56 protein-coding genes and 1 tRNA gene (2 of these 57 cut by a window edge) are annotated in these 55,073 nt (G+C 64.1%); 33 read left to right on the top strand and 24 right to left on the bottom strand.

Annotated elements, in window-relative coordinates:
- A protein-coding gene (locus tag ABIB00_RS08305) for an aspartate/glutamate racemase family protein (RefSeq protein WP_354104000.1) crosses the window boundary here: on the top strand, positions 1-556 show its 3' portion. 176 nt of this gene lie to the left of the window's left edge; 556 of the gene's 732 nt are visible here — the last part of the coding sequence; the start codon falls outside the window, past its left edge; its stop codon occupies positions 554-556.
- A gap of 176 nt (positions 557-732) precedes the next feature.
- A complete protein-coding gene (locus ABIB00_RS08300) occupies positions 733-1,227 on the top strand; it encodes a hypothetical protein (protein ID WP_354103999.1) in 495 nt (164 codons plus the stop codon).
- Positions 1,228-1,404: 177 nt separating this feature from the next.
- Here the strand turns inward: ABIB00_RS08300 and ABIB00_RS08295 are convergent, their stop codons facing one another.
- Positions 1,405-1,785, bottom strand: coding sequence for a hypothetical protein (locus tag ABIB00_RS08295; RefSeq protein ID WP_354103998.1), 381 nt, complete (start codon positions 1,783-1,785; stop codon positions 1,405-1,407).
- Between the two features lie 103 nt (positions 1,786-1,888).
- Positions 1,889-2,206 carry a hypothetical protein gene (locus ABIB00_RS08290; RefSeq protein ID WP_354103997.1) on the bottom strand — a complete coding sequence of 106 codons (318 nt, stop codon included), beginning with the start codon at positions 2,204-2,206 and terminating at the stop codon, positions 1,889-1,891.
- Positions 2,207-2,302: 96 nt separating this feature from the next.
- On the opposite strand from ABIB00_RS08290, the gene ABIB00_RS08285 reads away from it, so the two are divergent.
- A complete protein-coding gene (locus ABIB00_RS08285; protein WP_354104203.1) occupies positions 2,303-2,518 on the top strand; it encodes a hypothetical protein in 216 nt (71 codons plus the stop codon).
- 59 nt (positions 2,519-2,577) lie between these two features.
- Here the strand turns inward: ABIB00_RS08285 and ABIB00_RS08280 are convergent, their stop codons facing one another.
- Complete coding sequence (locus tag ABIB00_RS08280; protein ID WP_247446455.1) at positions 2,578-3,108, bottom strand: gamma carbonic anhydrase family protein; 531 nt, start codon at positions 3,106-3,108, stop codon at positions 2,578-2,580.
- 90 nt (positions 3,109-3,198) lie between these two features.
- Positions 3,199-3,528 carry a DUF6949 family protein gene (locus ABIB00_RS08275; protein ID WP_247338823.1) on the bottom strand — a complete coding sequence of 110 codons (330 nt, stop codon included), beginning with the start codon at positions 3,526-3,528 and terminating at the stop codon, positions 3,199-3,201.
- Positions 3,529-3,748: 220 nt separating this feature from the next.
- On the opposite strand from ABIB00_RS08275, the gene ABIB00_RS08270 reads away from it, so the two are divergent.
- Positions 3,749-4,456 carry a hypothetical protein gene (locus ABIB00_RS08270; RefSeq protein ID WP_354103996.1) on the top strand — a complete coding sequence of 236 codons (708 nt, stop codon included), beginning with the start codon at positions 3,749-3,751 and terminating at the stop codon, positions 4,454-4,456.
- A gap of 15 nt (positions 4,457-4,471) precedes the next feature.
- Here the strand turns inward: ABIB00_RS08270 and ABIB00_RS08265 are convergent, their stop codons facing one another.
- Together ABIB00_RS08265 and cysE are read right to left on the bottom strand one after the other, a co-directional pair.
- Positions 4,472-4,690 carry a DUF3126 family protein gene (locus tag ABIB00_RS08265; protein ID WP_027567779.1) on the bottom strand — a complete coding sequence of 73 codons (219 nt, stop codon included), beginning with the start codon at positions 4,688-4,690 and terminating at the stop codon, positions 4,472-4,474.
- A 188-nt stretch (positions 4,691-4,878) separates the two neighbouring features.
- Positions 4,879-5,703 (bottom strand): serine O-acetyltransferase, encoded by an 825-nt coding sequence (gene cysE, locus ABIB00_RS08260; RefSeq protein WP_247338828.1) that lies wholly within the window; start codon positions 5,701-5,703, stop codon positions 4,879-4,881.
- A gap of 275 nt (positions 5,704-5,978) precedes the next feature.
- On the opposite strand from cysE, the gene ABIB00_RS08255 reads away from it, so the two are divergent.
- Positions 5,979-7,355 carry a hypothetical protein gene (locus tag ABIB00_RS08255; RefSeq protein ID WP_354103995.1) on the top strand — a complete coding sequence of 459 codons (1,377 nt, stop codon included), beginning with the start codon at positions 5,979-5,981 and terminating at the stop codon, positions 7,353-7,355.
- Here the strand turns inward: ABIB00_RS08255 and ABIB00_RS08250 are convergent.
- Together ABIB00_RS08250 and ABIB00_RS08245 are read right to left on the bottom strand one after the other, a co-directional pair.
- Entirely contained in the window at positions 7,341-8,096 is a 756-nt protein-coding gene (locus ABIB00_RS08250; RefSeq protein WP_247338830.1) for an alpha/beta fold hydrolase, read from the bottom strand. The genes ABIB00_RS08255 and ABIB00_RS08250 overlap by 15 nt on opposite strands.
- A 36-nt stretch (positions 8,097-8,132) precedes the next feature.
- A complete protein-coding gene (locus ABIB00_RS08245; RefSeq protein WP_354103994.1) occupies positions 8,133-9,269 on the bottom strand; it encodes a hypothetical protein in 1,137 nt (378 codons plus the stop codon).
- A gap of 307 nt (positions 9,270-9,576) precedes the next feature.
- Between ABIB00_RS08245 and ABIB00_RS08240 the strand changes: the two genes are divergently transcribed.
- Together ABIB00_RS08240 and ABIB00_RS08235 are read left to right on the top strand one after the other, a co-directional pair.
- Positions 9,577-9,822 (top strand): zinc-finger domain-containing protein, encoded by a 246-nt coding sequence (locus ABIB00_RS08240; RefSeq protein ID WP_007602543.1) that lies wholly within the window; start codon positions 9,577-9,579, stop codon positions 9,820-9,822.
- Between the two features lie 19 nt (positions 9,823-9,841).
- Positions 9,842-11,044, top strand: coding sequence for an FAD-dependent monooxygenase (locus ABIB00_RS08235; RefSeq protein WP_354103993.1), 1,203 nt, complete (start codon positions 9,842-9,844; stop codon positions 11,042-11,044).
- 25 nt (positions 11,045-11,069) lie between these two features.
- Here ABIB00_RS08235 and ABIB00_RS08230 read toward each other — a convergent pair whose 3' ends face one another.
- The gene (locus ABIB00_RS08230; protein ID WP_354103992.1) at positions 11,070-11,489 is read right to left on the bottom strand and encodes a twin-arginine translocation pathway signal; all 420 of its coding nucleotides are present in this window, start codon (positions 11,487-11,489) and stop codon (positions 11,070-11,072) included.
- Positions 11,490-11,661: 172 nt separating this feature from the next.
- Between ABIB00_RS08230 and ABIB00_RS08225 the strand changes: the two genes are divergently transcribed.
- Positions 11,662-11,750 (top strand) — tRNA-Leu (locus ABIB00_RS08225).
- Between the two features lie 214 nt (positions 11,751-11,964).
- A complete protein-coding gene (locus ABIB00_RS08220) occupies positions 11,965-13,215 on the top strand; it encodes a multidrug effflux MFS transporter (protein ID WP_354103991.1) in 1,251 nt (416 codons plus the stop codon).
- A gap of 203 nt (positions 13,216-13,418) precedes the next feature.
- Here ABIB00_RS08220 and ABIB00_RS08215 read toward each other — a convergent pair whose 3' ends face one another.
- A complete protein-coding gene (locus tag ABIB00_RS08215; protein WP_354104196.1) occupies positions 13,419-15,005 on the bottom strand; it encodes a glycosyltransferase family 39 protein in 1,587 nt (528 codons plus the stop codon).
- Between the two features lie 53 nt (positions 15,006-15,058).
- Here ABIB00_RS08215 and ABIB00_RS08210 point away from each other — a divergent pair, with 53 nt between their 5' ends.
- Positions 15,059-15,202: a hypothetical protein gene (locus ABIB00_RS08210; protein ID WP_354103990.1), complete on the top strand. Its 144-nt coding sequence runs from the start codon at positions 15,059-15,061 to the stop codon at positions 15,200-15,202.
- A gap of 37 nt (positions 15,203-15,239) precedes the next feature.
- On the opposite strand, the gene ABIB00_RS08205 is transcribed toward ABIB00_RS08210, so the two are convergent.
- Positions 15,240-16,850, bottom strand: coding sequence for an ABC transporter substrate-binding protein (locus tag ABIB00_RS08205; RefSeq protein WP_247446445.1), 1,611 nt, complete (start codon positions 16,848-16,850; stop codon positions 15,240-15,242).
- 267 nt (positions 16,851-17,117) lie between these two features.
- On the opposite strand from ABIB00_RS08205, the gene ABIB00_RS08200 reads away from it, so the two are divergent.
- The 8 genes from ABIB00_RS08200 to ABIB00_RS08165 all read left to right on the top strand — a co-directional run bounded on the left by ABIB00_RS08200 (position 17,118) and on the right by ABIB00_RS08165 (position 27,151).
- Entirely contained in the window at positions 17,118-18,248 is a 1,131-nt protein-coding gene (locus ABIB00_RS08200; RefSeq protein WP_354103989.1) for a M20/M25/M40 family metallo-hydrolase, read from the top strand.
- A 167-nt stretch (positions 18,249-18,415) separates the two neighbouring features.
- A complete protein-coding gene (locus tag ABIB00_RS08195; RefSeq protein WP_007602533.1) occupies positions 18,416-19,357 on the top strand; it encodes an ABC transporter permease in 942 nt (313 codons plus the stop codon).
- A 19-nt stretch (positions 19,358-19,376) separates the two neighbouring features.
- Entirely contained in the window at positions 19,377-20,264 is an 888-nt protein-coding gene (locus ABIB00_RS08190; protein WP_354103988.1) for an ABC transporter permease, read from the top strand.
- The gene (locus ABIB00_RS08185) at positions 20,264-21,913 is read left to right on the top strand and encodes an ABC transporter ATP-binding protein (protein ID WP_354103987.1); all 1,650 of its coding nucleotides are present in this window, start codon (positions 20,264-20,266) and stop codon (positions 21,911-21,913) included. The genes ABIB00_RS08190 and ABIB00_RS08185 overlap by 1 nt, the downstream gene beginning before the upstream one ends.
- Before the next feature lie 142 nt (positions 21,914-22,055).
- On the top strand, positions 22,056-23,561 hold the full coding sequence (locus ABIB00_RS08180; RefSeq protein WP_354103986.1) for a M81 family metallopeptidase: 1,506 nt from the start codon (positions 22,056-22,058) through the stop codon (positions 23,559-23,561).
- 13 nt (positions 23,562-23,574) lie between these two features.
- On the top strand, positions 23,575-24,747 hold the full coding sequence (locus ABIB00_RS08175; protein WP_354103985.1) for a M20 aminoacylase family protein: 1,173 nt from the start codon (positions 23,575-23,577) through the stop codon (positions 24,745-24,747).
- Positions 24,740-26,161: an amidase gene (locus ABIB00_RS08170; protein WP_354103984.1), complete on the top strand. Its 1,422-nt coding sequence runs from the start codon at positions 24,740-24,742 to the stop codon at positions 26,159-26,161. The genes ABIB00_RS08175 and ABIB00_RS08170 overlap by 8 nt, the downstream gene beginning before the upstream one ends.
- Before the next feature lie 99 nt (positions 26,162-26,260).
- The gene (locus tag ABIB00_RS08165) at positions 26,261-27,151 is read left to right on the top strand and encodes a crotonase/enoyl-CoA hydratase family protein (protein ID WP_247446438.1); all 891 of its coding nucleotides are present in this window, start codon (positions 26,261-26,263) and stop codon (positions 27,149-27,151) included.
- 59 nt (positions 27,152-27,210) lie between these two features.
- On the opposite strand, the gene ABIB00_RS08160 is transcribed toward ABIB00_RS08165, so the two are convergent.
- The gene (locus ABIB00_RS08160; protein WP_354103983.1) at positions 27,211-28,197 is read right to left on the bottom strand and encodes an NADPH:quinone oxidoreductase family protein; all 987 of its coding nucleotides are present in this window, start codon (positions 28,195-28,197) and stop codon (positions 27,211-27,213) included.
- The gene (locus tag ABIB00_RS08155) at positions 28,197-28,805 is read right to left on the bottom strand and encodes a 2-hydroxychromene-2-carboxylate isomerase (protein ID WP_247446436.1); all 609 of its coding nucleotides are present in this window, start codon (positions 28,803-28,805) and stop codon (positions 28,197-28,199) included. The genes ABIB00_RS08160 and ABIB00_RS08155 overlap by 1 nt, the downstream gene beginning before the upstream one ends.
- Before the next feature lie 109 nt (positions 28,806-28,914).
- Between ABIB00_RS08155 and ABIB00_RS08150 the strand changes: the two genes are divergently transcribed.
- Together ABIB00_RS08150 and ABIB00_RS08145 are read left to right on the top strand one after the other, a co-directional pair.
- A complete protein-coding gene (locus ABIB00_RS08150) occupies positions 28,915-29,937 on the top strand; it encodes a methionine synthase (RefSeq protein ID WP_354103982.1) in 1,023 nt (340 codons plus the stop codon).
- Positions 29,934-30,170 carry a hypothetical protein gene (locus ABIB00_RS08145; RefSeq protein WP_354103981.1) on the top strand — a complete coding sequence of 79 codons (237 nt, stop codon included), beginning with the start codon at positions 29,934-29,936 and terminating at the stop codon, positions 30,168-30,170. The genes ABIB00_RS08150 and ABIB00_RS08145 overlap by 4 nt, the downstream gene beginning before the upstream one ends.
- Here the strand turns inward: ABIB00_RS08145 and ABIB00_RS08140 are convergent.
- From ABIB00_RS08140 to ABIB00_RS08130, 3 genes are read right to left on the bottom strand one after another with little or no spacing between them, the layout of a single operon-like run.
- Positions 30,167-30,784 carry a hypothetical protein gene (locus ABIB00_RS08140; RefSeq protein WP_354103980.1) on the bottom strand — a complete coding sequence of 206 codons (618 nt, stop codon included), beginning with the start codon at positions 30,782-30,784 and terminating at the stop codon, positions 30,167-30,169. The two genes, ABIB00_RS08145 and ABIB00_RS08140, sit on opposite strands and share 4 nt — an antisense overlap.
- 28 nt (positions 30,785-30,812) lie before the next feature.
- Positions 30,813-31,340: a xanthine phosphoribosyltransferase gene (gene gpt, locus ABIB00_RS08135; RefSeq protein ID WP_247338869.1), complete on the bottom strand. Its 528-nt coding sequence runs from the start codon at positions 31,338-31,340 to the stop codon at positions 30,813-30,815.
- Positions 31,341-31,368: 28 nt separating this feature from the next.
- Positions 31,369-32,106, bottom strand: coding sequence for a competence/damage-inducible protein A (locus tag ABIB00_RS08130; protein WP_247338870.1), 738 nt, complete (start codon positions 32,104-32,106; stop codon positions 31,369-31,371).
- Positions 32,107-32,381: 275 nt separating this feature from the next.
- On the opposite strand from ABIB00_RS08130, the gene ABIB00_RS08125 reads away from it, so the two are divergent.
- From ABIB00_RS08125 to ABIB00_RS08105, 5 genes are all read left to right on the top strand, one after another.
- Positions 32,382-33,800: a circularly permuted type 2 ATP-grasp protein gene (locus ABIB00_RS08125; protein WP_354103979.1), complete on the top strand. Its 1,419-nt coding sequence runs from the start codon at positions 32,382-32,384 to the stop codon at positions 33,798-33,800.
- A 4-nt stretch (positions 33,801-33,804) separates the two neighbouring features.
- Positions 33,805-34,749, top strand: a complete 945-nt coding sequence (locus ABIB00_RS08120; protein WP_354103978.1) for an alpha-E domain-containing protein — start codon at positions 33,805-33,807, stop codon at positions 34,747-34,749.
- Positions 34,750-34,817: 68 nt separating this feature from the next.
- A complete protein-coding gene (locus tag ABIB00_RS08115; protein WP_247338873.1) occupies positions 34,818-35,666 on the top strand; it encodes a transglutaminase family protein in 849 nt (282 codons plus the stop codon).
- A 122-nt stretch (positions 35,667-35,788) separates the two neighbouring features.
- Positions 35,789-36,547 carry a proteasome-type protease gene (locus tag ABIB00_RS08110; RefSeq protein WP_247338874.1) on the top strand — a complete coding sequence of 253 codons (759 nt, stop codon included), beginning with the start codon at positions 35,789-35,791 and terminating at the stop codon, positions 36,545-36,547.
- 26 nt (positions 36,548-36,573) lie between these two features.
- Entirely contained in the window at positions 36,574-37,332 is a 759-nt protein-coding gene (locus tag ABIB00_RS08105) for an SDR family oxidoreductase (RefSeq protein WP_354103977.1), read from the top strand.
- 211 nt (positions 37,333-37,543) lie between these two features.
- On the opposite strand, the gene ABIB00_RS08100 is transcribed toward ABIB00_RS08105, so the two are convergent.
- A complete protein-coding gene (locus ABIB00_RS08100; RefSeq protein WP_354103976.1) occupies positions 37,544-38,782 on the bottom strand; it encodes an MFS transporter in 1,239 nt (412 codons plus the stop codon).
- A gap of 158 nt (positions 38,783-38,940) precedes the next feature.
- Between ABIB00_RS08100 and ABIB00_RS08095 the strand changes: the two genes are divergently transcribed.
- Both ABIB00_RS08095 and ABIB00_RS08090 read left to right on the top strand, forming a co-directional pair.
- Positions 38,941-40,191: a NupC/NupG family nucleoside CNT transporter gene (locus tag ABIB00_RS08095; protein WP_354103975.1), complete on the top strand. Its 1,251-nt coding sequence runs from the start codon at positions 38,941-38,943 to the stop codon at positions 40,189-40,191.
- A 103-nt stretch (positions 40,192-40,294) separates the two neighbouring features.
- Positions 40,295-42,430, top strand: coding sequence for an O-linked N-acetylglucosamine transferase, SPINDLY family protein (locus ABIB00_RS08090; RefSeq protein ID WP_354103974.1), 2,136 nt, complete (start codon positions 40,295-40,297; stop codon positions 42,428-42,430).
- A 12-nt stretch (positions 42,431-42,442) separates the two neighbouring features.
- Here ABIB00_RS08090 and ABIB00_RS08085 read toward each other — a convergent pair whose 3' ends face one another.
- Positions 42,443-42,970 carry a cupin domain-containing protein gene (locus ABIB00_RS08085; RefSeq protein ID WP_354046394.1) on the bottom strand — a complete coding sequence of 176 codons (528 nt, stop codon included), beginning with the start codon at positions 42,968-42,970 and terminating at the stop codon, positions 42,443-42,445.
- A 154-nt stretch (positions 42,971-43,124) separates the two neighbouring features.
- Entirely contained in the window at positions 43,125-43,412 is a 288-nt protein-coding gene (locus ABIB00_RS08080) for an usg protein (protein WP_247338894.1), read from the bottom strand.
- 380 nt (positions 43,413-43,792) lie between these two features.
- Here ABIB00_RS08080 and ABIB00_RS08075 point away from each other — a divergent pair, with 380 nt between their 5' ends.
- Positions 43,793-44,107 (top strand): co-chaperone GroES, encoded by a 315-nt coding sequence (locus ABIB00_RS08075; protein WP_247338897.1) that lies wholly within the window; start codon positions 43,793-43,795, stop codon positions 44,105-44,107.
- A 45-nt stretch (positions 44,108-44,152) separates the two neighbouring features.
- Positions 44,153-45,793: a chaperonin GroEL gene (gene groL, locus ABIB00_RS08070; protein ID WP_247338899.1), complete on the top strand. Its 1,641-nt coding sequence runs from the start codon at positions 44,153-44,155 to the stop codon at positions 45,791-45,793.
- 102 nt (positions 45,794-45,895) lie between these two features.
- Here groL and lepB read toward each other — a convergent pair whose 3' ends face one another.
- A complete protein-coding gene (lepB, locus tag ABIB00_RS08065; protein ID WP_354103973.1) occupies positions 45,896-46,642 on the bottom strand; it encodes a signal peptidase I in 747 nt (248 codons plus the stop codon).
- A gap of 116 nt (positions 46,643-46,758) precedes the next feature.
- Positions 46,759-47,568 (bottom strand): LysR family transcriptional regulator, encoded by an 810-nt coding sequence (locus tag ABIB00_RS08060; RefSeq protein ID WP_354103972.1) that lies wholly within the window; start codon positions 47,566-47,568, stop codon positions 46,759-46,761.
- Between the two features lie 131 nt (positions 47,569-47,699).
- Here ABIB00_RS08060 and ABIB00_RS08055 point away from each other — a divergent pair, with 131 nt between their 5' ends.
- Together ABIB00_RS08055 and ABIB00_RS08050 are read left to right on the top strand one after the other, a co-directional pair.
- Positions 47,700-48,293, top strand: coding sequence for a cysteine hydrolase family protein (locus ABIB00_RS08055; protein WP_354103971.1), 594 nt, complete (start codon positions 47,700-47,702; stop codon positions 48,291-48,293).
- Between the two features lie 13 nt (positions 48,294-48,306).
- On the top strand, positions 48,307-48,945 hold the full coding sequence (locus tag ABIB00_RS08050) for a glutathione binding-like protein (protein WP_354103970.1): 639 nt from the start codon (positions 48,307-48,309) through the stop codon (positions 48,943-48,945).
- A 116-nt stretch (positions 48,946-49,061) separates the two neighbouring features.
- On the opposite strand, the gene ABIB00_RS08045 is transcribed toward ABIB00_RS08050, so the two are convergent.
- A complete protein-coding gene (locus ABIB00_RS08045) occupies positions 49,062-50,126 on the bottom strand; it encodes a DUF2778 domain-containing protein (RefSeq protein ID WP_354103969.1) in 1,065 nt (354 codons plus the stop codon).
- Between the two features lie 666 nt (positions 50,127-50,792).
- On the opposite strand from ABIB00_RS08045, the gene ABIB00_RS08040 reads away from it, so the two are divergent.
- Both ABIB00_RS08040 and ABIB00_RS08035 read left to right on the top strand, forming a co-directional pair.
- The gene (locus ABIB00_RS08040; RefSeq protein WP_354103968.1) at positions 50,793-51,317 is read left to right on the top strand and encodes a FecR domain-containing protein; all 525 of its coding nucleotides are present in this window, start codon (positions 50,793-50,795) and stop codon (positions 51,315-51,317) included.
- A gap of 91 nt (positions 51,318-51,408) precedes the next feature.
- On the top strand, positions 51,409-53,295 hold the full coding sequence (locus ABIB00_RS08035) for a CHASE2 domain-containing protein (protein ID WP_354103967.1): 1,887 nt from the start codon (positions 51,409-51,411) through the stop codon (positions 53,293-53,295).
- A gap of 27 nt (positions 53,296-53,322) precedes the next feature.
- Here the strand turns inward: ABIB00_RS08035 and ABIB00_RS08030 are convergent, their stop codons facing one another.
- Together ABIB00_RS08030 and ABIB00_RS08025 are read right to left on the bottom strand one after the other, a co-directional pair.
- Positions 53,323-54,825, bottom strand: a complete 1,503-nt coding sequence (locus tag ABIB00_RS08030) for a glycosyltransferase family 39 protein (RefSeq protein ID WP_354103966.1) — start codon at positions 54,823-54,825, stop codon at positions 53,323-53,325.
- Positions 54,826-54,831: 6 nt separating this feature from the next.
- Positions 54,832-55,073, bottom strand: partial view of a glycosyltransferase family 2 protein gene (locus ABIB00_RS08025; protein ID WP_354103965.1) — the end only. Its footprint extends 904 nt past the window's final position; the window shows 242 of its 1,146 coding nt (coding positions 905-1,146); the start codon falls outside the window, past its right edge; its stop codon occupies positions 54,832-54,834.

Genomic DNA, 55,073 nt, shown 5'->3' with positions numbered 1-55,073 from the left:
CTGCATCCGCGACGCCGATCGCGACGGCGCGGACGCCCACATCATCGCCTGCTTCGACGACACCGGCCTCGACGCCGCGCGCGCGATCGCGACGGCACCGGTGATCGGCATTGGCGAAGCGGGCTTCCACATGGCGAGCCTGATCGCCGCGCGCTTCGCCGTGGTCACGACGCTCGGTGTCTCCATCGTGCCGATCGAGCATAATCTTAAGAGGTACGGTCTCATCGAGCGCTGTGCCCGCGTCCGCGCTGCCGAGGTGCCGGTGCTCGCGCTTGAGGAGCGCAATACTGATGCGCTCGCAAAAATCTCCGCGGAGATCACAGCCGCGATCCGCGACGACCGCGCGGAGGCCATCGTGCTCGGTTGCGCCGGCATGGCCGATCTCGCTGCAGAACTCGCCGCCACGCACGGCCTGCCCGTGATCGACGGCGTCGCCGCCGCAGTGACCTTGGCGGAATCACTGGTGCGCCTGGGGCTGAAGACCTCCCGGCTCGGGCCCTACGCGGCGCCGCGATCGAAGCCTTATTCCGGGCCGTTTTCGCCGTTTCAGCCCTGATCCCTACCCTGATGAGACCTTCGGAGGTCTCAAGGCCTGTGTTTGCTGGCTTTTTTTGCTCTTAGCCTCTTTTTGGTCCCATTCCTTGCCGAAACGTAACGCTTTCGGGACACCCCGGTGACCTCAGGGTTGCCGGTTTTCGCCAGTCACCAAGTTTCAATTTGGGTTTGTCAGCGATGATCGATCTCGCAGAGGACGCACCGCCCAACCCCCTTCTTCGTCTCGGTGCCCAGCCCATCGCGCTGACCGCCGCCGCCCTCTTCCTGCTGATCGCCGGCATGACCTCGATCGCGATCTGGCGCGCCTATACCGGCTCAGCTCCTGAGACCGACCGGGTGGTGGCGTCGCGGCAGCTTCAGGCCCGCACCGCACAGGCCTCCGAGCAGCTGGTCGAGAAGACCAAGGGACTGGAGGCGACCCAGCAGGAATCGATCGACCAACTCCAGGTCGTGCAGGACCAGCTCCAGACGGTGAAGCGGTTGCTCGCATTCCAGCAGGCCGACACCAAGCGCCTGTCCGAGCAGGTCGCAACGCTGAACGAGTCGATCGACGGCCTGCGGCAGTCCTTTGCCAGCGTCCGGACGACCGAGGTGGAGACCCCCTCGGTTACCCGCAGGAAACCGGTGCGGCAGCGCGTCCACGCCAGCGCGCGCAAGCGCTCGCGCGGCTGAGCTGCTCGCGACGCAGCTTTAAATTCTTTGACTTGTGAACTGGATCACATTCGCCAGTATGAATCTGAGCGATGCTAGCCGTTACCGGATGGCGTGAGCCGATTTCAATGTCCGGGGCTGGCAAGGTCGTTGACGGTATACTGCGTCGACGACCTTGTTTTTTGATGGGTACAGCGCCTATTCGCAGACATCCACACGGCGGATACGCCAGCCTGACGGCGTCATGACGCGCTTCCGCACGACGTAGCAGCCGCCATAGCCACCATCGTCGTAGCCGGTACCATAGTAATACGAATTGCCGTAATAGGGTTGGCCGTAGCCGTAATAGCCGCCGTAGTAGCCGGCTCCGGCGATACCCGCCCCGATCGCGATTCCCGGCCAGAAGCCGCCGCCACGCCAGCCGCCGCCATGACCCCAGCCACCGCCATGGCCCCAACCGCCGCCGTGGCCCCAGCCGCCGCCACCGTGACCGAAACCGCCGCGCGCCTGGGCCGCCTCTGGGGCCGACAGCCCGACTATCGCGACGGCCAGCGCCGCCATCATCATCTTGCGTAACATCACTCGATCCTCCGCGTGGACACGCTCCACGCCTCAAAGCAGGACCAAGCTAGCGTCCCTTGGGCATTCCGGACAGCTATACTGCCTCACTTCCGCGCGAGCATCAGCAGCCGCGGCAGATGCTCTTGAGCTTCTTGTCGAGCAGCCGGTTCTCGGTGTTGACGGTGGCATCAGCCTCACCTGCGCCGGTGCCGGTGCCGGTGGTGACGCTGGGCGAACCACCAGATGATTGCGCCGTACCCAGGCTGTTGGTGCCGGGTGGCGAAGCGGGAGAGTTTGAGACACCACCACTACCCGTGCCGGTCGATCCAGCGGAGCCGGTTGCGCCGCCGGTCGCTTGCGCGAACGATACGGCCGGCATCGCCGCAAGGACAAAGATCACGAGGACGGTCCTGAGGAGGACTGTGGACAATCTGGCCATCGGAAATTCTCCTTCGCCGGTCAACGGCCGCAGCCAAGGCCGGTTCCGGAACAAAGGCCGTTGCATCAACTTGAAAGCGGCAAGGCAGGCACGATCATGCCCAAACCAAACGCGTTTGACGCGGCAAAACAGACAGGCGAAATCACGATGACGGATCGCGATCCTCTTGCAGAGGGCGAACGTTCCGCGCGCGAGAACATCCCGGCAGCAGCCAATCCATACCGGGACGGCAGCAACGAGCATGCGTTGTGGGCCGCCGGGCACGAGAAGGTCGCCGGCGCGATCGAAGCGAGCGAGTCCGAGGGAAGCTGACGCGCGGGTGTTTCTACGGTACGAAACCAAATGCCGGCCGCGCACGGCCTGCGTGCATCTCAGCCGATCCGTTTCAGGCCCTTGGCGAACCGAGGACCGTTTGCGGCATAGAATCTGGCTGCGCTCCCCATCTTCTGGACCTGGCTGTCGTCGAGCGTGCGGATCACGCGCGCCGGCGAGCCGATGATCAGGGACCGTTCGGGGAATTCCTTGCCCTCGGTGATGACGGACCCGGCGCCAACGATGCTGTTGCGGCCGATCCTGGCGCCGTTCATCACGATCGAGCCCATGCCGATGAGCGCGCCCTCCTCGATGGTGCAGCCGTGCAGGATGACATTGTGGCCGACCGTGCAGTTGCTGCCGATGACGAGGGGAAAGCCGAGGTCGGTGTGGCAGGTCGAGCCGTCCTGTACGTTGGCACCCTCGCCGATCTCGATCCACTCATTGTCGCCGCGCAGCACGGCACCGAACCAGACGCTCGCACCCGGCTTCAGCCGCACGCGGCCGATCACGGTGGCGGTCTCCGCGATGTAGTAATTGCCGTCGGCGGGAAGGTCGGGCGCCTGCCCGTCGAGCTCGTAGATCGCCATGAGGGTCTCCTGTCACGCTAAGACTGGCATAGCGAAACGGAGGCCTCGACGCAAAGGGCCGCCGCGCCGGCAGCTCTTAAAGCGCGCGCATCAGACCAGAACGCCGGCCGCGCGCAGCGTCATCAGGAAGAAGGTGCCGCTCATCATGCTCCAGAAGCCGGCGATGACGGTCGCCATCATCACGAACTCGACTCGGCGGCTTTCCACCTGCATGCCGCGCAGGGTGTTGCGCATGATGATGAAGGGCGCCGCGAACACCAGGAACGGAACCGCCGCGAAGGTCTTCGGCGCCACGCCGTCCTGCAGCAGGCCGAAGCCGGCAGGCCGCTGTGCGACCGCCTGGTATCCGCTCACGAGTGCGCCCGCGAGCGCAAAACCGATGAAGATGGAGAAGAAAGTGTTGAGAGCTTCAGGTGTCATCGGAACGGTCCGCCTTACGCAACGCCGGAGCCTTCCTGTGACAAATAGGGCTGATTAACGCTACATTATCCTTAAGGGAAGGTTAACGCCGCCGGCCATCCCGCGCAGGCCCCTCTCCCTTTCCCGCAGCCGGCGAACGCTCCGCGAAATCGCCGCCGCGTGGCATATTCGCGGCTGATTCGTCGGCCATCGGCCGACTTCGGACTCATTCGCGCGGCTCATGACGGTGTTTTCGGCAACCTCTCCTCAGTCCCCCCGAACGCGAACCCGGGCGCATGTCGTCCCGATCGTGCTCGGCGGCGCGGCCGCGGTGTGCGCGGTCGCGCTCGTCGCCTATTTGTTGTGGCCGACCTGGGGCAGTAGCGGCGCGAACGCCCCGGACAAGCTGCCGGTGAGCGTCGGCGGTACGCTGTTCAACCTGCCGATGACAGCGATCCGCATGAAGATCCAGCGCCACTCCGGGCCGCAGGAGCGGATCGATCTCGACTTCCTGTACCCTTCGCTGGAACCGCCGGGCGCGCCGAAGCACGTCACCGCCGATAGCGTGGATGCGGCAATGCAGCCGATCGACCGCATCTTCCTGTCGATCGCCGCGCATCGCGATGCGCTCTCGCCCGAGCAGCGTACCGCCACGATATATCCGCGCTATCTCGACCAGGCTGCGGCGATGCCCGCGGACGGGCTGACGATGCGGATGTTCCGCGCCGATACGCCTTACGGCAGCGAGGATTTCTATTCTGCTGCAAGTCCCGTGCTGACCGCGCGCTGTACGCGCGATGCAGCGACGCCCGGCATGTGCCTGTCCGAACGCCGCGTCGGCGGCGCCGACCTCACCTTCCGCTTTCCGCGGAGTTGGCTCTCGCAATGGCGCGATGCGGCGGAAGCGATGGACCGGCTCGCCGCGCAGTTGCGCGGGCCGCGGCTCTAACACTCGTGGTGACGATTATTCCTGATCGACGAGATCGTCCTCGAGGATCGCCATCTGGAACTGGAACGAGCGATCGTCGTCCTCGTCGTCGACGAAGAGCACGCCGATGAATTCCTCGCCGATATAAACCTCGGCGGAATCATCCTTCTTCGGCCGCGGCACGACGCGGATCTTGGAATTGCCGAATACGCGCTTCAAGTACGCGTCGAGCTTCCTAACTTCCTTGACGTCCACGGTAAGTCTCCAATCGAAATCTGGGTTGGCGGGGTTTTAGGACGAGACGCGACCAACCGCCAGCATGAATTGCCAAAGAATTTGGGGACCAAAGGGCCGGAAAATCCGACCCTTCTGACAAGCTCAAAGTCCCGTCTCAGAGTCCCATCTCAGAGTCCCATCTCAAAGCCCCGTCTCAGAGTCCCGTCTCAGAGTCCCATGGCGTTGATCATCTGATCCATGGTGCGCGACGGCTCGGCGCAGCCGGCTTCGCCGACGACCTTGGCGGGCACGCCCGCGACCGTGACGTTGTGCGGCACGGGCTTGACCACGACCGAGCCGGCCGCGATGCGCGCGCAATGGCCGATCTCGATGTTGCCGAGGATTTTTGCGCCGGCGCCGATCAGGACGCCGTGACGGATTTTCGGATGGCGGTCCTCGTTCTCCTTGCCGGTGCCGCCGAGCGTGACGCCGTGCAGGATCGAGACGTCGTCCTCGATCACGGCAGTCTCACCGCAGACGAAGCCGGTGGCGTGGTCGAGGAAGATGCCGCGGCCGATGCGCGCGGCAGGATTGATGTCGGTCTGGAACACCGCAGACGCGCGGCTCTGGAGATAATACGCAAAATCCTTGCGGCCCTTCAGCCAGAGCCAGTGCGCGAGGCGATGGGTCTGGATGGCGTGAAAGCCCTTGAAGTAGAGCAAGGGATCGATGAAGCGCGAGGTCGCGGGGTCGCGGTCGTAGACGGCGACGAGATCGGCGCGGAAGGCGTTGCCGAGATCGGGATCGTCGCGCAGCGCCTCGTCATAGGTCTGGCGCACGAGATCGCCCGACAGCGCGGAGTGATCGAGCCGGTCGGCGACACGATGGATCACGGCATCTTCCAGGCGGCTGTGATGCAGCACCGTCGAATAGATGAAGGTCGCAAGCTCCGGCTCGCGGTGGACGATGTCCTCAGCTTCGCCGCGGATCCGATCCCAGATCGGATCAAGCGTTGCGAGCTTCCCTCCCGGATTGACCTGATGCACTGCCATGGGATCTGTTCTTTCGAATTGGCTAGTTTTGCTGGCTCTATAACACAGTCTAGGCGACAAAGTCCCGACGGGCTTGCCTGAGAGTGAACAGTGCGTTGTCCCGCGAAAGTATGCCAACGCGTTGAATCACAACTACTTATTCTGACGCCCCAAGCGGCAAGGTCGGCTCAAAATGGTCAGGGTTTCGCCAAATTCAAGCCGGGCGGCGTCAAACTATTGGTGAATTCCGCCTCAACGGTGATTGCGGGCATGGTCCGCGCGAGGACGGAGCGGATTTGACCACCACCACCGATCATTTGCGCGCGGGGGCCGCGGGCTCATTCTGGCTGCGGTTGGCCGCGATGGCCCTGCCGCTCATGATGATCGCACCGGCGTTCTGGAACGGCTATCCGCTGTTGCAGTGGGATACCGGCGGCTATCTGGCGCGCTGGTACGAGGGCTATCTCGTCCCGAGCCGCTCCACCGTGTTCGGCCTCTATCTGCATTATGGCGAGAGTTTTGGTTTCTGGATCAACCTCGCGGTCCAGTCGGTGGCAACGCTGTGGCTGCTGCAGCTCACCTTGCGCGTGCTCGGCCTGATGCAGACGTTCCGCTTCGTCGCGATCAGCCTGCTCTTGATCCTGTCGACCGCGCTGCCCTGGCTTGCCAGCATGCTGCTCACCGACATCTTTGCAGGGCTGTCCGTGCTATCGCTGTTCCTGCTGGTCGTCGCTGGACCGCGGACCTCCGTGCTCGAGAAAATCTCGCTGTTCGTCTTCACCGCCTTTGCTGCCGCGACCCACAGCGCCACGCTCGGCGTGCTGCTCGGGCTCTGCGTCGCCGGCTGGATGGTGCGGCCGTTGCTGGGGCGCCGGCTTCCGATCGCCGGATTGGCTCAAGCGAGTATGACGATCGTCGCCGGCGGCCTGATGCTGGTGTCGGCGAACCATGCCTTGTCGGGCAAATGGGCCTGGACCCCCGGCGGCTACGGCGTCGCGTTCGGCCGCATGATGCAGGACGGCATCGTCGCGCGCTACCTCAACGACCATTGCCCGCGCGAGCGCTACAAGCTCTGTCCCTATCGCAACGAATTGCCGGCGACCGCCGACGAATTCCTGTGGGGCAAGAGCATGTTCAACACGCTCGGCCGCTTCGAAGGCATGAACGACGAGATGGGCACCATCGTCGTGCATTCGCTCACCGACTATCCGGCGTGGCAGGCCGGCGCAGCCTTGAAAGCCATGGGCCAGCAATTGCTGCATGTGGCGACCGGCGAAGGCACCAATGGCTGGATCCCGCACACCTATGGCGTCATCGAGCGCTACATCCCCGCGCAGGTCGCGCAGATGCGCGCGGCGCGCCAGCAGCACTGGGCTGTCAATTTCGACGAAGTCAACTGGCTGCACGTTCCCGTCGCGCTGGCCTCGATGCTGGCGCTGGTCGTGTTGCTCGCGCTTTCGCTCAGGAACCGCCGGCTCGACGATCTGACATTGCTGGCGGCAACCGTCGGGCTGGCACTGCTCGGCAACGCCTTCATCTGCGGCGTGATTTCCGGACCACACGACCGCTATGGCGCGCGGATGGTGTGGGTTGCTACCTTCGTGGTGTTGATGGCACTGGCGCGGCGCTTGAGCAACGACGAACCGGCGGACGAGACCTCAGCTGCGGCGTGACAGGAAATCGAGTACGCCGGTCTTGTAGACCTTGTCGCCGACCGCACGCATGTGATCGCGGTTCGGAATGTCGAGCACTTCCGAACCCGGGATGATGGCACCGAGTGCGCTGGCCGAGCCCGCGACGTCGTCGGTGCTGCCAACCGCGATCAGCACGGGCAAATCGATCCGCGCGGCCTCGTCCTTCGTCATGAGGTCGCGCGTGCCGCGCAGGCAGGCGGCGAGTGCCTTGCGGTCGGAACGGGTTTGGTCTGCAAAAGCACGAAAAGTGCGCCCGACGGGATCGGTGACGTCGTCGAGCGAGGGCGCTTCCAACGCCTTCGCCACGTTCTCGCCGGGCCCGGTGCCCTCGATCAGGCCGCCGATGCCGATGCCGCCGAGGATTGCCGAACGCAGGCGCTGCGGCTCGTTGAGGGAGAGCCAAGCCGTCATCCGTCCACCCATCGAATAGCCCATGAGATCGGCCTGCGGGATGGCGAGATGATCCATCAGCGCGAGCACGTCGCCGCCCATGGTGGGGATCGAGTACTGCGAGGGCTCGTAGAGCTTTGCGCTTTCGCCATGGCCGCGATTGTCGAGCGCAATGACGCGGCGACCGTTTTTGCGCAGCTCCGAGACCCAAGTCGGATAGACCCAGTTCACGTTCTTGCTGGAGGCAAAGCCGTGCACCAGGATGATCGGATCGCCCTCGCCTTCGTCGAGATAGGCGATTTCAACGGCGCCGTTGTGAAAGCTCGGCATCATCAGTTCCGCAATCTTGAGGGGAAGAAGTCGATCTTAGGCCGTGACGGCAGCGCTTGCCAGAGCGGCTTCGGCTGCGATTTGGGCCCGGCGAAGTCGCCGCGTCCGTCTGCGATCGCACCAGGCCTGGGTCAGGCGCTCCGTCGTCGCCTTGATCGACGACAACAGGCCGAACAGCGTCAGGGCCGCACCAAACAGCCAGAGTGCGAGATTGAACGCGCCGCCGATCAGCAGCAGCGCGCCGCGGCCGAACAGCTTCATGATCGCGCGCGTCTTGCCGCCCTGCGCTTCCGCGAGCCGGGCCGCGCGTGCGACATCCTTGGGGCCTTCGGCGATACGCAAGCTATCCATTGCGCCGCGCGTGCCGGTCTTCTCGACGACACGCGTGACATCCTTGCCGAGCCGAACCAGTGCGCCGGCCTTCTCGGCGCGGAACGCGGTTTTGATCGCGCTCACGGTCTGGCCCGGCCGCAACACCGAGCCGGAGGCGACCGCGTTCTGGAGCATCGGGGTATCGACGACCTCGCGCGCGGACCGGCCGGCCCATGCCGCGAGTCCTTCGCCGAGTCGCCCCACCTTGCGCGCGTCCTTCACCAGCGTCAGCCCGGCGCGCACCGGCGCGGCGCCGCCGACGGAGACGTAGGTCACGGCCGTGACCGCGAGACCAGCGGCCGCAAGGCCCAGCACCAGGCGATCGGTCTCCTCACCCATGGCGAGATGCTTGCCTTCGCGGACGACGTCCCTGATGTCGCCGATCACGAAGAGATCGCCGGCCACGGTTCCCGACAGGCTCGCAACATCGTCCGCGTTGCCGGTGACGAGCCCGGCGGCAAACCGTTTTGCGAAATGCGAGGTGGAATTTTCGTCTTTGACCGCGTCGCTGACGCGGCTCAGGAGGTCGTCAGGCAGCGCGACGTTGCGGTCGCCCGCCAACGCGACAAAACTGTCCGCGAGATCGGCGTCGCCCGATGCGAGCGCGGCCTCGATGTTGTTCTGAATCAGACGATCGTTTTGCCGCAGCAGCGCATCGAGCTTGAGTTCGGAGAGCGCGGCGGGATCCTCCTGGGCGGCCAAAATCGCGCCGGCCTCGCGCGCATGCGGTGCTACCTGCGCGAGCATGAAGCCGCATGCCGCAATACCGGTCAACGCTGTGCTGATTCGCAGCCATTTCATGCGGAAAACCTGGACGGTCCTGAGATCGTTGATGCCTTGACGGTTCGTCTTTCGTCGCAATTGCGCTCGCCCACCGACATAGTATGCCAAAGTTGCGACACAACGTCCCCGACGAAAGAAGGGCTTCTCTCAAGCCGCAAGATTGTGTCGAATTTGCATGAGCAAAACGAGCATGGGGCAATTGCGGACTTTCGGTTCCGCTGGACTAGCAATCATCTTGACCCGCCAGTATGGTCCGCGGCGCCATAATGATGCCGCGTCTGTCGTGATTGTATCTGCTGCCATTGCCACTCCAGGATGAACTACGATGTCCGACCATGTCGTCCCGCACTTCCATAACGATGCCGGTGTCCCCGTCATCGAAATCGGCTCGCAAGAGTTCATGTGCGTGGGCGCCAACCCTCCGTTCGACCATCCGCACGTCTTCCTCGACCTCGGCAACGACAACGAGATCATCTGTCCCTACTGCTCGACGCTGTACCGCTTCGCCGCCGACCTGAAGGCGGGCGAAGCCCGTCCGCCGGAATGCGTCCTGAAGGACAAGGTGGCCTGACCGCTGCCATCGGTCAGGGGTGGCGCTCTCCCGAACCATTGTCATTGCCGGTGCCGGCATAGGTGGACTGACGGCTGCGCTTGCGCTCGCGGCCCGCGGCTTCCGCATCGTCGTGCTGGAAAAGGCCGAGCGGCTCGAGGAAGTCGGCGCCGGTCTGCAACTCTCCCCCAATGCCAGCCGCGTGCTGGTCGAGCTCGGCCTCACCGAGCGGCTCAAGCTGCGCGCCGTGACCCCGGAGGCGGTCTCGATCATGAGCGCGCGGGCCGGCGGCGAACTTTTGCGCATGCCGCTGGGAGAAGCTGCCGCCGCGCGCGCCGGCGCCCCCTATTGGGTGGTGCACCGCGCCGACCTGCAATCCGCCCTCGCCGGCGCAGTCGCCGACCATCCCGATATCGACCTGAAACTCGGCGCGACCTTCGAAGACGTCGCGCCTCACGCCAAGGGGCTGACGGTCGTCCATCGCAGCGGCACGATCCGCCGCAGCGATCTCGCCAGTGCGCTGATCGGCGCCGACGGCATCTGGTCGACGGTGCGCCAGCATCTGTTTCCCGAGGTGCAGCCGCGCTTCTCCGGGTTGATCGCCTGGCGCGGCACGCTCGATGCCACGCAACTGCCGAAGGACTACACCGCGCGCCGGGTCCAGCTCTGGATGGGGCCGAACGCCCATCTCGTCGCCTACCCGATCGCAGGCGGACGCCAGATCAACGTGGTCGCGGTGCTGCCGGGCACTTGGAACAGGCCGGGCTGGAGCACGCCCGGCGATCCCGTCGAGGTGATGGAAGCCTTCGGCGCGCGGCGCTGGCCGCCGGCGGCGCGGATGATGCTCGCCACGGTCGATAGCTGGCGGAAATGGGCGCTGTTCGGCGTGCCTGACGACTGCCCCTGGAGCAAAGGCCCGGTCGCACTGCTCGGCGACGCCGTGCATGCGATGCTGCCGTTTGCGGCCCAGGGCGCCGGCATGGCGATCGAGGATGCCGCCGTGCTCGCGCAGCATTTGACCCTTGAGACCGCCGAGAGCACCGCGGGCATCGCTGCTGCACTGAGACAATACGGCCGTGCGCGCCAGACGCGCGTGTGGCGGGTGCAGCGGACGGCGCGGCAGCAGGGCCGCATCTATCATTTCAGTGGGCCGCTCGCGTTCGCACGCGATCTTGCGATCCGCACGCTCGGCCCCGACCGCATGCTGGCGCGGCAGGACTGGATCTACGACTGGCGTCCCTGATGCGAGCCGCCGTCGGCGCGATGTCTCAGCGCACCGATCTTGCGGATTTCGGGGTAGGCTTGGCGCCAGGCGCGGGCGCGGCGGCCGGTGTCGCCTCGGGCGGCGTTTCCCGGCACTTGTTGCGACGCCAGGCGTCTTCGGCTAGCTGCGCCTGCCCGCGCACCGAGATGTATTCGTTGCGATAGGCGAGCTCTGACACGACGGCGCCGCCGGTGCCCGTCTGCGCCTTGTCCATCAACCTCTGCAAGTCCGCGGTGCGGGTGGCGAGCGTCTTGCGCTCCGACTCGAGCTGCTTGCACTCGTACAATTCGTATTTGGCGGGATCGGCAAAGGCCGGGGCGACCGTCTCGCTCATGCCGGCACAACCAGACAGCGCCAAGCCGGCCGCGACCAGTGCGACGACCATGCAGCACGCGCGCAGGCGATATTGGATCAAAGCTGACATGCCGGATGAATAGTCCCAGTGGATTGAGAATGCCTAAAGCAGCAACAGATGTCCGCATTGAGGCTTTGCCTTGTGCGGCCGGCTCGCTTAAGGAAGAACCGCCCGACCGGCTCACCAGGCGCCAATTCCAGACGGCCGGAAGGGACTTAAGTGTTTGATCTCTTTGGATCAAGCGGGCATGGCGGAATTGGTAGACGCAAGGGACTTAAAATCCCTCGGCGCGCAAGCGCTGTGCCGGTTCGACCCCGGCTGCCCGCACCACGAGAGCTGACGGCGCGAACGTGCAGCAGCATGATCCACAAGATGCACTGATGACGATCTCCCGCATGCAATCCTTCAGCGTGCAGGCGATGACGCAATCATCGGTGCACTCGCAGGTGCCGTTCCGGCTCCGTCTGCCAGCCATCCCGAAACACAGCTTGTGCAATGCAGCATGGCCGTTAGATAAAGCCTCTGAAATCAGAGGTGAGCTTCCTTGTCCGACGTCAATGCCGACGATTGGGTGTCCGCGGGACATCGTCCGATGGGTTTTCCCGAATTCGTCATCGTGATCGCGTCGATCATGGCGCTGAATCCGCTTGCGATGGACATGATGCTGCCGGCGCTGCCCAATATCGGGTCAGCCTTCGATATCCCCGTCGCCAACCATCTTCAGCTGGTGCTGTCGACCTTCCTGATCGGCTTCGGCGCCGGCCAGTTCGTCATGGGCCCATTGTCGGACCGCTTCGGGCGCCGCCCAGTGCTGCTCGGCGGCATGGCGGTCTATGCGGTCGCGAGCGTGCTGGCGGTCGCGGCGCCTTCGTTCGAGACGCTGCTGCTGGCGCGTGCGCTGCAAGGGCTCGGCACCTCGGCAACGCGCGTGATCGCAACCTCGATCGTGCGCGACTGCTATGTCGGCCGCCGGATGGCGAGCGTGATGTCGCTCGCCATGATGGTGTTCATCGCGGTGCCCGTGATCGCGCCCTCGTTCGGTCAGGCGGTTCTGCTGGTGACGGCGTGGCGCGGCATCTTCGTCGTGCTCATGCTCTACGGCCTGCTCGCGCTCGCATGGAGCGTGCTGCGACTGCCTGAAACCCTTCCCGAGTCCGAACGCAGATCGCTGGCGCCTGCCGACGTGCTCTCGGCGTTCCGGCAGACTGTGACCAACCGCCAGACCATCGGCTATGCGACGGCTGCCGGCAGCGTCATAGGCGCGCTGTTTGCCTATGTCTTCTCGGCCCAGCAGGTCTTCACCGGCATCTATCACCTCGGCCATTACTTCCCGATCGCCTTCGCTGCGATCGCGGCCGGTACGGCCATTGCCGGCTTCCTCAATGCAAAGCTGGTCGGGACCCTCGGCATGCGCGTGATCTCGCACGGCGCGCTGACGCTTTACACCGCGGTCGCGGCTGTGATGCTGCTGACGGAAAGCCTCGGCATGCTGCCGCTTCCCGTGTTCATGGTGCTCTCGGCGCTGATGATGTTCTCGTTCGGAATGATGGTCGCCAACTTCACCGCACTCGCCATGGAGCCGCAGGGCCACATCGCCGGCACGGCGTCCTCGCTCTACGGCTCGATCACGACGTTGATCGGCATCGTCGTCGGCATGGCGATCGGACAAAGTTTCGACGGCACGCTGATGCCGTTCTCGGTCGGCTTCTTCGTGTCGTCGCTCGCAGCTCTCGCGATCGTGCTGGTGGTGGAAAAGGGACGGCTGTTTAAGCCGCATCATCTCTCTATCGCGTGAGGAACTTCGCGGCGTTCTCGATGTTGTACTGCAGCAATTTGAAAGGCTGCTCCATGGAACCGGAACACCGTAAAGATCACGATGCCGCGGAACAAGCCAAGACGGAACGCACGCCGTCGAACGCCGAGAAGCCCGCCTTTACCGTACCATTCGCGAGCGAAGGGCTCGAGCGGGTCCGCGACAGCCACTGTTGAGCGCGACGCCTATTCCGCCGCGCGTCTGCTGGCGCTGAAATCGTCTGCGGCGCTCTCGGGCGTTCCACGGGGCGGCACCATCATCACTATCACTTCCCGCGAGATACCGGGCCGGCCCCATAGCTGCGCCTGCGCGGTGAACTCCCGCCTGACGAAGTGCCCGGCGCGCCCGGACACCAACTCCATCCACCGGCTGCAATCATCCTGATCGCGGAAACAGAGCGCGGCCCAGCCGCGGTCCAGCGTCGTCTTGCGCGGCAAGCCCGAGGCATCTTGATACGCGAACGGCCGTGCGTAGTGCGGGTGGTCCGGGCTGTAGAACGCCGTCGCGAAGGCCAGCGAATCGTCGCCACTGACGGCGGCGAGCGGCTCGCCGGTCAGTTCGCGCCACTGGCGTGTCAGTTCGCTGGCCGCCTGCGCGTAAAGATTGCGCCCCTCCTCGTAACCGTGATCGTTGCGATAGACGGCATGGATCGGCGCAGCGACGAGGACAGCCGCGAGCGCGACGCCGGCCACGATCACGGTGAGGTTGACGGTGTAGAAGCGCTGGATCGGGTAGCTTGTGCCGCAGACCACGAGAACGGCGAACAGGAACAACCCCTGCAACGCCCACAGCGACGGCAGATCGGTGCCGATCACCAGCGAGATCAGGACCGGCAGCGCAATCGTGCCGATGGCAACATAGAAGAGAAGCCGCAGGCCCGGATTCATCGCGGCGAAATCGGCCGGAAACTGCTTCAGCCGCGCGCCGGCGATCAGGACCCAGAGCACGACCGACGCACTCATGGCCGCCGCCAGCCCCAGCAGGAAGTTCCTGACCTCACCGAGCGAGCTCGCAGCATTGCCGTTGGCATGGTTCAGCGCATAGGCGAAGGTCGATGCCCCCGTCGTCGCGAGCCAATAAAGATGCGGTGACAGAGCCGCAAGCCCGACAACCACCGAGATCCAGGGCGAAGCCGACGTGAAATAGGCACGTCGCGCCGGATGCGCCAGCGCGGCAAACGCGAAGCTCGCGATCAGGAAGATCGAATAATATTTGCCGACCATTGCCAGCGCCGTCGTCCATCCCACCGCGACGGCCCACAGTGGCGCGCGCGTCTCGAACGCGCGCAGGAAGCACCAGGTCGCCAGCGGCCACGTCGCGAGCAGCACGGCATTGGCGTTGAAGCGTTGGGCGTGGAATTGATAGGCCGGCGTCAGCATCAGGAGCAAGAGCACCAGGATACGCTTATGCCCGCTCACGAATTGACGCGCGACCAGATCGACGAAGACCAGCGCGAGCCCGGCATTGGCCATCGCCATCAATTGCAGCGACCAGTCGCTGAGCGGAAAGACGGAGGTCCAGCTCGCGGCAACCCAGCCGGTCAACGGCGGGTGCTTGTCATAACCCCACGCGAAATGCCGCCCCAGCGTCCAGGCCTCCAGCGTATCAGGATGCAGGCCGCCGCCGGCATAGGCGACGGCGAGATAGAGCGTCCAGATCGCAACGAAGCAAGCGATGAGAAGCGGCACGGCCCAGCCCGCCTCGACACCGTCGAGCCAACGCAGGAATGGCAGGCGCCATCGCGCCGGCGTGCGATCGGACCGCTCGGCCATCGCCTGGAATGCAAAATCGATCGGCACGGGAATCAAATGGAGGAAGGAAGGTGATGCGCGAGAACGACACATCTACTTCAGAACAGAAACAAATAGCAATGATTGGAAACTGGAAGATTTTGAAAGTGTCCGCCTTCTCAGCTCGCGCAAGATCGACGAAAGAAAACGGCGCCGCTGATGACAGCGGCGCCGCATGATGATCCAGACGAAAGGTGCCGAGGAGGCGCCTTCGCCTTACTCCGACTTGTCGATGTTCCAGAACAGCGGGGTCGCGGGACCGTCGAGCACGCCGGTCAGCGATTTGCGCCAGCCGCTCGGCAGGAGATACTGCCCCAGCGGGATGTAGATCACCTGCTCATAGGCTTCCTTCTGGATGTCCGCCGCGATCTTCTTCTGCTCGTCGAGCGAGGGCGCGCGGACGAAAGCGTCCTTGAGCTGCTCGATCTTGGCGTCTTCCGCCCAGCCGAACCAGCCGCCCTTCTTGCCCTGGCCGCCGATCGAGAGATTGGCGATCGGGTTGGAGACGTCGGCCGCGACCCAGTTCGTGAAAAACATGTTCCAGCCGCCCTCCTTCGGCGGCTTCTGGCTGGCGCGGCGGCTCACCACCGTCTGCCAATCTGTCGCTTGCAGGTCGACCTTGAAGCCGGCCTCGCGCAGCAACTGAGCCGCAACGATCGGCTGCGCCTTCAGCGTCGTGACGTCACCGGGCGCCATGATCACGACCGGGGTGCCGTCATAGCCGGACTCGGCGAGCGCCTTCTTGGCTTCCGCCATGCCGTTGCCCTTGATCAAGGTCTCGGCACCGACCTCGGTCGCGAATGGCGTATCGCACACGAAGAAGGCGCCGCAGATCTTCTGATATTTGGCGTTGCCGACGAGCGCGTCGAGAACGTCCTTCTGGTTTATCGCCAGAAAGGCAGCACGGCGCACTTTGACATTATCAAACGGCGGATAAAGGAAGTTCATCCGGCCGAGCGTCTGGAAACCGAACTTGTTCGAGACCTCGAGCGTGATCTCCTTGTTCGCCTCCAGCAACGGCAGCAGGTCGTACGGCAGATTCTCCATGAAATCGATGTCGCCCGACTGCAGCGCGTTCACTGCGGTCTGCGAGTCCGGCATGGTGATCCATTCGACACGGTCGACCTTCACCACCTTGCCTCCGGAGGTCCAGCTCGACGGTTCCTTGCGCGGCACGTAGTCGGTGTTCTTGACGTAGACCGCCTTGACGCCCGGCTGGAATTCCGACTGCACGAACTTGAAAGGACCCGAGCCGATCTGCTCGGGGATCTGCTTGTCCGGCGGCGTCTCGGCGAGGCGCTTCGGCATCATGAAGGCAACGCGGGAGGACGGCTTGCCGATCGAGTCGAGCACGAGGCCGTAGGGCTCCTTCAGCTTCAGCGTGATGGTCTTGGCATCGGTCGCCTCGATGCTCGCGGTGAAGTCGAGCAGCTTCTGGCCCATGCCGTCGACAGCGGCCCAGCGCTTGAGCGAGGCAACGCAGTCTTCCGCCGTGACCGGCGCACCGTCATGCCACTTCAAGCCGTCGCGCAGCGTGAAGGTGTAGGTGAGCTTGTCGTCGGAGATCTTCCAGTCCGCCATCTGCGGCTGGATCTTGAAGTTCGAATCGGGCGCCACCAGCGTGTCATAGATCATGTAGCCATGGTCACGCGTGATGTAGGCCGTGGTGAAGATCGGATCGATGATGCGCAGATCCGAATGCATCACCGCCGTGATGGTCTTGCCGGCCGCAAGCGCCGGCGAAGCCAGCGCGGTCGAAAGCGCGACGACCGACAGCGCAAGTTTGGAGGCGAACGCGCGAGTCCCCCGGCGCATCAACTTAAACATAAAAATTTCTCCTGACGTGAAACTGTTCAAAGGCAGGTTATTGGTTGAGCATCCGGTTCGTTCTTTAGGCGAACCAACCTCATGCAATGCCTTTATCTTTCCGAGACTTGCAGACAGTGCCGAGCGCGTCAATCCGGTTTCGCTGCAAGCCCAAGCGGCGCGCGCACGGGCTCCACAAGGATCGGTTCGGCTCTACAACACTTTCCGCTTGTCTCGCCCCGCCGATGCAATGCGCGTTCCATCTTCCGAAGCTTGAGAGACATTGAGATGAATCCAGCCAATCTCCCCTTTGATTCCGAAGCGATGCTCCAGGGCCTGCGCGGCTGGGTGGAATGCGAAAGCCCGACCTGGGACGCGGGCGCCGTGAATCGCATGCTCGATATCGCAGCGCGGGAGATGGCGATCATGGGTGCGACGATCGAGCGCATCGCCGGCCGCCAAGGCTATGGAGGCGTGATCCGCGCACGCTTTCCACATCCGAAGCAGGGCGAGCCGGGCATTCTGATCGCCGGACACATGGATACCGTCCACCCTATCGGCACCATCGAGAAGCTGAAATGGCGCCGCGAGGGCAGCAAGTGCTACGGGCCCGGCATCTACGACATGAAGGGCGGCAACTATCTTTCGCTGGAAGCGATCCGCCAACTGGCCCGCGCCGCGTTCACGACGCCGCTGCCGATCACCGTGCTGTTCACGCCCGACGAGGAGGTCGGCACACCCTCGACGCGGGATATCATCGAGGCGGAGGCTTCGCGCAATAAATACGTGCTGGTGCCCGAGCCCGGCCGCGCCGACAACGGCGTCACCACCGGACGTTACGCCATCGCGCGCTTCAATCTCGAGGCGACGGGCCGGCCGAGCCACGCCGGCGCGACCTTGTCGGCGGGCCGCTCGGCTATTCGCGAGATGGCGCGGCAAATCCTCGCCATCGACGCGATGACGAGCGAGGACTGCACCTTTTCGGTCGGCGTCGTGCATGGCGGACAATGGGTCAATTGCGTTGCCACGACCGCCACCGGCGAGGCGCTGTCGATGGCCAAGCGCCAGGCCGACCTCGATCGCGGCGTCGAGAGGATGCTGGCGCTCTCCGGTACAACCAATGATGTCGCCTTCAAGGTGACGCGCGGCGTGACACGTCCCGTGTGGGAGCCTGATGCCGGCACCATGGCGCTTTACGAAAAGGCGCGTGGTATCGCCAAATCGCTCGGCGCAGAACTGCCGCATGCGAGTTCCGGCGGCGGCTCCGACGGCAATTTCACGGGCTCAAGGGGAATCCCGACTCTCGACGGCCTGGGCGTGCGTGGCGGCAACGGCCACACGCTCGAAGAGTATATCGAGGTCGAGAGCCTGGCCGAACGCGGCCGGCTGATGGCGGGGCTGCTCGCGACTCTGGAGTGACAACGCGCGCCAGCTCACCAAAACCGAGCCAAATCGCCAAAACAGGGTGACCGCACTGCAAAAACTGTGGTCCGGATGGCACGGGAATTGCTGAAATGTTAGGCTGATGGCAGAACCCTGGCTGCAGCCGCGGCCTCTGATTTGACTCTAATCTGACGGGATCCAACTTGCTCGGATATCTCCTTCGCCGAATTCTCGCAGCTGTGCCCGTGATGGGCGTGGTGGCGCTGTTCGTGTTCCTCCTGCTCCGCCTCACCCCGGGCGATCCCGCGGCAATTCTCGCCGGCGACAACGCCACGCCGGAACGGCTCGAGCGCATCCGCACCTCACTGGGCCTAAACGAGCCGCTGATCGTGCAGTTCATCACCTGGCTGAACAAGCTGCTGCACGGCGATCTCGGGACTTCGCTGATCTCCAACCTGCCCGTCATGAAGATGATCGGCCAGCGCGTGGAGCCGTCGATCTCGATCGCGCTGTCGACCATCATTCTCGCCGTCATCGTCGCTGTTCCCCTGGGCGTCATCGCGGCGTGGAAGCACGGCACCTGGATCGACCGTTTCGTGATGGGCCTGTCCGTGCTCGGCTTCTCGGTGCCGGTGTTCGTGGTCGGCTACATCCTGATCGAGGTCTTCGCCATCGACCTGCGCTGGGTGCCGGTGCAGGGCTTCCGCAGCATCTCGAACGGTTTTGGACCGTTCTTCGAGCGCATCATCCTGCCGACCTGCGCGCTGTCCTTCATCTACATCGCGCTGATCGCGCGCATGACGCGCGCGGCGATGCTCGACGTGCTCGGCGAGGACTACGTCCGCACCGCGCGCGCAAAAGGCATCAACGAGGTCGCCGTGATGATGCGCCACGCGCTGCGGAACGCGGCCGTGCCCGTGATCACGGTGATCGGTACCGGCTTTGCGCTTTTGATCTCCGGGGTCGTGGTCACCGAGAGCGTGTTCAACATCCCCGGCATCGGCCGTCTCACGGTGGATGCGGTGCTGGCGCGCGACTATCCGGTGATCCAGGCGATGATTTTGCTGACGTCGTTGATCTATGTCGTGGTCAATCTCCTGATCGATGTCGCCTACACGCTGCTCGATCCCCGGATCCGGTACTGAGGCAAGGATAACAACAAATATGTCGGTCGATACCCTTCCCCAGTCGTCCATTCCGATCACGTCGCCGCTGCGGCCGCGCTTCGGATTCCTCACCTCGACGCCGATCATCGCCACGGCAACGGTCTTGCTCGTGCTGATCGTGCTGATCTCGATCCTCGCGCCGCTGATCGCGCCGCATGATCCGATTCAGCTCGCGCCCTCGCAGCGGCTGAAGCCCTCTTCAGCGCAATTCCTGCTCGGCACCGACGCCTATGGCCGCGACCTGCTGTCGCGCGTCATGTATGGCGGGCGCATCTCGCTTCTGATCGGCATCGGCTCGGCGATCATGTCGATCGTCATTGGGCTGGCGATCGGCCTTGTCTCCGGCTTCTTCAAGCTGGTCGATTCCGTCATGATGCGGATCATGGACGGCCTGATGGCGATGCCGAGCATCCTGCTGGCAATCGCCGTGGTGTCGCTGTCCGGCGCCAGCCTGTGGACCGTGCTAATCGCGATCACGATCCCCGAAGTTCCGCGCGTGGCACGCCTGGTGCGCTCGGTCGTGCTGTCGGCGCGCGAAGAGCCCTATGTTGAAGCGGCGATTTCGGTCGGCTCGTCCCTGCCAAAGATCATGTGGCGGCATTTGATGCCGAACACGATCGCACCTCTGATCGTGCAGGGCAGTTACGTCTGTGCCTCCGCGATCCTCACCGAGGCCATCCTCTCCTTCCTCGGCGCCGGCATCTCGCCGGAGACGCCGACCTGGGGCAACATCATGGCCGAGGGTCGCCAGTATTTTCAGCTCAAGCCGACGCTGATCTTCTGGCCGGGCCTGCTGCTCTCGATCGCGATCCTCAGCATCAATTTGATCGGCGACGCCGCCCGCGACGCACTCGATCCGCGCATGAAGCAGCGGGAAGGCAAGTGATGACCAACCCGATCCTCGACATCAACAACCTCGCCGTCTCCGTCGGCAAGAAGCCCAATGGGCCGAAGATCATCGACGGCATCTCGATCCAAGTCCATGAGCGCGAGACGCTGTGCCTTGTCGGCGAAAGCGGCTCGGGCAAGTCGGTGACCTCGCTCACCACGATGGGCCTGCTGCCGAAGGGCACGCTGGTGCCCACCGGCGGCAGCGTCAAGCTGGTCGGCGAAGAGCTGCTCACCGCGACCGACCGCCGCCTGCGCCAGCTGCGCGCGACGCGGATGGCGATGATTTTTCAAGAGCCGATGACGGCGCTCAATCCGGTGGTGCCGGTCGGCCGCCAGATCGACGAAGTCCTGCGCGCGCACACCAATCTCGACGCGAAGGCGCGGAAGAAGCGCATCCTCGACATGATGGAGCAGGTGCGTCTGCCCCAGGTCGAGCGCATCTTTGCCTCCTACCCTCACCGACTCTCCGGCGGTCAGCGCCAGCGCATCATGATTGCGATGGCGCTCGTGCTCGAACCGAAGCTGCTCATTGCCGACGAGCCGACCACCGCGCTCGACGTCACAACGCAGAAGCAAATTTTGACCCTGATCCGCGACCTCCAGCGCGATCACGGAACCGCCGTGCTGTTCATTACCCATGACATGGGCGTGGTCGCCGAGATCGCCGACCGCGTCGCGGTGATGCGGCAGGGCCGATTGGTCGAGACCGGCACACTCGATTCCATCCTGCGCAATCCGACCATGGAGTACACCCGCAACCTCCTCTCCGCGGTGCCTAGCCTAGTGCCGCGCGCCGCGCGGCCCGAGACCAAGGAGCCGGTCGTGCTGGAGGCCAACGAGCTCGGCAAGGTCTACAAGGAGCGGGCGTTCTTCGGCAAAGGCCGCGAGGTCGTCGCCGCCGACAAGGTCACGCTGACGCTACGCAAGGGTCGCACGCTCGGCATCGTCGGCGAGAGCGGCTCGGGCAAGTCGACGGTGGCGCGCTGCATCGTGCGCCTGATCGATCCGACCTCCGGCGGCGTGCGCCTGGCCGGCCGCGAGATCTCCGACATCTCGCGTCGCCTGCTCCAGCCGCATCGGCAAAAGATCCAGATCGTGTTCCAGGATCCCTATCGCTCGCTCAACCCGCGCGTCACTGTCGGTGAGACCATCGCGGAGGGTCCGATCAACTATGGTGTCTCCCACGCCGATGCGATGAAGCGCGCACGCGAGCTGCTCGAGCTGGTCGGCCTGCCGGCCGATACGGTCTCGCGCTATCCGCATCAGTTCTCCGGCGGTCAGCGCCAGCGTATCGCCATTGCCCGCGCGCTCGCGCTCGATCCCGACGTGCTGGTGGCGGACGAAGCGGTCTCGGCGCTCGACGTCTCCGTGCAGGCGCAGGTGCTGGAACTGCTCGACGAGATTCAGAAGCGGCTCGGCATCGCGATCCTGTTCATCACCCACGATCTGCGCGTCGCAGCACAGATTTGCGACGAGGTCGTGGTGATGCAGCACGGCCGTGTCGTCGAGCAGGGCCCGGCCGCCGAAGTGCTGACGCATCCGAAGGAGGCTTACACCAGAGCCTTGCTCGAGGCAGCGCCCGGCCGCGGCTGGGACTTTGCGAATTTCCGGCCGGTGTCGGAGGGTGTGGCGGCGAGCGCTTAGTCTCTCCCTCGCAATGACGGCGATTGCGGCAAGCATTCCCAAAACAGCTTGACGCCATGCACGGCGCGATTGCTTCCCACCTTGCTCTCGCCTCAGCGGCAGGGCTAACGTCGCGCACTTTCAATTGCCTGGACTTGAGTTGATGACACGTATCGCCGTCGGCGGCTTCCTGCACGAGACCAACACCTTCGCTCCGACGAAGGCGACTTTCGCAGACTTCCAGCACGGTGGCGGATGGCCGGCCATGACTGAGGGCGCCGACGTGCTGAGGGTGATGCGCCGCATCAACGTCGGCCTCGCCGGTTTCGTCGACAGCGCCGAAGCCAAGGGCTGGGAACTCGTTCCGACGATCGCGTGCGGTGCCAGCCCCTCCGCGCATGTCACCAGGGACGCCTTCGAGCGCATCGTCAAGGTGATGGTCGACGGCATCGCGGCCGCCGGCCCGATTGACGCCGTCTATCTCGACCTGCATGGCGCCATGGTGACCGAGCATCTCGACGACGGCGAAGGCGAGATTCTGGCGCGCGTGCGCCGCGTCATCGGCAAGGACGTTCCGCTGATCACCAGCCTCGATCTCCATGCCAACGTCACCCCCGACATGATGGAACATGCGGATGCGCTGATCGCCTACCGCACCTATCCCCATGTCGACATGGCCGAGACGGGCCGCGCCTCCGCAAGGCATCTTGCGCTGCTGCTGGACACGAATCAGCAGTTCGCAAAGGCCTTCAGGCAATTGCCGTTCCTGATCCCGATCAGCTGGCAGTGCACCAACGACCAGCCGACCAAGGGCATCTACGAAAAGCTCGCTGCGCTGGAGAGTGATGCGGTTCCGACGCTGTCCTTCGCGCCCGGCTTCCCCGCCGCCGATTTCCGCGATTGCGGGCCGAGCGTGTTCGCCTATGGCAAGACGCAAGCCGATGCCGATCGCGCAGCGGATGCGATCGTAAAACTGATCGAAAGCCACGAGGACGATTTCGACGGCAAGATCTGGTCACCCGATGACGGCGTGCGCCACGCGATGGAACTCTCGAAGGGCGCGAGCAAGCCGATCATCATCGCCGACACCCAGGACAATCCCGGCGCCGGCGGCGATTCCGACACCATGGGCATGCTGCGCGCACTGGTACGCAACAAGGCGAGTGCTGCGACCGGCGCGATCTACGATCCGGAATCCGCCAAGGCCGCCCATGTGGCCGGCGTCGGCGCCACCGTGACGCTGTCACTCGGCGGCAAGTCCGGCATTCCCGGCGACGAGCCCTATCGCGAGTCCTTCGTCGTCGAAAAACTCTCCGACGGCCGCTTCATCGCGCCCGGCCCTTACTATGGCGGCCGCGAGATGGAGATGGGCCCCTCTGCCTGCCTGCGCATCGGCGACATCCGCGTCGTCGTCTCCTCACACAAGGCGCAGCTCGCCGACCAAGCGATGTACCGCTATGTCGGCATCGAGCCGACCGAAGAGAAGATTTTGGTCAACAAGAGCTCAGTGCACTTCCGCGCCGACTTCGAGCCGATCGCGGAAATGCTGATGATCTGCGCCGCGCCCGGCGCGATGCCGGCGGACACAGCCACCCTGCCATGGACGCGCCTGCGGCCGGGTATTCGCATCAAGCCGAACGGCCCGGTTTTCAACCCCTCCTCACGCTAACTGGACACAACACATGCCCACGATCGACCGCATCGACGGCTATGCCGACGAACTCACAGCCATTCGCCGCGACCTCCACGCCCATCCGGAGATCGGCTTCGAGGAAGTGCGCACCTCCGGCATCGTCGCGGACAAGCTGAAGAGCTGGGGCATCGAGGTGCATCGCGGTCTCGGCGGCACCGGCGTGATCGGCGTCATCAAGGGCAAGGGATCTAGCGGCAAGCGTATCGGCCTGCGCGCCGACATGGACGCGCTGCCGATGGAGGAGAACACCAATCTGAAATGGAGCTCGAAAATCCCCGGCCGCTTCCACGGCTGCGGCCATGACGGCCACACGACCATGCTACTGGGCACCGCGCGCTACCTCGCCGAGACCAAAAACTTCGACGGCACGGTGCATCTGATCTTCCAGCCGGCCGAGGAAGGCCTTGGCGGCGCCCGCGCGATGATCAAGGACGGCTTGTTCGAGAAGTTTCCGTGCGACGAGCTCTACGGTCTGCACAACGCGCCGGACCTCAACCACGGCGAGATCGCGATCCTGCCCGGCCCGGCGATGGCCAGCGCCGACTTCTTCGACCTCCGCATCACCGGCTACGGCGCGCATGGCGCGATGCCCGAACGCTCAAAGGACGCGGTGATCATCGCGACCACGCTGGCGCAGGCGATCCAGACCATCGTCAGCCGCAACGTCGAGCCACTGCAGGCCGCCGTCATCTCGATCACGCAGATTCACGCCGGTTCCGCCTACAACGTCATCCCCGGCGAGGCGCATCTCTGCGGCACCATCCGCACCTTCTCCGATGAAGTCCGCGCCCTGATCAGCCAACGCATCCGCACGATCTGCGCCGGCATCGCGAGCGCCTTCCAGTGCGAGATCGAAGCCGACATCCGCGACACCTTCGGCGTGCTGGTCAACCAGGTCGAGCAGTCCAAGGTGGTCGAGGAGGTCGCGCGCACCGTCGTCGATCCTGCCAAGGTGATTACCCGCGCCCAGCCAAAGATGGGCAGCGAGGATTTTGCCGACATGCTGCAAACCATTCCCGGCGCCTATTTCTGGGTCGGCCACGACGGCTCGGTGCCCGTGCACAATCCCGGCTTCGTGCTCGACGACAAGATCCTGCCGATCGGTGCCAGCATGTTCGCCCGGATCATCGAGACCCGTATGCCGGTAGGTAGCAATGCATAAAAAGAGCGTCGAAGAGGCGGTCACCTCGCTGCACGATCTCTCCGCGGTCGATCTGATCGCGGGCTATCGCGCCAAACAATTCTCGCCAAGCGAGGTGCTGGAAGACGTGCTCTCGCACGTCGCAGCGTGGGAGCCGCATCTTAGAGCGCTCTATGCATTCGATCCCGACGGCGCGCGCGAGACCGCGAAGGCCTCGACCGCGCGCTGGACCGGCGGCGAGCCGTCGGGCTCGCTCGACGGCGTGCCTGTGACGGTAAAGGACAACATCGCGACCAAGGGCGTGCCCGTGCCGCTGGGGGCCGCGAGCGTCAAGCTGCTGCCGGCCGAGAAGGACGCGCCGCCCGCCGCGCGCCTGCGCGAAGCCGGTGCGATCATCTTCGCAAAAACCACCATGCCCGATTACGGCATGTTGTCCTCGGGGCTCTCCAGCTTCCATGCGCTCGCGCGCAATCCCTGGGACCTCTCCAAGAATCCCGGCGGGTCCAGCGCCGGCGCGGGCGCCGCTGCGGCAGCCGGCTATGGTCCGCTGCATCTCGGGACCGATATCGGCGGCTCGGTTCGTTTGCCCGCGGGCTGGTGCGGCCTGGTCGGATTGAAGCCAAGCTTTGGCCGCGTGCCGATCGATCCCGCCTATGTCGGCCGCGTCGCGGGGCCGATGACCCGCACCGTCGATGATTGCGCGCTGATGATGAGCGTGATGGCAAAACCCGACCGGCGCGACGGCATGAGCCTCCCCGCCGAGCCGCTGAACTGGAAGGGGCTGGAGAAGTCGCCGCGCAAGCTCCGTATCGGATTGATGCTCGATCCCGGCGTTGGCCAGGCGCTGGAGAAGCCGGTGCGCGAGGTCGCGGTGAAGGCGGCGAAAGCGTTCGAATCCGCAGGCGCCGTCGTCACCGAAGTCGACGGCATCCTCACGCGCGAAATGCTCGACGGCCTCGACAACTTTTGGCGCGCACGGATGTGGGATGATCTGTCGAAGCTGACGCCCGCCGAGCAGGCAAAGGTGCTGCCCTACATTTTCAAGTGGGGCGAGTCTGGCGCGAAGCTCTCCGGTGTCGACGTCATCAGGGGCTTCAACCAGACCATGGCGATCCGCGCCGCGGCATCAAAGCTGTTCTGCGAGCTCGACTATGTGATCTCGCCGACCGCGCCGAACGTGAACTATCCGGCGGAATGGGCCTCGCCGATCAACGATCCCATGAAGCCGTTCGAGCACATCGCCTATACCGTGCCGTGGAATATGTCGGAGAATCCGGCGATCTCCATCAACGGCGGCTTTGACGCCAGGGGTTTCCCCATCGGCGTCCAGATCGTCGGACGCCGCTTCGACGATATCGGCGTGCTCGGCATAGCCAAGGCGTTCGAGAGCCTGCGCGGCCCGCAGAAGCCCTGGCCCAGCCCGCCCGCGACGTAGAGCTTGGCCACCACACGCCCAGTCCGCGCAAGACGGACGCTGGCGGCCGTGCGTGACGTCTCCTCGATATGGAAATTCAGGACAGGGAAGGAAACCACCATGGCGTATGAGACGATCAAATACGAAATCGCCGAGCAGATCCTCACCATCACGCTGAACCGGCCCGACAAGCTCAACGCCTTCAACGCGCAGATGCAAGGGGAGCTGATCGACGCGTTCGATGCCGCCGACAAGGACGACGACGTCCGCGCCATCATCGTCACCGGCGCCGGCCGCGGTTTCTGCGCGGGCGCAGACCTTTCGTCGGGCGCCGACACCTTTGATCGCGACGCACGGCGCGGGCCCGTAAAGCGCTTCGCCGACGGCAAGGTCGACTACAGCGATTCCCAGGTGCGCGACGGCGGTGGCCAGGTGACGCTGCGCATCTTCAAATGCTTGAAGCCGGTGATTGCCGCGGTGAACGGTCCCGCGGTCGGCATCGGCGTCACCATGCAGCTCGCGATGGACATCCGCATCGCCTCCGACGCCGCGCGGTTCGGCTTCGTGTTCTCCCAGCGCGGCATCGTGCCGGAGGCGGCCTCGAGTTGGTTCCTACCGCGCATCGTCGGCATATCCCAGGCGCTGGAATGGTGTTATTCGGGCCGCGTCTTCCCAGCCCAGGAAGCCCTCGCCGGCCGTCTCGTCAGCAAAGTCGTAGCCCCTGATGATCTGCTGCCGACCGCCCGTGCGCTCGCCAAGGAGTTTGCGGCGAAGACGGCGCCGGTGTCGGTGGCGCTGATCCGCCAGATGATGTGGCGCATGATGGGCGCCGACGATCCGATGGAAGCCCACAAGGTCGACAGCCGTGGCATCTACGCCCGCGGCCGCTCGGACGATGTGAAGGAAGGCGTGACGTCGTTCCTGGAGAAGCGCCCTGCGCAGTTCAAGAACAAGGTGTCGAGCGACATGCCGGACTATTTCCCGTGGTGGACCGAGCGGGAGTACAAGTGAGGCCTCTTAACTTTCTGGCGCTTCGAGAGAAGTGGTGGGTTACGCTTCGCTAGCCCACCCTACTTTTCTCCATGCATCATCAGCGCCACACGCCCGATCGCCTTGCGGTCAAGCAACAGCCGCATCGCCTTCGCATAATCTTCCAGCGGCAGGCGGTGCGAGATGTTGGGCCGCAGCTTGCCCTCCTCCGCCCATGTCAGCAGCGCCTTCAGACGCACCTCGCCAAGCGCGGGATTTTTCCGCACGGCTTCGCCGGCACGCACACCGAGCACGCTGGCGCCTTTGATCAGCAACAAATTGGTCTTGGCCGAGCCGATGCCGCCGGTAAAGCCGATCACGAGGAGCCGCGCGCCCCAGGCGATACAGCGCATCGAATTCTCGAACACCTCGCCGCCGACGGGATCGAACACGACGTCGGCCCCGCGACCGTCAGTGATACGCTTCACCGCATCACGAAACGGCTCGCGGTCGTAGCGGATAAGATGATCGGCGCCGCGGGATTTCGCGATGGCAAGCTTCTCGTCGCTGGAAGCGGTCGCGATCACGGTCGCGCCCAGCATCTTGCCGATCTCGACGGCAGCAAGGCCAACGCCCCCGCCGGCGCCATGCACCAGCAGCACCTCGCCCGGCTGGACTCGACCGCGGTCGATCAGCGCGTGATAGGCAGTGCCATGCCCGGCGAGATAAGTCGCAGCTTCCGCATAGTCGAACGTCGATGGCATCGGCGTGAGCTGCGACGGCGTCACCACGGCTTCATCCGTGAAGGCGCCGTGCCGCATTTTGACGATGACCTTGTCGCCGACGGCGACGCCGCTTGCCTCTGCGCCGACCTCGGTCACGTCGCCGGCCGCCTCCATACCCGGCGTGAACGGCAGCTCCGGCTTGAGCTGGTATTCGCCGGCCGCCATCAGCACGTCGGGAAAATTCAAGCCAGCGGCGCGGATCGCGACGCGCACTTCGCCCGGCTTCAGCTCGCGCGACGGAAACTCTTCCAGCTGCAACGTTTCGGGCGCGCCGAGCGCGCGGCAGACGACAGCCCGCACCATCAGGCCGCGCTCGCCTTGCGGCGCAGCATCGCCTCACGGATCAGCGGCAGGCGGTCGTTGCCGAAATACATGTCGGTCTTGCCGACGAAGATCGTCGGCGAGCCGAAGCCGCCGCGGGCGACCACCTCTTCGGTGTTGGCCTTGAGCAGGTCCTTGATCGGCTGCCCGGAAATGCCCGCGAAGAATTTCTGCTCGTCGACGCCGACCTTCCTGCAGATTTCGGCGAGCACTGCGTCCTGCGAGATATCCTTGTCCTCGCCCCAATAGGTCTCGAACACCGCCGTGGCGAAGGGCACCGATTCCTGCCCGAGCCAGATGCAGCCGCGCATCGCTTTAACGCTGTTCACCGGAAACACCGTCGGCGGCATCTTGATCGACAGGCCAGCCGAGCGCGTCCAGTCGGCAAGGTCCTTTTTCATGTAGCGCGCCTTCAGCGGCACCGGCGTCTCGCGCTGCGCATAGACGCTCGGATTGACCGTGTTGAAGATGCCGCCGACCAGGATCGGCCGCCAGATGATCTCCGCGCCGAGTTCTTTGGCGAGCGGCTGGATGTTGTGGAAGGCGAGATAGGTCCAGGGGCTGGAACAGTCGAAGAAGAATTCGATCATGGCGTTTCCGGTCCGGCGTCGCGGGTTTCAAGGCGACTTTTGTTGTTCTGTACCTCGACGTTAAGACATGGCAGGAAGGGGCGCAACACAACCCGCCGGGAGGGCCGCCATGCTGTTTCCAACCACGATCGCCGGCTCCTTGCCGAAGCCGGAATGGCTCGCCGAGCCCAACATGCTCTGGGCGCCATGGAAGTCGCAAGGCGACGAGCTCGTCCGCGCCAAGCGCGATGCGACCATGCTTGCCGTCAAAGTCCAGGAGGACGCCGGCATCGACATCGTCACCGAGGGCGAGCAGGCCCGGCAGCATTTCGTCCACGGTTTTCTGGAGAAGATCGAGGGCATCGATTTTGCCCACAAGGTCGAGATGGGCATCCGCAAGGATCGCTACAAGGCGATGGTGCCGCAGGTGGTCGCCCCGCTCCGGCTGAAGAGCCGCGTCCACGCCGATGAGGCGCGCGTCGCGCGGATGCATACAAAGAAGAAGCTCAAGTTCACCCTGCCCGGCCCGATGACCATCATCGACACCATTGCCGATCGCTACTATGACGACCGCGTCAAGATGGCCTTTGCGTTCGCCGAACTCCTGAACGAGGAAGCCAAGGCGCTCCAGGCCGACGGCGTCGATCTCGTGCAGTTCGACGAGCCCGCCTTCAACGTCTACATGGACGAGGTCAACGACTGGGGCATCAAGGCGCTGGAGCGCGCGGCGCAAGGCCTGACCTGCGCCACCGCCGTGCACATCTGCTACGGCTACGGCATCAAGGCCAACACCGACTGGAAGGAGACGCTCGGCGCACAATGGCGGCAGTATGAGCAGATCTTTCCTGCGATCGACGCCAGCCCTATCCAGCAGGTCGCGATCGAATGCCGCAATTCGAAGGTGCCGCTCGATCTCCTCGCGCTGCTCAAGAACAAGATCGTGCAGGCCGGTGTGATCGATGTCGCCAGCGACACGGTGGAGACCGCCGAGGACGTCGTGCAGGTGATTGATGCTGTGTCGAAATTCGTACCCAAGAGCAACATCATCGCCACCACCAATTGCGGCATGGCGCCGATGCGGCGGGAGATCGCCGAAGCCAAGTTGATGGCGCTCGGTGCCGGTGCCGCCCTGGCACGCGAGAAGCTCGGATGATGACGGTGATCCGGACGGCGCTCGTCGTCGCAACATTTGCGGCGATCACCTCGTCTGCGCGCGCGGAGGATCGCTCCGTGCTCCTTACCTGCAAGGCGATGGTGGAGCGCGCATCGCGAGATGCGAATGCCGCGAGCGAAGTCGAACTGACCCGGTGCCGCCAGGTGATCCGCGAATGGGCATTGCGCGATGCGCGGACAAATGTGGATGAAGAAGGCAGGCCGCTCCGCTAATCCAGGGCGGTGGGATGCAGCAGCAACAGATATCCGGCACTGAGCGCGCGCAGTGTGGACGGGGGCGTCAGCAGCATCGGGCTCGCCAGCTCACCCGTAGCGCGGACATAGCCGGCAGGCGACCACGTTAGCGCTCGTCCCTGTATCACCAGAAAACTCTCTTCGCCCTGCTGCACCATCGCGCCGTCGGGCAATTCTGCGAGGGGCGCAGGCAGCGGGTGCAAGCGCTTGCGACCATGATCCAGACGTTCCAGGTGCAGTTGGACATCAATCTCCTTCGCACGCGCGTTGCTCACGCCGTTGCCCGTCTCCCACGCCGCGCGAAAGCGCTTGGCGTCGTCGCGGCGGCAGAAGAAGCAGGGACGGTGACCCGCGGCAAAGGCCGTGGCCTCGTCGAGAAAGAACAGCTCGGTCCAGCTCCGCCGCGCCATCACCGGCCGCCGCCAGCCGCGGAATTCACGCAGGCAAACGATCCAGGCCGGTGACGACCAGCGCTTCCTCAGCAGCGTCTTCGTCGCGGGATCATGGATGATGCCGCGGTTGCCGGTGAACAGGCCGCGGTGCGGTGTGGCAATGATCTCGCCGGTCGGCGTGACGCGGTTTTGAAGGGGCATCGATGGCTCCGCCGCGCCGTCGCGATAGTCACGCCGCCCCGTCGCGGAGCGGCGGGTGGTAGGACAGCGCTGTGTCCCAGGGGAAGAATATCCATGTGTCCTGCGAGACTTCCGTGATGAAGGTGTCGACCAGCGGACGTCCCTTCGGCTTGGCGTAGACGGTTGCGAAATGCGCATCGGGAAGCATCGCGCGCACCAGCTTGCCGGTCTTGCCGGTATCGACGAGATCGTCGACGATCAGGAGCCCCTTGCCGGTGCCGCCGCCGAGTTTCATCGCCGCATCTGAAATGCCCTTGAGGACCTGCAAGTCACCCTGCTTGTCGTGATCGTAGCTGGCGATGCAGACCGTATCGATCACGCGCACGCCGAGCTCGCGCGCGACGATCGCGGCCGGCACCAGGCCGCCGCGCGTGATCGCGATCACCGCGTGGAACGGGCCGACCTCGTTGAGCCGCCAGGTCAACGCCCGGCAGTCCCGATGGAACTGGTCCCACGAGACAGGAAAAGCCTTGCCTGCACGTTCCTGCGCGCTCAGTTCCGGTGCATCACCAGCCATTGTCGTCTCCTAATTCATCTGCCGGCAGCTAGCGGGTGATATTCAATCCCGCCAGCATTTCCTTCACCGCCACCATCGCTGCCGCCAGCTTGTCCGCGTCGCGCGAGCGCACCACCAGGTTGGTGTTGGGCTTCTGCTCTTCATCCATAAAGGGATAGCTGCCGATGATGGTGTCGGGGTGCTCGGCGGCAATCACCCGCAGTGGGCTGCCGATGTCGCCCTCACGTGCATTGGCGCGGACCGATTCGGAAAGCATGCGCACGCCCGATTTCAGCTTGGGCGAGACGATGTCCATCATCGCCTGCATGATCGAGGGCACGCCGGCCATCACGATCACATTGCCGATCTTGAAGCCGGGGGCGAGGATGGTCGCGCTCTGGATCAACTCCGCACCGTCGGGAATGCGGGCCATGCGCAGGCGGGCCTCGTTGAGATCCTGCTCGCTCCATCGCTCGCGGAAACGGGCGACCACCTCCGGGTGATGGTCGATGCCGACGCCGAACGCCTTGGCGACGCTGTCAGCGGTGATGTCGTCATGGGTCGGGCCAATGCCGCCGGTGGTGAAGACATAGGTGTAGCGATGCCGCAGTGCATCCAACGCGGCAATGATGTCGGGCTCGTCGTCGGAGACGACCCGGACCTCCTTCAGGTCGATGCCGATATTGGTCAGGTATTCGGCGATGAAGCCGATATTCTTGTCCTTGGTCCGGCCGGACAGGATCTCGTCCCCAATAACCAGAATGCCCGCCGTGACGATCTCGCTCATAAACTATCCCTCACTTTTAGGGCCGACTTTGCCGAGGTAACGCGTTGAAGTCACGCGCTTTTGCTGCCGAAATAAGCAGTCCTCAGCCATTTTTTCAGGCAAGCCGCCGGCCATCCCCGGCAAATGTCCTCTGCCCATGCTTATCGCGCTGGCCCGCCCCTTGCTACCGCATGAAAGTCATGCACTCTTGCCGCATGGCCAGGACGTTGCGGTCTCCATCAAGGCCTGACGACCTGTCGAATGGCGCAACGCCTTGCGGAGACAAGTCGGGATCTATGGCACTCGCGTTTGATGAAATGAACATTCCCGGTGGGGACCTTCGCCCCGCCTATCAGGAGCTGGCACGCTGGCTCAAGGAGACGCCGCCCGAGGCGCTCGAATATCGCCGCCAGGAGGCCGAGCTCCTATTCCGCCGCATCGGCATTACCTTCGCGGTCTATGGCGACTCCGAATCCACGGAGCGCCTGATCCCCTTTGACGTGATCCCGCGGATCATGTCCGGCAAGGAATGGGCGCTGCTCGAGAAAGGCCTGAAGCAGCGGGTGCGCGCGCTCAACATGTTCCTGCGCGACATCTATCACGGCCGTGACATCCTCCGCGCCGAGGTCGTGCCCGACGACCTCATCTTTCAGAACCCGGTCTTTCGTCCCGAGATGAATGGCCAGCAGGTGCCGCATGACGTCTACGTGCACATCGCCGGCATCGACATCGTCCGGGTCGATGCAGAGGACTTCATCGTGCTGGAGGACAATGCGCGCACGCCCTCGGGCGTGTCGTACATGCTGGAAAACCGCGAGATCATGATGCGGCTGTTTCCGGACCTGTTCGCCCGCCACAGAGTGGCACCGGTCGAGCGCTATCCGGACGAGTTGCTGTCCGCCCTGCGCTCAGTGGCGCCGCAAAGCGCCTCCGGCGAGCCGACCGTCGCGTTGCTTACCCCTGGCGTTTACAACTCGGCCTATTACGAGCACTCCTTCCTCGCCGACAAGCTCGGCATCGAGCTGGTCGAGGGCCGCGACCTCATCGTCAAGAACAACGAAGTGTTCATGCGGACGACCGAAGGCGTGAAGCGCGTTGACGTGATCTACCGTCGCGTCGACGACGACTACCTCGATCCCCTCACCTTCCGCCCCGACTCCGCGCTCGGCGTGCCCGGGCTGATGTCGGCCTATGCGGCCGGCAACATCACGCTTGCCAACGCGGTCGGCACCGGGATCGCCGATGACAAGGCGATCTACTCCTACATGCCGGACATCGTAAAATTCTATCTCGGCGAGGAGCCGATCCTGAAGAACGTGCCGACCTGGCGCTGCCGCGAGCCGAAGGATCTCGCCTATGTGCTGGACCATCTGAACGAACTCGTCGTGAAGGAGGTGCACGGCTCCGGCGGCTACGGCATGCTGATCGGTCCTGCCGCGACCAAGGCGACGATCGAAGCCTTCCGCGAAAAGCTCAAGCGCGAGCCCGAGGGCTTCATTGCGCAGCCGACGCTGGCGCTCTCGACCTGCCCCACCTGCACGGCATCCGGCCTTGCGCCGCGCCATGTGGACCTGCGGCCGTTCGTGCTCACCGGCAGCAAGAGCACCACGATCGTGCCGGGCGGGCTGACACGCGTTGCGCTGAAGGAAGGCTCCCTGGTGGTGAATTCGAGCCAGGGCGGCGGCACCAAAGACACCTGGATTCTGGACGAGTAGAGAGATGCTGTCGCGCACCGCCGAAAACCTCTATTGGCTCGCCCGCTACGTCGAACGGGCCGAGTATCTCGCGCGCACCATCGATGCGACGCTGCGCGTCACCGCGCTTCCCGCCGCCTATATCGGCAAGACCAACGAATGGGACTCGGCGCTTTTGACCGCCGGCGTCGCCGCGAGCTTCTATCAGCAGTACGAAGAAGCCAACGAGCACAACGTCGTCGATTATCTCTCGTTCTCGGCCGATAATCCGTCCTCGATCAGGAATTGCATCGAGGCGGCGCGGCTGAATTCGCGCTCGGTGCGCACAGCGCTGACGAGCGAGATGTGGGACACCATCAACTCGGCGTGGATCGAGTTGCAGGAGGTCTGGAGCAGAGGAACCTCCACGCGCGAGAATCTCGCAAAATTCCTGCGCTTCGTGCAGGAGACCTCGCTGCGCTTCGACGGCTCGGCCTACCGGACCATGCTGCGCAACGACGCCTACTGGTTCTCGCGGATGGGCCTGCATCTCGAACGCGCCGACAACACCGCGCGCATTCTCGACGTGAAATACCACGTGCTGTTGCCCGAGGAGGAGCATGTCGGCGGCCCGCTCGATTTCTACCAGTGGACCTCGATCCTGCGCTCGGTCTCGGCGCTGACGGCCTATCACTGGGTCTATCGCGAGACGCTGAAACCCTGGCTGATCGCGGATTTGCTCATCCTCAACGACTCGCTGCCGCGTTCGCTTGCAAGCTGCTACGGCAATCTCGTGCGCAATCTCGACCAGATCGGCGTCGCCTATGGCCGCCAGGGCCCCGCCCAGCGCCATGCCCGCGGCATCCGCAACCGGCTGGAACACAGCAACATGAACGACATTTTCCAGCATGGCGTGCATGAATTCATTCAGGAATTCATCGCGGATAATGCCAGGCTGGGCGAAATCATCACGAAGCAGTATTTGATCTGATACTGCTGTCATCCCCGGGACGCCCGCAGGGCAAGCCCGGAACGACGACGCCAGAACAACGGTCCATCATGCGCCTGCGAATCCTGCACACCACGACCTATCGCTACGAGCCGGAGGCCACGAGCGTCATCCAGATCCTGCGCATGACGCCCGGCAGCCACGACGGGCAATATGTGGCGGAGTGGCAGATCGACGTTTCGACCGACACCAAGCTCGACACCCACGAGGACGCATTCGGCAACGTCACCCATGTGCTGTCCTGCGGACCCGTCAGCGACATCAGGATCACCGCCGAGGGCCTGATCGAAACCCATGACACCGGCGGCGTGCTGCGCGGCGCCGATGAGCGCTTTCCGGCAGGTATGTTCTTGCGCGCCACCGACCTCACCACCGTCAATCCGGGGATGAATGCAGTTGCGCGCCAGCTGCGCAGCGAGGCCGAGAGCGACACGCTCGGCTTCCTGCACACGCTGATGACGCAGATCGGCGATCACATGACTTTCGACGAGGACCCGACCAACAGCGGCACGTCAGCGGCGGAAGCGTTCACGCTCAAGCGCGGCGTGTGCCAGGACTACGCGCATATCTTCATCGCCTGCGCTCGCAGCGGCGGCGTGCCTGCGCGGTTCGTCTCCGGCCACTTCCTGCGCTCCGACGGCACGGTGCATCAGGACGCCGGCCATGCCTGGGCGGAGGCTTACGTTGACGGCCTTGGCTGGGTCGGTTTCGACCCCGCCAACAGCATCTGCGCCACCGACGCACATGTCCGCGTCGCGATCGGGCTCGATTATCTCGGCGCCGCCCCCGTGCGCGGCACCCGTTATGGCGGCGGCCCCGAGACGCTGGCGGTGGCCGTGAAGGTCGAGCAGGCCGGCCGAAGCGGCCAGTCGCAATCGCAGTCCCAGCGGCAAAGCTGAGCCGCGCCACCCAAGCCCCTCACCGGCCGACTGCTTTCGGCCCGCCGCCCGCGGGAATCGGGGGTTGGAGCGGCCCTTGAAATTGGCTAGTAATTCCGCGCAAACGCGTTCGGGGACTGGAAATGACCTATTGTTGCGGAATCCTGGTTCGGGACGGTCTGGTGATGATCGCCGACACCCGCACCAATGCCGGCCTCGACAACGTCTCGACCTTCCGCAAGCTCCACATCTTCTCCAATCCCGGCGACCGCATCATGGCGATCGCCAGCGCCGGCAACCTCGCAATCAGCCAATCGGTGCTCTCCACGTTGACCGAAGGCCTCGAAGACCCCAACACGGGCGAGATCGAGACGCTGATGAACGCGCCGACCATGTTCCAGGCGGCCCAGCGCATCGGCCGAGCGATCCGGGCAGTGCACGCGACCGAAGGGCCGGCGCTGAAATCCGAGGACGTGTCCTTCGACGTCTCCTTCCTGTTCGGCGGCCAGATCAAGGGTGCGCGCATGCGCCTGTTCATGGTTTACACCGCGGGTAACTTCATCGAGTGCACCACCGACACGCCCTACTTGCAGATCGGCGAGCACAAATACGGCAAGCCGGTACTCGACCGCGCCATGCATTACGACGTCGAACTCTACGAGGCGCTGAAGACCGGCCTGATCTCGATGGATTCGACCATGCGCTCGAACCTCGGCGTCGGCCTGCCGATCGACGTGTTGGTGGTGCGTGCCGACGCCTGCGAGGCCGATCTCAACCACCGCATCGAGGCGGGCGAGCCCTATTTCCACGATTTGCGCTCGCGCTGGTCGGCGGCCTTGCGCGCCGCGCATCAGAACATTCCGCGGCCGCCCTACAAGAACGAAAAAGAACCTAAAACCTGACAGTTTAAGAGAAAAGGCAGGAAACGATGAGTGAAGCGAAAAAGATCGCAGTGGTGACGGGCGCCGGCACCGGAGTCGGGCGCGCGGCGTCGCTGGCGCTGATGAACACCGGCTTCACCGTGGTGCTCGTCGGGCGCCGGCTCGACATGCTCGAGGAGACCGCGAAGCTTGGCCCCGCGGGGAAAAGCCTCTGCGTCACCGCCGACATGACCAAGCCGGACTCGATTGCCTCGCTGTTCGCTAAGGTGAAGGACACCTATGGCCGGCTCGACGTGCTCTTCAACAATGCCGGCATGGGCGCACCGCCGGTGAATTTCGAGGATCTGACCCTCGAACAGTGGCAAGTGGTGGTGAACACCAACCTCACCGGCCCGTTCCTGTGCACCCAGCACGCCTTCCGTATCATGAAGGACCAGAGCCCCCGCGGCGGCCGCGTCATCAACAACGGCTCGATCTCGGCGCATGCGCCGCGACCGTTCTCGGCGGCCTACACCTCGACCAAGCACGCCATCACCGGCCTGACCAAGGCCTCTAACCTTGACGGCCGCATGTATGACATCGCAGTCGGCCAGGTCGACATCGGCAACGCGGCGACGCCGATGACCGACCGCATGGTCAACGGCCCCGGCGTGCTGCAGCCCGACGGCACGTCGAAGCAGGAGCCGCGCATGGACGCCAAGGCGGTCGGCGATGCCGTTGCCTACATGGCGGGCCTGCCGCTCGACGCCAACGTGCTGACCATGACTGTCATGGCCACCAAGATGCCATTCGTCGGACGGGGCTAACCAAAAATCTCGAAAACAACCCCATGCACAGTAGGCGTCAAGAGGATCGTGACTGGCGCCGTCGGGCGGGGTGACTTGTGGTAAGTCGCCGCACTGCCTCCACAATCGTCATTGCGAGCGCAGCGAAGCAATCCAGCCTGCCACCGCGGCAAGATTCTGGATTGCTTCGTCGCAAGAGCTCCTCGCAATGACGGAGAGAGAGAGCGAGCTCCTACTCCAGCGTTTCCACCTGCCGCAGGCTCGGAAACAGCTTCATCCATAGCAGCGCCACTGCGACCGTGCAGACGCCACCGAGAACGGCGGCCGGCATGGCGCCGAACAGTGCGGCGGCGACCCCGCTCTCGAACTGGCCGAGCTGGTTGGAGGCGTTGATGAAGAGGAAGTTCACCGCGCCGACCCGGCCGCGCATCTCGTCGGGGGTCGCGAGCTGCACCAGCGAGAAGCGGATCACGACACTGATCGTATCGGCCGCGCCGAGAATAGCGAGCGCGAGCACCGACAGCCACATCCAGGACGACAGTGCGAACACGATCGTCGCGACGCCGAACACGATCACCGCCTGGAACATGCGCAGGCCCACATGCCGCGAAATGGCGTGCCGCGCCAGCACCATGGTCATCGCCAGCGCGCCGACCGCCGGCGCGGCGCGTAGGATCCCGAGCCCCATCGGACCGGTCTGGAGGATGTCGCGTGCATAGATCGGCAGCAGCGCGGTGACGCCGCCGAACAGCACCGCGAACAGATCGAGCGAGATGGTGCCGAGGATCGCCGGATTGCTGCGGATGAAGCGGACGCCGGCAAAGACATTGTCCGAGTTCGTCCCCTCCTTGGCGATCGCCTGCGGGCGCGGCCGAATGAAGCCGGTCAGGATCATTCCAAAGATCCAGAACAGTACCATGACCGCATAGGCAAGATGCGGCGCGACCGCGTAGGCAAAACCGCCGAGGGCCGGCCCCGTGATGGTCGCGACCTGCGCGGCACCGCTGGAGACGGCGGTGGCGCGCTGCAGCGAGCCCTGCGGCGCGATCGCCGGCAGCAGCGCCGCGGTGGTCGGACTTTCGAAGGCTCCGGCAATGCCGAGCACGAAGGTCGCCACAAAAATCTGCACTTCGCTGACCAAGCCGAGATAGGTGATGAGGCCGAGATAGAGCGCGGTCGCGGCTTCCACGAGCTGGCAGAGCTGGACCACGCGCTTGCGCTCGTAGCGATCGGCGGCATGGCCAGCGACGAACACCAGCAGCGCTGTGGGCAGGAATTGCACGAGGCCGACCATGCCGAGGTCGAAGGCCGAACCTGTGAGATCGTAGATCTGCCAGCCGATCGCGACCGCCGCGATCTGGCTGGAAAAGCGCGACAGGCTGCGCGAGAGCAGGAAGAACAGGAAGGCGCGGTGGGAGAGGAGCGCGCGGGCGCTGACCGGCGGATTGCCGGATATTGGCTGGTCTGGCATCGCCTCTTCGGACACGCTCGGACTATCCGGCTCCTGATGTCGACGTGCTCCGCGTGGCTGACGCGGGCCTGCTTGTCAACAGAGGGATGCTCCGACAATCTCCCGGCATTGCGTTTGCAACGCACGGGCGGCCATAATCATCGGGGTTTGGGGACATCATGCTGCGGCTGCAATCGGCACTCGGCGTTTTCGCATTGCTGTTGATCGCCTTGGTACTGAGCGAAAATCGCCGCGCAGTCTCGCTGCGCCAGGCGGCGATCGGCCTCGTCGCCACTTTCGTGACCACGATCGTGCTCCTGAAGGTGCCCGTCGTCGCGCGCACCTTCGGTGCCATCAACGATGCCGTGGGCGCGATCTCGGCGGCCTCGCGCGCCGGCTCGTCCTTCGTGTTCGGCTATATCGGCGGCGGGCCCCTGCCCTTCGACCTGAAAGTGCCGGGCGCCGATTTCATCCTGGCCTTCCAGGCGCTTCCGATCGTGCTGGTCATGAGCGTGCTGACGACGCTCTTGTTCTATTGGCGCGTGCTGCCGCCAGTCGTGCGCGGGATGGCCTGGCTGCTGGAGCGGACGCTGGGGGTCGGCGGCGCGGTCGGACTCTCGACTGCCGCCAACATCTTTCTCGGCATGGTCGAAGCACCGCTGTTCGTGCGGCCGTATCTCGCGCAGATGACCCGCAGCGAATTGTTCCTGGTGATGACCGGCGGCATGGCCGGCATCGCCGGCACGGTGCTGGTGCTCTATGCGACGCTCCTTGCTCCCCTCATTCCTGACGCCGCCGCGCATTTCGTCATTGCCTCGGTGCTGGGCGCGCCGGCCGCGATCCTCGTCAGCCTGATCATGATTCCGGAAACATCCGACAAGCGCACCGGCGGCGCGCTGGAGGATCCCGAGATGGAGGTCTCCGGCACGATGGATGCAATCGTGAAAGGCACCGGCGCGGGGATCGAACTGCTGATCAACATCGTCGCGATGCTGCTGGTGCTTGTCGCGCTGGTCTATCTCGTCAACGCCATCCTCGGCCTGCTGCCGAACGTCGGCGGCGCCGCGATCTCTTTGCAGCGCCTGCTTGGCCTTGTGATGGCGCCGGTGTGCTGGCTGATGGGATTGCCCTGGGATCAGGCCGTCACCGCCGGGAGCCTGATGGGCACCAAGACCGTGCTCAACGAATTGATCGCCTATGTCGACTTCTCAAAGCTGTCGCACGATGCGCTCGATCCGCGCTCGCGGCTGATCATGCTGTACGCGATGTGCGGCTTCGCCAATTTCGCCAGCCTCGGCATCATGATCGGCGGTCTCGGCGTGATGGCGCCGGAACGGCGCGAGGAAATCAACGCGCTCGGGCTGAAGTCGATCGTATCAGGCACGCTGACGACGTGTTTGATGGGCGCGATCGTGGGGGTGCTGACGTGAGGCTTGCGTGAGGCTTGCGTCCTCATTGCCAGGATGGAGTGCAGCGCAATCCGGACAATACTTCCATGTTAATCTCGCCTGGAGATTCGGGTGGAATTGATTCATGGGCAACGGCGTTGGTCAGCGTGCATTTCAAAATGCCCGGATTCAGAAACGGCAAAAAGCCGAAGTGACGCCGCTGCTCGAGCGCGCCCTCCATCTGCATAAGGCGGGGCTTCTCACCGAGGCTCAGGCCGCCTATCGCCAACTCCTGGAGCTTGCGCCCGATCAGTTCGTAGCGCTGCATTTGCTCGGCGTGCTGGAGTCTCAAGCCAAAAACTATCAGCAAGCCGAAATTCTACTAAGCCGAGCGGTTGCCGTGGATCCGCGGTCTCCTGAAGCCCAGATGAGCCGTGGCGTCGCGCTGAACGGGCTGCAACGTCATGATGAGGCCCGCGAGAGCTATAAAAAAGCCATCGCTTTGCGGCCCAATTACGCCGTTGCCCTGTCCAATCTCGGTAACGTGTGCCTCGCCCTGGATCTTCACCATGAAGCGCTCGAAAGTTTCGACAAGGCGCTCGCAATCGATGGAAACCTTGCCGATGCCCATAACGGCCGAGGCTGGGCGCTCTGCAGTCTGCGCGACTATGGTGAGGCCATTGCGAGCTTGAACCGCGCGCTATCGATCCAGCCCAATCATGTCTCGGCACTGACGAACCGCGCTGCTGCATGGCTGGAACTTCTGCGATTTGACGAAGCCTCAGCGGATTACAACCGGGTGATCGCTCTCGCACCCGACAACGCGAACGGGTGGTATGGGCGGGCCACTGTCCTGGTCCGAAACAAAGGAATTGCCGGCGCATTGCCTGATTGCGAGAAGGCTCTCGCGATCAATCCCGCTTTCTTTCAGGCCCACATCCTGCTTGGCCAATGTCTCGCGGGACTTGGCCGGGTCGACGAAGCCCACGCCAGTTTCGACAGGGCTCTTGCCATCAAGCCTGACTTCGAGGACGCGATCACCAACAAGATATTCGCGCTCGATTTTGTGGCGGACGCCAGCGTTGCGCAGCATCAGCAAGCGCGGCAGCTTTGGTGGGAACGGGTCGGCGCGAAGATCGCTTCAGCAGCGGTAGGACCGCATGACAACAGCCGCGATCCGGATCGCCGTCTGGTGCTGGGTTATGTCTCGTCGGATTTTCACGCGCATTCGGCGGCGTTCATTTTCAAGCCGGTCCTGCAGCACCATGATCGGACACAGTTCGAGACCGTGTGCTACTCTTGTTCGCCGAAAGCGGATGCGACGACCGGCGAATTTCAAGGGATCGCCGACCGCTGGCGCGACGCCTCGCAATGGACCGACGATCGCCTCGCCGCTCAAATCCGCGCCGATGGCATCGACATCCTGATCGATCTGTCCGGCCATACCAAGGGACACCGGCTCGGCGTGTTTGCGCGCAAGCCGGCACCGGTCCAGGTGCATGGCTGGGGCCACGGCACCGGCACCGGGCTGCGAACGATCGATTATCTGTTCTCGGACCCCGTCGCGATTCCTTTTGCGGTTCGGCCGCTGTTTGCGGAGACCGTTGTCGACCTGCCATGCTTTGTGACGCTGGTGCCGCTGCCGGACGGGATTGCGCGGGCGCCAGCGCCGGCGATCTCGAACGGTTTCATCACATTCGGCGTCTTCAACCGTATCAGCAAGATTTCGGACGAGGCGGTGGAAGTCTGGTCCAGGATTCTCGAGCAGGTGCCGGGTTCGCGACTGCTGATCAAGGATTTTGCGCTGGACGATCGGCTGGTCCGCGACAATCTGCTGGCGCGGTTTGCAGCTTGCCGGTTGCCGGCCGAACGCGTCGACCTGCTCGGAGCCACCTCGCGAACCGAGCATCTGGCATCGTTCAATCGCGTCGATATTGGCCTCGACCCGTTCCCGCAGAATGGCGGCGTCAGCACTTGGGAAGCCTTGCAGATGGGCGTGCCGGTGGTGGCGAAGCTCGGTAACAGCCTGCCTAGCCGTGCTGCGGGCTCCATCCTCACCGCGCTTGGCCTGCCGGACTGGGTCGCGAATAGCGATGAGGCGTATGTCGAAATCGCGGCTGGCCGTGGATCGCAGATCGGCGACCTCCAGAACTTGCGCTGCGAACTGCCCGGACAGATCAGGGCTGCAGCCGCCGGCAACCCCGTCTCATACACGCAAGCAGTGGACGATGCCTATCGCGCGATGTGGAAACGCTATTGCAATGGCCGCTCCCCGCAATGACGACGAGAGAGCTTACGCTTTCAACTCCACCGTCCTGAACTCCGCCGGCAGGATTACCTCCAGCAGCTCGACGTCGTCCGAATAGTCCAAAATCATGTGCTTGATCTTCGGCGGCTGAGTCCAGGCGCTGCCTTCTTTCATCAGCGTCTCGCCCTCTCCGTCCATATAGGTCTTCACCCAACCCTTGAGCACGTAGACCATCTGGAATTCGACGGCGTGGAAGTGCAGCTTCGACACTTCGTTCGGATTGCAGGGACCTTGCAGCCGGATCACGTGCGCTTGCGCGAGGCCGTGGCTTGCAGCAGCGATGCCGAGATCGCGATACTTCGCGTAGGTGCGCAGACCGTCGGCCTTGAAGTCTTCCTCGCGGTGATGGCTGATGGCGATGCGCTGCTTGGGACGCACTGGCTTTTTCGGGGTGACAGTGCGCGCCTTCGCTTTCACCGCCTTGCGCGCCGATAATCGGGGCGCGGCCTTGGCGCCGCTCCGCTTCTTCACCGCGACTTGCAATGCGCTGCGCGATTTTGCTTTCTTGGCCATGGGCCGGCCTCCCGTTTTGTTGTGGGGGAGACGCTAGCACAGAAAAAAGACTCGTAGGGTGGGTAGCCGTAGGCGTAACCCACCTCTTTCGCTTCCGAGCATACAATCAGTGGTGGATCACGCTGCGCTCATCCAGGTCCTACGCATCCCGCGATCAATGCAACCGAAACACACCGTCGACCGCACGCAGCTCGGCCGGCTTGATCAGCTTGGAATGCACGACCGTCACTGAGAACAGTGGGCCGTCGAGCTTCTGCTGCCAAAACGCCAGGAAATCCGTCAGCGCCGGGAATTTCGGAAACATGTCGTAGTTCTGCCAGACATAGGTCTGGAGCAGCGAGCGATGATCCGGCATCCGGTAGAGAATTTCCGCCGTCGTCAGCCCGTAACCCAGCACCTGTTTCCGGAAATCGTCGGAAACAACCCCAACCCGCGAGACCATGCCAACCTCCTTTGCAGGAGCGCATATTCAAGGGGTGGCTTTCCGGTACGCGCCCTACGAGCCACCCGGTGGAGATGCGCTCACAAGATAGAAATGTGACGCAAACTGACAATCCATCTCAAGCCCAAAAGTTTAACAAGCTGTTGAAATTCAATGCGTTAGCAGCAGATGCGGCACTGTGCTAATACGGCCCTAGTTGGCCGGTTAACGATGGTAAAGAATTCTGGCAGGCAGCGCTTCTGAGTGCTGATTTTTCTGGTAGAAGCCCTTGCCCCCGCAAAAATCCTGGCCTATTTGAGGTTCACCCGTCTTAGCACTCGCGGGCATCGGTTGCTAACATCCTGAAAACATCAATCCGCGCAAACGTTTAGGAGAACTGCATGAAATTCCGTCCGCTTCACGACCGCGTCGTGGTCAAGCGCATTGACGCAGAAGAGAAGACCGCTGGCGGCATCATCATTCCCGACACCGTCAAGGAAAAGCCCTCGCAGGGCGAAATCGTCGCTGTCGGCCCCGGTGGTCGCGACGAAGCCGGCAAGCTGATCCCGATCGACCTGAAGGTCGGCGACCGCGTGCTGTTCGGCAAGTGGTCCGGCACTGAAGTCAAGATCGACAACGTCGATCTGCTGATCATGAAGGAAAGCGATGTCATGGGCGTCCTCGACGTCCCCGCTTCCAAGAAGAAGGCGGCCTAACAGCCCCCTCTCCCCACCCAGCTAGACACCCAAGGAAAAATCCAGATGGCAGCTAAAGAAGTCAAATTCGGCGTCGATGCACGCGACAAGATGCTGCGTGGCGTCGACATCCTCGCCAACGCCGTCAAGGTGACGCTCGGCCCCAAGGGCCGCAACGTCGTCCTCGACAAGTCGTTCGGCGCTCCCCGCATCACCAAGGACGGCGTCACCGTCGCCAAGGAGATCGAGCTCGACGACAAGTTCGAGAACATGGGCGCGCAGATGGTGCGCGAAGTCGCCTCCAAGTCGGCTGACGCGGCCGGCGACGGCACCACCACCGCAACCGTGCTCGCGGCTGCGATCGTTCGTGAAGGCGCCAAGTCGGTTGCCGCCGGCATGAACCCGATGGACCTGAAGCGTGGTATCGACCTGGCCGTGGAAGCCGTGGTCGCCGACCTCGTCAAGAACTCCAAGAAGGTCACCTCGAACGAGGAAATCGCCCAGGTCGGAACCATCTCCGCCAACGGCGATGCCGAAATCGGCAAGTTCCTCTCCGACGCCATGAAGAAGGTCGGCAACGAGGGCGTCATCACGGTTGAAGAAGCCAAGTCGCTCGAGACCGAACTCGAGGTTGTCGAAGGCATGCAGTTCGACCGCGGCTACATCTCGCCCTACTTCGTCACCAACGCCGACAAGATGCGCGTTGAAATGGAAGATGCTTACGTCCTCATCAACGAAAAGAAGCTATCTCAGTTGAATGAATTGCTTCCCTTGTTGGAAGCCGTGGTGCAGAGCGGCAAACCGCTAGTGATTATCGCCGAAGACGTCGAAGGCGAAGCTCTTGCCACCCTGGTCGTCAACCGTCTCCGCGGCGGCCTGAAGGTCGCGGCCGTCAAGGCTCCGGGCTTCGGCGATCGCCGCAAGGCCATGCTGCAGGACATCGCGGTTCTGACCGGTGGTCAGGCGATCTCGGAAGATCTCGGCATCAAGATGGAGAATGTCACGCTCGCCATGCTCGGTCGCGCCAAGAAGGTGATGATCGACAAGGAAAACACCACCATCGTCAGCGGGGCCGGCAAGAAGGCCGACATCGAGGCGCGCGTGGCCCAGATCAAGGCGCAGATCGAGGAAACCACCTCGGACTACGACCGTGAGAAGCTCCAGGAGCGTCTGGCCAAGCTCGCTGGCGGCGTCGCGGTGATCCGCGTCGGCGGCGCGACCGAGGTCGAGGTGAAGGAGCGCAAGGATCGCGTTGATGACGCGATGCATGCGACCCGCGCGGCTGTGGAAGAAGGCATTGTCCCGGGCGGCGGCGTCGCCCTGCTCCGTGCTTCCGAGCAGCTCAAGGGCCTGCGCACCAAGAACGACGACCAGAAGACCGGCGTCGAGATCGTGCGCAAGGCGCTCTCCGCGCCCGCTCGCCAGATCGCGATCAACGCCGGTGAAGACGGCTCGGTGATCGTCGGCAAGATCCTGGAGAACAAGACGTATGCTTACGGCTTCGACTCCCAGACCGGCGAGTACGTCAACCTGGTCACCAAGGGCATCATCGACCCGACCAAGGTCGTGCGTACCGCGATCCAGAACGCAGCCTCGGTTGCGGCCCTGCTGATCACCACGGAAGCCATGGTCGCCGAGTTGCCCAAGAAGGGCGGCTCCGGCCCCGCAATGCCCCCGGGCGGCGGCATGGGCGGCATGGATTTCTGATCCAGCCACTCCGGCAAACCACAAAATGCGAAACCCCGGCAGCAATGCCGGGGTTTTGTTTTGGGGAACGATCGTTTCACGCCGCCAGAATGACGGGAGGCCTCACCACACCTTCCCCAGCCGCTCCATGTGCGGCTCGCCGTGTTCGTCGAGCGACCAGAATATCCGCGTCACCTTGCCGACGAGATTGTCCATCGGGATGAACCCCATCACGGACATCATGCGGCTGTCGGTGGAGTTGTCGCGGTTGTCGCCAAGCGCGAAGAAATGACCTGATGGCACCGTGAAGACGCTGGTGTTGTCGAGATAACCGTTGTCGACGCAGTCATATGTCATATAGCTCGCGCCGTTCGGCAGGGTCTCGCGCCAACGCTTGACCCCGGTGCCGGCATCCACACCGCAGGCGGAGCCCCCGGGCACGCTCGCGAGAGCGACGCGCGTCACCGGGCGGTCATTGAGGAAGAGCTGGCCCTGCCGCATCTGGATGCGATCGCCGGGCAGCCCGACCACGCGCTTGACGTAGTCGACCGAATTGTCATTCGGCGTCCGGAACACCACCACATCGCCAAACTCGGGCTCGGCCGCAAAGACGCGACCCGAGATCCATGACGGCGCGAAAGGAAAGGAATAGCGGCCATAGCCATAGGCATATTTGGCGGCGAACACGTAGTCGCCGACGACCAGCGTCGGCCTCATCGAGCCGGACGGGATGTTGAACGGCTGAAACAGGAAGATGCGAAACAGGAACGGCGGCGACCACAGCACCGGGATCAAGAGGATCAGGATAACGATCGCCTTCCATTCCCGCGATTTGGCCTGCGGGTGGGTGGTGTCCTGGAGAGTGGTCATGCACCTGCCCCGATCAAGCCTGTGGTCGTCGCCAGACTACGCAACCTTCGCGCGAGCGCAATCTCACAACTTGGTCGCGCGGCGTGTGGATCGCGTTCACACTCAGCCGCGGGCGATCAGTCGCGCGAAAGATCCCTGAAGCAGTGACGCACCCATTCAATGGTGAGCCGCGTCGCGGGATCGCGCTTGAGGTGGTTCTGTACCAAAAGCCAAACGTCGCGGCGCCGGGGCAGCAGCGTGGCGCGCAGACTGTGGTCGGAGAGCAATCCTCCGCAGCTATGTTCGGGCAGCACGCCGACGGCTTGGTGCGACTGGATCATGGTCCGGACAATGCGGACATTGTCGGTTACAGAGCGCGCGTTTGTCAGCCGCCTGGCGCGCAAATACTGCGCCTCGGGAATGGCGTCGAGCTCATCGGGAAAGCCGCAAACGACAGGCTCGCCACCCCCGAAATCGATGGGCTCGAAGAAATACAGTCTGACCTCGCCGAGCTTGGAGATGGTGAAGTCGCCCTTCTCCGGCTTCCGCAAGCGGATGGCGAGATCGGCCTGCCAGCGCGAAAATTTGACGTTGCCGCTGGAGGTGAGGAACTGAAGGGTGAGGCCGGGGTGATCGCGCAGGAACGCGCAGGCATGCGGCGCCAGCAGCTCCTCGGCGACCGCATTGGTCGAGGCGATGCGCAGGCGGCCGACCGGACCGGGCTGACTCTCACCGATGCGATCAATCGCGGCGACGTGCGCCGCCATCGCACCGACATGCTCGAGCACCGCCTCGCAATGCCGCGTCGGCCGTCGCAGGCCGTCGACGGCATCGAACAGCGGTACGCCGAGATCGCGCTGGATGCGTGCGAGCCTTCGGCCGACTGTGGTCTCGTCGATGCGCAGCCGCGCGCTGGCGGCGATGATGCGCAGATCGTCCCAGTTCATGGGCACGAGCCTAGCAGGTGCGGCCAATCCCTGCAAATTCGCAGCCATCTGCTGCAATAGTCCTGCACAATGGCAGGCCGCCGCCGCGCTAATGTTGCGTCACCAATACTCCCTTAGAAGGCCTGACCAGCATGACCGCTCCAAAAACCCTGCTCGAATTGTCCGGCGCTGATCTCAATCCGCCCAAACTCAGCGAGTCCTGTCTCGTGCTGATCGACATCCAGAACGAATACCGCGCCGGCCCCCTCGCTTTGCCAGACCCCGAGCCCGCAATCGCCGTCGCTGCGAAGCTTCTCGCCCGCGCCCGGAAGTCGGGCGCCGCGATCTTCCACATCGCGCACAAGGGCCGCGCCGGCAGCCTGTTCGATCGCGCCGCCGATCGCGGCGCCATCGTCGCCGAGCTCGCGCCACTTGCGGGCGAGTTCGTGATCGAGAAGGAGCTGCCGAACGCCTTCGCCGGCACCGATCTGCAGGCGCAGCTCGCCGCGAGCGGACGCAAGAACATCGTGCTGGCCGGCTTCATGACGCATATGTGCGTCAGCTCGACCGCCCGGGCTGCGCTCGACCTCGGCTTTCGCACGACGATCGATGCCGATTCCTGCGCCACGCGCGATCTGCCCGACGGCCGCGGCGGAACGCTCGCCGCAAGGACCATTCACGAGGTCGCGTTGGCCGAATTGTCGGATCGCTTCGCGATCATTGCGCGCGGCGATGCGCTAAGCTGACGGAGCGTTCGTGATGCTGCAACTCTATTTCTTTCCGATGGCCTGCTCGCTCGCCAGCCGCATCGCGCTGACCGAGGTCGGCGTCGAGGCGGAGTATCTCCTCGCCCATATCTGGACCAAGACAGTCGTGGACGACGGCAGCGATTTCCTCGGCGTGTCGCCGAAGGGCGCGGTGCCGGTCCTGGTGCTGGAGAACGGCGAGCGGCTAACCGAGAGCGCGGCGGTACTGCAATACATCGCTGATCTGAAACCCGAGGCCGGCCTCGCGCCGCGCTTCGGCGATCCCGACCGCTACCGCTTGCAGGAATGGCTGAGCTTCATCGGCGCCGAGATCCACAAGGCGTTCCTGTTTCCGACCTTCTGGTACAAGGACAACGCCTCGCTCGCCAAGCCGCGGGCAAGGATTACACAGACATTGTCGGTGCCAGCCGCGCATCTGGCGGACCGCGAATTCCTGGTCGGTAACAGATTCACCGTCGCGGATGCCCACCTCATTTGGGCCTTGCTGCTGCTCCGTCCGGCAGGCGTCGACATTGCGCAATGGCCGTCCCTGTCGGCTTATCTCGCGCGCATGCAGGCGCGCCCCGCAGTGCGGGAGGCGATCGCAACCGAGATGGCGCTGCGCAAGACCGTGGCGGCGAGCCCGGCGTGACGGGATGCCACGGCCGCCAGATGTGAGGGTTCCATAACGACCGCAGCCGGGCTGAAACGAAGCGCAAAAAAGGGCCGCAACAAGCGGCCCTTTATATCATCTGGAATGAGCCAAGATCACTCCACTCGCGCCAGCACCGCGAGCCTGCGGATGCCCTTGTTGCGATAGGCGTCGAGGAACGCGTAGTAGTCCTTGAACGACACGCAGCCGTTGGAGTCGCCATTCGGCCCGAGCATGAAGGTGTGCGCGAGCAGGCCGTCGCGGCCATAGATCGCGCTCTCGCCGCCGATCGGGGTCAGGCGCAGCGCGGGAACGCCGTGGAATAGCGCTTCGCGCGGCTTCAGGTCGTAGATATGTGGCGGCGTTACGCCGCGCATGCGGATGCGCGAGGAACGGGGATCGTCGAGATTGGAGCCGAGGCCGGAATGCGCCTCGAGCTTGGTGCCGTCGGGTAGATACACCGTCTTCGCGCTGATGTCGTAGACCGCGGTGGAGCGGTCATAAGGCGCCGAACCGCCGAGCATGGGGTTCTGCTCCTTCGGCGCGATGGAAGCGGTCACGCTCGCATCAGCCGAGGCATAGGCGAGCAGGGCGCCAGACGGCTCACGCTTGCCCCAGAGCTTTTCCACCATCGACTGCCGCGGCCCGGTAACCGACATCACCGCGGCCTTGGCGCGATCGGCGAACGATTTTGGCTTCGCCTCCGGCGTCGGCACGATTTCGGCCGGATCTGCCGAGGCAAGCTGCACCGGCGCGTCGACGCGCTTGGACTTCGCAGCGTCAGCGATCTTGGCGGGACCTGACTTCAGGACTTCCGCGACCCTCGCGATCACGCTCGGCTTCGCCGTGGCTTCGGCTACCTTGGTTGCGGGCGCGGCGCTCGCTGCATTCGATGTCACGCCTTGGGTCGCAGCGGCGGCAAAGCGATCGTTGAACATCTCGCGCGAGATTGGCGCGGCCACCTGCAACCGGTCGGGCAAGAGCGCAAAGGCTTCCTTGACGGCCTCACCGGCTTCGCGCAGTGCGACCCTAGGCGCCCGCTTGATCACGGGCTCGTCGTAGGCGCTGCTGCCGACGGTCGGATAGACGCTGGCGGCAAAAATGTTGCTGTAGACGGTCCAGCCGGCACCAAGCACGACGCAGCCGATCACGGCGGCGCCAAGCGCGTTTTGGGTGGTCATTTTTCGGGAAGGCTTCCGATAAGAATTGCTCGATAATTCTTTGGACTTCCGTGCCGCGATACCTTGCGCAGCGATACTCGTACTCATTCGCCTTGCGTCCAGAACGGTGTCACTCAATCCCCCTTCGAAGCGCCGCTGGTCACGATCCGGGAACAGCATCTCGCAGAGGGGCGGAGCGTCATTAGGGCCACTTTTAGTTAAATGCGGATTAAGTTCGGGCGAATGTGGGGCAATGCATTAACGTCGTCCCATTTCGAGAAAAAAGCCCGCAGAACTACGGACTTAAGCGCATCTGTTAACTATAATTCTCGGTCGGATCGGTGCGGTCAGCGAACGTCTCCGACCGCATTTCTAAACGCATCCAACCAAGTCGTTTTCGTGGTCTTCAATGCCGCCGACCATAGCGGCGAAGCGTTGCGTCAGGCTGGTGGACGCCGCCTTTGTCACTCCGCGCGTGATGAGATGTGCTTCGCCTCTCCCCGTCAGAACGGCCGTCAGAACGGTGGGAGGAGAAAGACCCTGACCGAAAGTTGATCGCACCGGTCTGGAAAAAACCGTGCCGAGAAAATAGCTGCTGCCTCGGCACTTTTCAGCAGCCTCTGCGTACGATACGGTACCGTATCAACATCGCCTTGAACTGCGCCGGGCACGCAAACGGAGGCTGGCATGAGAGCGATCGCATGCGCTGGATTTTTCACTCTGGCATCGTCGTTTCTGTTGATCGGATCTGCGATTGCGCAGCCTGCTGCCAATGCCGGCTGCACGGCGTCACCGTCGACCGCAGGCACACAGACCTGGCGTTGCGACAACGGCATCACGATCGTTGCGGAAAGCGGCGCCAGATTTGAACTTAAGGACGCCAACCGCGACGGACATATAGACTCCGTGGAGTTGAGCAGCAAAGCGCTGCTGGTCGAGGTCCCCAAGAAGCCCGGCGGCACCCCCTTCAAGGTGCTGACGCCGCAGGCGATCGCCGCGGTGCGCGGCACGAAATGGGCGGTCGATGTCACGGAGGCCAAGACCTCCGTCTTCGTCGCCGACGGCCGTGTCGGCGTCAGCCGCAGGAGCCGCGGACGCGGCGTCGTTTTAGCCCCCGGTGAAGGCGTCGACGTGGAAGCGACCGGTCCGTTGACCGTCAAGACATGGGGCCAGCCGCGCGTCGATGCGCTGATGGCAAGACTCGGTCAATAGGACTTGGTCAATAGGACTTGGCTAATAAGGCTTGGTCGATACGGCCCGATCAGTCAGGCCCTGACAACAGAGAAGATTGCAGTACGACGTAATGAAAAGACGCGTTCAGATCCTGATGGCACTCGCCCTTACCGCCCTGTGGGGCGCGGGCATCTATGCCAGTCACGCCAACAGTCATCTTCGCTTTCTCGATCGCCTCGAGGCGACGCTGACGGATTGGCGGACGCAGGTCCGCGGCGTACAGGCTCCACCCGATCTCGTCACCATCGTCGCGATCGACGACACCGTGGTCAAGCGCGGCGGCAGCTATCCGCTGCCACGCGCCGATCTCGCCCGTGTCGTCGACACCATCGTGCAGTTCAAGCCGAAGGTCGTCGCGATCGACCTGCTGCTGGTCGACCGCAGCGCTGCGATCGGTGACGCCACGCTGGCAAATACGCTGGCTACCGGTCCCATGGTCCTCGCCGCTGCGGCAATCTTCCCGTCCGCCAGCGAGACCGTGGCACCCAGCAGTCGGGGCCCCCTCGCCGTGCTGCCGCAGGCCGAGCGCTTCCTGTTGCCCTTGCCGGCATTCGCCGACCACGCCGAGGTCGGCGTCGTCAACGTTGCGACCGGACAATCGGGCTCGCCGCTCTCGGTGCCGATGCTGTTCCGGACGAGCGACAAGGTCGAGCTGTCATTTCCGCTGCGCGTCGCGATACGCGCGCTCGACAAGCCGCTGACGATCGCGCCGGACCACCTCCTGCTCGGCGACCGCACGGTGCCGACCGACACCGATTTCGCGCTGCCTATCACTTATTACGGCCCGCGCCGCACCATCCGCACTGTCAGCGCGCAGAGCATCTTCGACGGCACGCTCAATCGCTCGGCGATCGAGAACCGGATTGTCGTGATCGGCGCCTCGGTCGCAGGCGGCGGTGACTTCTATCCGACACCGTTCGATTCCCTGATGCCCGGCGTCGAGGTGGTCTCGACCGCGATCACCCATCTCGTCGCCGGTGACGGCATCGTGCGTGACCGCAAGGTCCACATCGCCGACGCGCTCATCGCGATCCTGTTGCCAATGCTGCTGGTGGGCCTGCTCGCCTGGCGGCGCAGCGCGCTCGGCCTCGTCGCGGCGGCCGGGGTGATGATCGCCTGGGCCGGGCTCAATCTGTTCGCGTTCACGCACGGCGTCTGGCTGAATGCCGCGACCACGCTCGCCGCGGCAGTGCCGCCGGTGGTGGTCTTCGGCGGCGTGCAGCTGTGGGCGGGAGGCCGGCGCACGCAATATCTTGCCGCGAAGAGCCGGTCGCTCGCGCAATTCCAGGCACCCGCCGTGCAGGACTGGCTGGCGCGCGATCCGAATTTCCTGTCAAAACCCGTCCGGCAGGACGCGGCCGTGGTCTTCATCGATCTCTCCGGTTTCACGGCGCTGAGCGAGCGAATCGATCCGGACGAGCTCCAGGACATTCTGAAGGCGTTTCACGCGCTGATCGACAAGGCCGCGGTCGATTGCGGCGGCATGATCAGCGGCTTTCTCGGCGACGGCGCCATGATCCTGTTCGGCCTGCCCGGCGCGATGCCCGACGACGCCGCACGCGCGCTGAAATGCGCGATCGACCTGCACCGCGGCGTCGAACGCTGGATCGTGTCATTGCCCCCTGCGATCAGGGATCAGCTCGGCTTCAAGATCGGCGCGCATTTCGGCCCGATCGTCGCCTCCCGCCTCGGCGAAAGCCATCAGCACATCACGGCGACGGGCGACACCGTCAATGTCGCGAGCCGGTTAATGGAGGTCGCCGTCCAGAACGACGCGCGCCTCGCGCTCAGCGATGTTCTGCTGGATACGGCCGACTTCCACGGCGCTCCCGACGGCATTCTGACGGGCCCCCTGCTCACGCAGGTCCGCGGCCGCTCCGGCATCGTGACCGTGTGGTTCTGGCGCGACCAGAACAGGCCGAACCAGGCCATGACCAAGGCTGAGATGATCGACTGAAGGCTCCGCCGTCGTCCCGACGAAGAGCTACCGCGCTTCCGGCGGCGGCGAGCGGTCCAGCACGTCGCCCTTGGCGCCTTCGAGCAGATCGATGCCGTAAGTTTCGACCACGAGCGGACCGCGCTTGCGCTGCAATTGCGCAATTTGCGTCACCTTCGCAAAGAGCTCGTGGACGGCGGGATGGCCGTCGCTGCGCACCTCGTCGACATAGATCAGCTTGCCGGCAAGCAGCTTTGGATCTGGCTCGGCCATGTTGACCCAGCGGATGCGCTGGTTCTGCTGGGCCACACAGGTGCCGCGCGGCAGATAGAAAGCGAGCCAGCCCGTGGTGCCGTAGTCAGGCGCAAGCACGCAGGTCGCGCCATTGCGGGCGCGCACGGCTTCGATCTCCGCGGCAAGCTCGCGCCAGCCGACGCCGACGCTGCGCACGGTCGCATCGCGGCGAAAGAGGGACAGCCAACCGGTGTTGGCCTGCACGATCAGCGCGGCAAACATCACGATGCCCACGGGCGCAGCCCAGCGCAGGCAGAAATCCGCCAGGCGCCGCTGGCGCGGCTTCCACTGCACGAGATTGGCGGCGGCGGCCGCCGCGATAACGAAGGGCGGATAGACCGGCGCGAACCAGTTGGCCTCGACGCGGGCATGCAGCGAATGCCAGACGAAATAGGCGACGACGGTCCAGAACATCGTCTCGATCAGCACGCGCGAGGCCAGCGCGCCGGCGCGGCGCCAAGTCAGCGCGTGCAGCCCCATTACGCCGAGGATGAAGACGAGCGGAGTTGCGAACGCGATCTGGGTCGGGATCAGCTCGGCGATAAAGACCGGCCGAAAGTCCTCGATCTTGGCGCGGCCGAGCTGCTTTGCGAACGAGACCCATTGATGGTCCGCATTCCAGAGGATCACCGGCGAGAACAGCGCGAGCGCAACGAGGCCACCGAGATAGGGCCAGGGCGAGAGAAACCAATGCCGCAGTTTCGGCACGGTCGCGAGCCAGATCAGGATCGCCAGGCCAAAGAACATCGCGGTGTATTTCGACAACAGCGCCGCGCCGACGGCTACGCCGACCGCGAGCCACCAGGCGCCGCGACCGGTTTCCAGCACTTTTGCGAGAAAGAACAGCACGAAGCTGGAGGCAACCAGAAGCGGCGCATCGGGCGTGACGATCAGCGTTCCGACCGAGGCCAGCAGCGTCACGTTGAGCAGGATGGCGCTGGTCGCCGCCACCCGCGCGCCGCCGAACAGGATCGCGGCGGAGCGATAGATCGCGTAGCTCATAGGCAGCGCAAGCAGGATCGATACCAGGCGGACGCCGAGCTCGGTGTCGCCGGCGATCATGGTGCCGGCGCGGATGACGTAGGCAACCATCGGCGGGTGATCGTAATACCCCCCGGCGAGGTTCTTCGACCACATCCAGTAATAGGCTTCGTCGAAGGTGATCGGCGTGAATGCGGCTGCGACGAGCCGCAAGCCGACCAGCGCAAGGATCACCAGCGCCGTATTGCGGACGATCCGCGCGTCAGCCCCGCCCATCGTGAGCTACTTCTTGCGCCAGACGAACAGTCCGGACATCGCGTAGTTCCACACCACGCCCATCAGCGCACCGGCCGCACCCGCAAGCCACCAGATCGGCTCCTGGTCGTAGACCGAGAAGGCGACGCCGACATTGGCGAGCAGGCCGACGCTGCACACGATGTAGAACGCGATCAGGCCGCGCAGCAGCGCAAAGCCCTTCAGCCGCTGGTCGCGATAGGTGAGGAAGTTGTTGAGGACGAAATTGC

Origin of the sequence: Bradyrhizobium sp. LB14.3 (assembly GCF_040547985.1) — a bacterium.
Lineage (GTDB): Bacteria > Pseudomonadota > Alphaproteobacteria > Rhizobiales > Xanthobacteraceae > Bradyrhizobium.
This window is presented reverse-complemented; position numbering and strand designations above follow the sequence as displayed.

What these genes read in the sequence shown, in the direction of transcription:
- ABIB00_RS08200 (WP_354103989.1), top strand. Translation starts at nt 17,118, where the DNA reads ATGAATCCAGCCAATCTCCCCTTTGATTCCGAAGCGATGCTCCAGGGC.
- ABIB00_RS08240 (WP_007602543.1), top strand. Translation starts at nt 9,577, where the DNA reads ATGTCCGACCATGTCGTCCCGCACTTCCATAACGATGCCGGTGTCCCC.
- ABIB00_RS08280 (WP_247446455.1), bottom strand. Translation starts at nt 3,108, where the DNA reads ATGGCGATCTACGAGCTCGACGGGCAGGCGCCCGACCTTCCCGCCGAC.
- ABIB00_RS08125 (WP_354103979.1), top strand. Translation starts at nt 32,382, where the DNA reads ATGGCACTCGCGTTTGATGAAATGAACATTCCCGGTGGGGACCTTCGC.
- ABIB00_RS08245 (WP_354103994.1), bottom strand. Translation starts at nt 9,269, where the DNA reads ATGAAATGGCTGCGAATCAGCACAGCGTTGACCGGTATTGCGGCATGC.
- ABIB00_RS08185 (WP_354103987.1), top strand. Translation starts at nt 20,264, where the DNA reads ATGACCAACCCGATCCTCGACATCAACAACCTCGCCGTCTCCGTCGGC.
- ABIB00_RS08140 (WP_354103980.1), bottom strand. Translation starts at nt 30,784, where the DNA reads ATGCCCCTTCAAAACCGCGTCACGCCGACCGGCGAGATCATTGCCACA.
- gpt (WP_247338869.1), bottom strand. Translation starts at nt 31,340, where the DNA reads ATGGCTGGTGATGCACCGGAACTGAGCGCGCAGGAACGTGCAGGCAAG.
- ABIB00_RS08045 (WP_354103969.1), bottom strand. Translation starts at nt 50,126, where the DNA reads ATGACCACCCAAAACGCGCTTGGCGCCGCCGTGATCGGCTGCGTCGTG.
- ABIB00_RS08230 (WP_354103992.1), bottom strand. Translation starts at nt 11,489, where the DNA reads ATGTCAGCTTTGATCCAATATCGCCTGCGCGCGTGCTGCATGGTCGTC.
- ABIB00_RS08145 (WP_354103981.1), top strand. Translation starts at nt 29,934, where the DNA reads ATGATGACGGTGATCCGGACGGCGCTCGTCGTCGCAACATTTGCGGCG.
- ABIB00_RS08115 (WP_247338873.1), top strand. Translation starts at nt 34,818, where the DNA reads ATGCGCCTGCGAATCCTGCACACCACGACCTATCGCTACGAGCCGGAG.
- ABIB00_RS08040 (WP_354103968.1), top strand. Translation starts at nt 50,793, where the DNA reads ATGAGAGCGATCGCATGCGCTGGATTTTTCACTCTGGCATCGTCGTTT.
- ABIB00_RS08080 (WP_247338894.1), bottom strand. Translation starts at nt 43,412, where the DNA reads ATGGTCTCGCGGGTTGGGGTTGTTTCCGACGATTTCCGGAAACAGGTG.
- ABIB00_RS08050 (WP_354103970.1), top strand. Translation starts at nt 48,307, where the DNA reads ATGCTGCAACTCTATTTCTTTCCGATGGCCTGCTCGCTCGCCAGCCGC.
- ABIB00_RS08300 (WP_354103999.1), top strand. Translation starts at nt 733, where the DNA reads ATGATCGATCTCGCAGAGGACGCACCGCCCAACCCCCTTCTTCGTCTC.
- ABIB00_RS08205 (WP_247446445.1), bottom strand. Translation starts at nt 16,850, where the DNA reads ATGTTTAAGTTGATGCGCCGGGGGACTCGCGCGTTCGCCTCCAAACTT.
- ABIB00_RS08210 (WP_354103990.1), top strand. Translation starts at nt 15,059, where the DNA reads ATGCGCGAGAACGACACATCTACTTCAGAACAGAAACAAATAGCAATG.
- ABIB00_RS08190 (WP_354103988.1), top strand. Translation starts at nt 19,377, where the DNA reads ATGTCGGTCGATACCCTTCCCCAGTCGTCCATTCCGATCACGTCGCCG.
- ABIB00_RS08120 (WP_354103978.1), top strand. Translation starts at nt 33,805, where the DNA reads ATGCTGTCGCGCACCGCCGAAAACCTCTATTGGCTCGCCCGCTACGTC.
- ABIB00_RS08095 (WP_354103975.1), top strand. Translation starts at nt 38,941, where the DNA reads ATGCTGCGGCTGCAATCGGCACTCGGCGTTTTCGCATTGCTGTTGATC.
- ABIB00_RS08090 (WP_354103974.1), top strand. Translation starts at nt 40,295, where the DNA reads ATGGGCAACGGCGTTGGTCAGCGTGCATTTCAAAATGCCCGGATTCAG.
- ABIB00_RS08215 (WP_354104196.1), bottom strand. Translation starts at nt 15,005, where the DNA reads ATGGCCGAGCGGTCCGATCGCACGCCGGCGCGATGGCGCCTGCCATTC.
- ABIB00_RS08085 (WP_354046394.1), bottom strand. Translation starts at nt 42,970, where the DNA reads ATGGCCAAGAAAGCAAAATCGCGCAGCGCATTGCAAGTCGCGGTGAAG.
- ABIB00_RS08150 (WP_354103982.1), top strand. Translation starts at nt 28,915, where the DNA reads ATGCTGTTTCCAACCACGATCGCCGGCTCCTTGCCGAAGCCGGAATGG.
- ABIB00_RS08060 (WP_354103972.1), bottom strand. Translation starts at nt 47,568, where the DNA reads ATGAACTGGGACGATCTGCGCATCATCGCCGCCAGCGCGCGGCTGCGC.
- ABIB00_RS08275 (WP_247338823.1), bottom strand. Translation starts at nt 3,528, where the DNA reads ATGACACCTGAAGCTCTCAACACTTTCTTCTCCATCTTCATCGGTTTT.
- ABIB00_RS08295 (WP_354103998.1), bottom strand. Translation starts at nt 1,785, where the DNA reads ATGTTACGCAAGATGATGATGGCGGCGCTGGCCGTCGCGATAGTCGGG.
- ABIB00_RS08160 (WP_354103983.1), bottom strand. Translation starts at nt 28,197, where the DNA reads ATGGTGCGGGCTGTCGTCTGCCGCGCGCTCGGCGCGCCCGAAACGTTG.
- ABIB00_RS08130 (WP_247338870.1), bottom strand. Translation starts at nt 32,106, where the DNA reads ATGAGCGAGATCGTCACGGCGGGCATTCTGGTTATTGGGGACGAGATC.
- ABIB00_RS08100 (WP_354103976.1), bottom strand. Translation starts at nt 38,782, where the DNA reads ATGCCAGACCAGCCAATATCCGGCAATCCGCCGGTCAGCGCCCGCGCG.
- ABIB00_RS08175 (WP_354103985.1), top strand. Translation starts at nt 23,575, where the DNA reads ATGCCCACGATCGACCGCATCGACGGCTATGCCGACGAACTCACAGCC.
- ABIB00_RS08030 (WP_354103966.1), bottom strand. Translation starts at nt 54,825, where the DNA reads ATGGGCGGGGCTGACGCGCGGATCGTCCGCAATACGGCGCTGGTGATC.
- ABIB00_RS08250 (WP_247338830.1), bottom strand. Translation starts at nt 8,096, where the DNA reads ATGCCGAGCTTTCACAACGGCGCCGTTGAAATCGCCTATCTCGACGAA.
- ABIB00_RS08165 (WP_247446438.1), top strand. Translation starts at nt 26,261, where the DNA reads ATGGCGTATGAGACGATCAAATACGAAATCGCCGAGCAGATCCTCACC.
- ABIB00_RS08180 (WP_354103986.1), top strand. Translation starts at nt 22,056, where the DNA reads ATGACACGTATCGCCGTCGGCGGCTTCCTGCACGAGACCAACACCTTC.
- groL (WP_247338899.1), top strand. Translation starts at nt 44,153, where the DNA reads ATGGCAGCTAAAGAAGTCAAATTCGGCGTCGATGCACGCGACAAGATG.
- ABIB00_RS08110 (WP_247338874.1), top strand. Translation starts at nt 35,789, where the DNA reads ATGACCTATTGTTGCGGAATCCTGGTTCGGGACGGTCTGGTGATGATC.
- ABIB00_RS08105 (WP_354103977.1), top strand. Translation starts at nt 36,574, where the DNA reads ATGAGTGAAGCGAAAAAGATCGCAGTGGTGACGGGCGCCGGCACCGGA.
- lepB (WP_354103973.1), bottom strand. Translation starts at nt 46,642, where the DNA reads ATGACCACTCTCCAGGACACCACCCACCCGCAGGCCAAATCGCGGGAA.
- cysE (WP_247338828.1), bottom strand. Translation starts at nt 5,703, where the DNA reads ATGGCAGTGCATCAGGTCAATCCGGGAGGGAAGCTCGCAACGCTTGAT.
- ABIB00_RS08290 (WP_354103997.1), bottom strand. Translation starts at nt 2,206, where the DNA reads ATGGCCAGATTGTCCACAGTCCTCCTCAGGACCGTCCTCGTGATCTTT.
- ABIB00_RS08075 (WP_247338897.1), top strand. Translation starts at nt 43,793, where the DNA reads ATGAAATTCCGTCCGCTTCACGACCGCGTCGTGGTCAAGCGCATTGAC.
- ABIB00_RS08055 (WP_354103971.1), top strand. Translation starts at nt 47,700, where the DNA reads ATGACCGCTCCAAAAACCCTGCTCGAATTGTCCGGCGCTGATCTCAAT.
- ABIB00_RS08170 (WP_354103984.1), top strand. Translation starts at nt 24,740, where the DNA reads ATGCATAAAAAGAGCGTCGAAGAGGCGGTCACCTCGCTGCACGATCTC.
- ABIB00_RS08155 (WP_247446436.1), bottom strand. Translation starts at nt 28,805, where the DNA reads ATGATCGAATTCTTCTTCGACTGTTCCAGCCCCTGGACCTATCTCGCC.
- ABIB00_RS08035 (WP_354103967.1), top strand. Translation starts at nt 51,409, where the DNA reads ATGAAAAGACGCGTTCAGATCCTGATGGCACTCGCCCTTACCGCCCTG.
- ABIB00_RS08270 (WP_354103996.1), top strand. Translation starts at nt 3,749, where the DNA reads ATGACGGTGTTTTCGGCAACCTCTCCTCAGTCCCCCCGAACGCGAACC.
- ABIB00_RS08285 (WP_354104203.1), top strand. Translation starts at nt 2,303, where the DNA reads ATGCCCAAACCAAACGCGTTTGACGCGGCAAAACAGACAGGCGAAATC.